Here is a 57,671-nt window from a genome sequence, read left to right on the forward strand (position 1 = left end):
ACTTTTCACCTAACGAATACCGAAGAGCTGCGTAACGAAAAGAACCTCAGCTCTGTTAAAACGAGCCGAGGTATCTAACCTAACTATTTTTGTTTTTTACACTGTCCACTTGACAGGGAGCACTTCACAGCACTTAGGCTATTTTATCTTTAAGGAAGGTAAATGCGGTCCTGTTAAATTACGTCCTAACCAACACCGCCACACACTCCACATGTGCCGACTGCCCATTATTGACAAATAGTGATCAGCGCTGCTTGCTTTAGAGTGTCGTTCTCCATCTTAAGTTGCTGAATTTCTTTTCGTAGTGCGATAAGTTCGTTTTCTTCTGGGGATCGATTATCCTTTTCTTTGAAAGAACCTGTAGTTTGCGCTTGTTTAATCCATCTATCTAATGCTGATGACGTAAGCTCATATTCTCTCACAATTGACGCTCTACGCAGAATCGAACTGCGGACTGATCGCTGCCAGCGATATGCGCTACCACGGATGGTCATTTACACACCCATAAAAATTTACAATGTAAGAGCAAGACTTCATTCACTCTCAATATTACATATTTGAAAAAGTAAAATAAGGGCTACTAATTAGATGTGAATAAACACTTTTAATATCCGCCTCTTTATATAGAGTTCTGTTCTGAGTCTCCCAGTTCATAACATTTTTTATTATAGTATTTAAATCATGTGTTTTTCTCGCTTCCCATACCACCTTCGAGTACAACTCAAGCCCAGCTTCACTTCGATACCCCTCAATACTTTGAATCACATTATCTATACTGGCACTGCACATCGGACTATTGTCTTGATTTAAGTAATTTTTAAACTCATCTTCAATAACTCTAATTACGGATGTTTTATTAGGCTGGCTATAGGCTATTAAGTAATGGTTATTCAGTTTGGATAAAACTAGGTTTAGCCCCTCAGAAATTAATCCGTTTGAGTATGGAGTGAAGTTCAAATTTAGTGTGTGACCCGTTGTTTGCAAGATGAATGCTAGATTGTGAATTTCATTTACAGAAATAGTAAATGTTTCTTTTGTATATGCCAATAAAAGACTCAACAAATCCTTTCTACCTTCTGTTAATTTAGGCTTAGTTTCTATAGTAAAAAGGTCAGTATTAGAATACAAATCAACCTTACTTTCAACAATGTTTGAAGGCTCATATACTTTAACTTCAACGTTCTCTAGATAGTTAAGTGAATTCACAATTAAAGGCTTTACATCATTCCAATCTAGACCTCCATTGCCGCACCCTAAAGGCGGTAATGCAATTGATTTGATGTTCATTCTATTAATTTCTTTGACTAATGCATTTAGTCCAAGCTCTATATCCTCAATTTTCGACCGCGCCTTCCAATGTCGTTTGGTCGGAAAGTTAACTACATATTGAATCCCAAGTAAATTCCCCGTGGAAACAGTTTGCATTATCCCTGGCTTTAATTCTTTATTATCGCACATTATTTTATATTCTTTAAATACGTTCGGGTATCTTTTTTTCACATGTAGTGCAATTCCTTTTCCCATCACCCCAACACAATTCACTGTATTAACAATAGCTTCTGCATCAGTATCAAATAAGTTACCTTTCACAAATTTAATCACATCTACACTTCCTATCTTCTAAACGCAATTATAAAAGTTAGTCTCATCGTAACAAACATCTATGAACCATATGCCTACACAAGTTAAAACCATGTTTAGTTATCAGTATACACAATCGTGAAATAGAATGCTAAAGACTTTACTTTTATTTCAAAAAGGTCCATTTACCATTAATATGAACCTTTTTGAAATAAACTAAATGCACCCGTTTTTATGTAAGGGAATTACTTTCACCATTAGCACATTGTTTTTATAATTTGCGCGGTATAATCCATCACTGTCCTTAAAATTCTCAACAGCTTTCCTTACAAAAATTCAATGTTACATCAATCCAAGAACATTTTTGAATTAACATTTATCTTAAAGGGGATTTCTTCGTAATGAGCAAGAGACAATTCTTTTATACGCTCTTCATGCTCTGTACTTTTTACGTAGATGCTGTGAAAATCATCCGAACTAACAGCTAAAGACGAAACACACTCTGCCATACATACATTTTTGCATGTAGCATCACCGTAGTCTCTTTTATCCATTGTAACCCAATCAATCAGTTCAAAACCATCATCATAGGCGTACATTTCAAATTCTTCCATAGAAATTGGATGTTGGGGGATGATTAGGAAATCATTATCTTTTGCATAACTTCTTTTCAAACAGATGTAAATAAACTCATCATCAGGATTATCTATTTGCACCCTACCGTCGAAAGGATTTTTTGAAAAAAAATGGAACGGAACATAGTTTGTAATATCATGCTCTTCTCTAAACTCAATAATTTCTGCATCAGCAATATCCACAAAACCATCTAGTTGATTTCTAGGTAACAATCCATTTTGAAGAATTGATTCGAAATTTTGAATGCTTGTAAGATGATAAATTAGTTTTTGATCTCGAATTCCCATGTTCTAAATCAGCTCCTATTGATAGTAATATATCTGCAATTAAACTTAAAGACCTATTATCATTGTATCTCAAGGACTATAAAATAAATGTCGAATTAGCTCGAAAATAAAAAATGTTCAGTTAAATATGTCGAGGTTCCTGCGAAAAGTAGGAACTTTGTTGTTTTAGTTCTGTATACCTTACTCAAGCACCTTATCCGCATCCACCTGATTCCCAACCTCAACGCCCATCATCCCGATGAACTGGCTAATCCTCAATTTGAAGTGAACCTTGATCTCTCCCCAGAAAACATCGACCCTGCCGATGATCGTGCCGAGCATCATTTTCTTCTGCGGGATGGAAACTTTGTTGAACACCATGCGTTAGCTCGGATTGTGCTGCGGAGATGCCTCTGATCCATTCACTCAATCAGATCGCTCCCCCAAATAATATAAAGTCCGAACAGTGGAATGTTCGGACTTTATCAGGTAAATGCGGCTTCTATTCAATAGTTCTTGTTAACGACGCACAACACTCCACATGTGACGAGTACACAGTGACGAGTCTGTCCGACGGAGTGAAATTTGCGAATATTCATACGAGATCGACTATTTTATACAGGGAAAATGCCGGAATTATTAATCATTATGGATAAATATGCGTTTAAAATGGTTCGTCGGACAGACTCATAGATATTCTGTCCCGGATGTTCCGTAAAACGTTCCCGCGATTCCCGCTGTTCCCCTCTTTTAACGCCTTAGCGGAAAGAGTGTCGCGGTGCTTGCTTCGCAAGAACCGCGACATCGAGGGAAATGGTGGGAATCGACGTGTTATGGGATGATTTCACCAGATATTATGTTTTTATCTATAAGTACTATATCCTTCATCTAGATTAGAAACATAATCACACACTCTATCGTAATTAATTATATTTAAATTCGTTGATTCACTAATTATTCTATTTTTTCGATCTCTATCATTTGTCTCCATTTGATTTCTTCTGCTAATCACTAAACAATAGTGAATCCTTGTAATAGGAACATTTATGCCTTTTTCAGTAAATTTATGCTCATTAAAAAATGTTGTATTATTTGATTCCATCCACTCTTTCCATTGATTAATCTGACCTAAGCCAGAATTAGCCGATGCTGATAATTTATAACCATCAGTTAAAACAAATGTTGACGCCGGTGATTCGAATTCAACAAGGATTAAGCTGTATCCATCAGAGTTTCTACCACATAAAACATAATCTGCTTGCATGCTACTTCCTAACTTCATTTCTGGAAAGAGATAAGTCTCTTTGTGACCAAAATTATACTCTTTAAATATTGAAGCCGGGATAAACCACTTTCTATTTTTCTTAATGTAATCTTGAATATCATGCTCATTTTTCGCAGAATTAATGACCTTCCTTAGTGCATTTACTTCTAAATCTACAGATGTTTTATCTCTATGATAATGCCATACAACATTATTGGGAAATTTAGAATTGAAGTTATAAATAAACTTCCTCATCTCATCATCAAACTTTTCAATTGGATCGGAAGCTTTGGAAAAATCAATTTGTCCCTGACTCCAGAATTCATTATATTCTTTAATAGCTGCTGCGTATTTTCCTGTTGGTTTAGTATAATCAACTTCGTATAAGTTCATATAATTCCTCCATATATTGATTTTATCAATTATATCTTTATTTGCTTTGGTGAACTTGTCCCATAACGTTCTTGTATTCACGACGTCCTACCACCTTAAGCCCAAAGGGCGGCCGCGATGCGGTTAGGTGGTGGGATGTGTCCGGCTGAATCTACTTCTCTGCTACTGAAATGCCTCTTCGAATCCACTTTTAACTTCTGCCGGACCGAGGGCCGAATGGCCCGATGCGTGAATATGGTGTTATAGGATGTCAGCGCCTTCTTCGAATTACTTACATAATTAATCCTTCTTCAAATTTCAACTATGTAGTCCCGTATTACATCCAACATAAAGTCCGCTGATTTGGGAGTATATCCAGGTGATTGACAAAAAACTATATAATCGAATTTTTCTTTAGCTTGGAAGTCTTTCCATGGTGTTAATTTATATGGAATCTCCTTATCTAATTTTGTAGGAAGAATTGTTCCATCAATAATCCTATCGTAGTACATTCCCATTTTTATATCTTGGGGATATGCCTTGAACTGAAACATTTTTTCTTTGTCAGAAAAGTTTTTTAAATGTGCTCTTATAATGTCATTATCCCAAGATTCATGTAGTACAAAATCGATATCATTGATCCATCCGCATGCTAATGCATACGATAAATAATTCCCCATATACACTTTCTTTGTATCAAGATTACTTCTTCTATTATCGATCGGATGATTATTCAATTGTCCCATTATGTAAGTATAGCCACTATCTCCTAAACCAGTATCTGAATGGGCATCTATATGTGTTATTTTAAAAGGAGTTTTCAATGTATTGGAATTAATGAGTTCATCCCAGAAGAAAAATGCCTCGTGATGATTTACTACAACTCTTCCTTGTATTGGTTTCTCTCTACATAATAAGCATCTGTCCTCAAGAAACTTCCTGAATTCCTGTTCACTCCATGGATTGAAATCGTCACTATCTAAACGATCATCTCCATTTATCCAATGAGCAATATGGTCCAAGAAAAAGTCCATATCGATGTCTAAGATATTTTTCACTATATTGTCTCCTTCATTTTTTGGGGTTATGTTTGCGCTGATTTCCTATAACGTCTTATTCACGAACTTCGAAAATGACGATATATGTAGGGAATTCGCGAAACTTTCGAGCTTTCCAGCTTGGTAGTTAGCCTGTCGCTCTTGAACCCCCACTAGAAATTCGTGTACATACAGCGGCGCCATTTTATCGCATTAAACTATTACAATCCTACTAAGAATCATAGCTCAATCCCGTCACAAATTCCAGAAATTATTCCAAATTTCTACATGAAAAAGCCCCCCCCCGCAAGTAACAAGAGTCTCGTTTTTATTAGTCCTTTATGCCTCAAACAATCACCTTATCCGCCTCCAGCTGATTCCAACATCCACGCCCATCGTACCGATGAACAGGCTGACCCGCTGCTTAAAGTGATTCTTGATCCCGTCCTTTCGAACCTATATCCCACCAATAATCGTGCGGATCATCATTTTCTGCTGTTGAATTGAAGCTTGATTAAACACATTGCGCCATATTTCTTACATTCCGCAAATATCCCTAATACGGCTGCGTATCCAATCAATTGTGCTTATCTCTTTAGAAAGCACAGTTGAGTTATACACATTATAATTGAACAAAGCTATAAAGAAGACCATCCCAAGCAAGCTAAACTGATCGTTGAAAATAATCTCGTTCCCCGTTACAAGCCCCTCGTTTATGAGAAGTCCTTTCATAGATACAATAGCAGTCCCTAATCCCGATAGGTACAAAAAAATTAAATTAATCGCTCTGAACCAACTGCTAAAATTAGTATTCTTGAAAAGTTTTTATAAACTAGATGTACTACCGCCGTTATCGCAAACGACAAAAAAGAACCAACTAAACACCCATAAAATAGATTTCTAAAAGGATGCTGCAAACTACCACTAAAAAAGGGCTCTACCACCTTCATTCCTAACCAAAAGCTAAACATATATAACAAGAAAAAAGTAAAGATTAAGTAGAAAAACCTACCAAAAGATTTATAAATCCAATCGAACAATATAGAATCTCCCCTTTTAAGATAGTACGATTCTAAAGCGTGTACTTTTCAAATATCTTCCATTAATCCTGATTCTGAAGAGCAGAATGAAAAGGCTCAAGCATCGTCTGCTTGAGCATCTTGTATCAATAAATAGGTAAATGCGGCTCGAAATACTATTTCCTCACAAGCGACACACAGCACTCCACATGACTCGTCTCTGGTTCTTTTCACACTTTTGAGTTAATACGTTACAACTCTTTTCTTACCATCAATATTACCAACTCCACATGCACCGTATGCGGAAATAAATCCACCGGTTGCACGGTTTGCAGTTCATAGCCAAAAGGTACTAGTTCGGCTACGTCCGTTGCGAATGTGTCGGGATTGCAGGATACGTAGACGATCCGCTTTGGTTTGGAGCGACCGATGCGGCGCATGACTTTTCCGCCGGCTCCGCTGCGAGGTGGGTCAATTAGTAGCATGTCGGCGAATCCGAATTGTTCATGTATTTCATCTAACCCCCTGCGTGCATCACGGGCAAGAAATGTTGTGTTATGGAGGTCATTGTCGATCGCATTTCGTTTGGCTGATGCAATGGATGATTCGACGATTTCGATTCCTGCTAATTCATTCACTTGTGCGGCGAATGGTAAGGAGAACGTACCGACACCACAGAAGAGGTCGATCATTTTCTCGTCTTGCTGGGGTTTCCCCATTTCTAGCGCAAGGTCTACGAGTTTTTGTGCTTGTACAGGGTTAGTTTGGAAAAAGGTATCAAACCACAAACGATAGCCATAGCCTGCCATTTCGTCATAGATGAAATCACGACCAGCTAGTAGATGAGTATCTTCGGATTGTGTCCGGTCTGCCCAGTCTGTGTTGACTAGCCAGAGTAGACTTTTGACGTTAGGAAATTTGTTTGTTATTCGCTCAACTAGGTTTTGAACTGCTGCCGTTAATTCGCCATTCGGCGTTTGGGTAGCAAATAGAGCTAGCATCATCTCACCAGTCGCAAACGATTCCCGTACCATCAAATGACGAAGTAATCCGGCGTGTAAGTCTTTGTCGTATCCTTTAAGACCGAATTCTTTTACCCATGCACCAACTTCCAACATGCCATCGACCATATTTTTTCCAGCAATGAGACAGGTTTCGAGCGGAATGATTTTTCGGAAGTTTCCTTGTTCATGCATGCCAAGATCTCCGTCAGGTGAAAAGGTAAATTCCATTTTGTTACGATAATGCCAAGGCTCGTCCATTCCGATCGTATCTAGTACGAGGTCAGCGTTTAACCCTTCTCGTTTCAAGGCATTTTTCACGTATTCTGTTTTGTATTTTAGTTGACCTTCGTACGTCCAATGTTGCCATACGCAACCTCCACAAAGTTTGAAATGAGGACATGATACTTCCGTCCGTTCGTCGCTCGCCGTCAAAATTTCTTCTGGCATTACTTTTCTTCGTTTCTTAGTTGGGTCGTCGACTATAACTTGTACCGACTCGCCTATGAGCGTCTGTGGTATTGTCAGCGTAAGCTTTTTGGGGTTGAAGCCTTTATCACTTTCACGCCAAACGATAGCTTTTCCGTTTCCTTTTTCATCTAAATGATCAATTTCCACATGAAATGTTTTCTCTTTTATAAGGTTCAAATTATTCAAGTTATTCAAGTAAGAATTCCCCTTTCAACTACTCGTTCATTGACTTAACGATGAATTTAACCGTCAATTCTGACCAGACTATCGAAACTTAACATACCTGCTATTATAACGAATATGAAGCAAATTGAACATGTACTACATATAACTTATCCAACATCTGATGTGATTCCGCTACTACTTAGCTAATTGATTCTATGCATGATGCGAATTTATTGATACTATGTATGATGGGTAAGATAGTTATAGTAACCAGATCATTATGATATGTTGCAAATAAAGGAGAAGTTATGAGTAACGAACAAAACTTTTGGCTGGATTTACCGAAGCCATTTTTTATATTAGCACCGATGGAAGATGTGACGGATGTTGTTTTTCGTCATGTCATTAGTAGAGCTGCGAAGCCGGATGTATTTTTCACTGAATTTACAAGTACAGAGTTGTATTGTCATCCTACCGAAAAAAATAATACACGTGGTCGGTTAACGTTCACAGCAGATGAACAACCGATTGTCGCCCATATTTGGGGAAATAAGCCGGAATTATTTGAACAGATGAGTATAGATATGAAAAAACTAGGGTTTCGCGGTATTGATTTGAATATGGGCTGTCCAGCGCCAAGCGTTTCGTCAGGTGGAAAAGGAGCCGGATTAATTAGGCAGCCTGAACTTGCAGCAGCGATTATTGAAGCAACCAAAGCAGGTGGTTTACCGGTTAGTGTCAAAACTAGGTTAGGTTATAGTAGAGTGGATGAATGGCGGGCTTGGTTAACTCATTTGCTAAAACAAGATATTGCCAATCTCTCGATTCACCTTCGTACCAAAAAAGAGATGAGTAAAGTTGCCGCTCACTGGGAACTGATTCCGGAAATTAAACAATTACGTGATGAGATTGCGCCACATACGTTGTTAACGATTAATGGAGATATTGCTGACCGGACAGCAGGTTTAAAGTTAGCGGATCAATACGGCGTTGATGGCGTGATGATTGGCCGTGGCATCTTCACCAATCCGTTTGCCTTTGAACATGAACCACGTGAACATAGTGCGAAGGAATTCCTTCAGTTACTACTTCTGCAACTTGATCTTCATGATCAATATTCAACAGAAACCGAACTGCGCTTATTCAAACCATTGCTTCGTTTTTTCAAAATCTATACGCAAGGATTTAGCGGTGCAGACGAGCTGAAAAATCAATTAATGCATACAACTACTACTGATGAAGCACGCCGTTTGGTTATTCCTTGGTTAGATAAAGAGTTAGAATGAGTTATAACATGGGCGTCATTAAAAAGGCTTTTCACTAAGTTCCAATCGAACTTGTGAGAAGCCTATATTTCTGTTATATCCTATTTGCACAATCATGAATCAAGATGTGTTAAAAACTATCTTTTGAACTCGCTCCTTCTCTTTCCATTCAACAAACTCCTCCTTCGTAAGTCCGAACAAAATAAAATCCAAATATTGTCCATTAAGTCCCCTTCCCAATCTTCCGTTGAATAGCACGTAATCTAATTTCTTCATCTTGCAATAGTAACCTCTATCATCTATTTTTCTCATTTGCTTGTCTATAACTATAGTTGGAAACTAAGATTGTAGTATAACGATTCTGCTGAGTTGCCAATAGTAACAAACAGACGAACAACATCATACTTTGAGGACAATATAGCTCCTCCTCACAAACTTTTTATAAGTCCATTGTAAATGTTCTCTGCACATAATTCTTTAGCAAAAAGTACGGAAAAGATAGCGAAAAGTGTTTTTTCGGAGTCCTTTTACAACTATGCTATAATTGACTTGTAGCAAGTAATGATAGACACAAGATTGAGTATTATATCCAAAGAAAATGAGTGAACGATGATGAATGCAACTTTAAAATTTGTATCTTGGAATGTTAACGGTCTGAGAGCTTGTGTAAAAAAAGGATTTTTGGACTATTTCCAAACAGTCGATGCCGACTTCTTTTGCCTGCAAGAAACGAAACTGCAAGCCGGACAGATTATGCTAGAATTAGGCGATCAATACGAGCAGTATTGGAATTATGCCGAGAAGAAAGGTTATTCGGGTACTGCTATATTTACGAAGCATAAACCGTTTTCGGTCTGGTACGGGTTAGAGGAAAATACCGAGTCCGAAGGCAGAACGATTACATTGGAATATGACTCATTTTATTTAGTAAATGTATATACGCCTAACGCCCGTCGCGACCTGTCTCGTCTAGATCTACGGTTGCAATGGGAAGAGCGCTTCCTGAACTATTTGACGCAGTTGAACGACAAAAAAACAGTAATTGTATGCGGTGACTTGAACGTAGCTCATCAGGAAATCGATATCAAAAACGCCAAGTCCAATATAGGAAATTCCGGCTTTACGTACGAAGAACGTGCTTGCATGACTCGGCTGCAAAAGAGTGGATTCATCGATACATTCCGGTACCTATATCCTGACAGAATCGATGCTTACACATGGTGGTCTTATATGAACAAAGTGCGGGAACGCAATATCGGCTGGCGCATCGACTATTTCCTTACTTCAACGACGCTCGCGTCCAAGATAGCCGATAGCAGAATCGACACTACTATAATGGGGAGTGATCATTGTCCCATCCTATTAGAAATGAAAGATTTGCTAGCCTAGTAACAAGTTTATACCCATAACTCTAAAGAGATGATCGGTTTTGCTCCATCGTAAAATAGAATCTACGGACACCCTCATTATATAAAAAATGCTACAGGTTACATAATGCTATTTTTTAATAACGTTATGTAACCTAAAGTTTTTTTCAAAGCTATTAATACGAAAAAAACTAACCATTTCCATTCACTCTGTCTGTTTAGCAATTCCATCAATCTCCTCCATACTCAGCTTATCCTCCATATATTCCGCAATCCTTTTCGTAAGCAATTTATTTTCAAACATAGCTTTAGAACATATGCATCAGATTTATCTCCCCATCTTCTTCATACTTTAGAAAGCTATTTATACTATAAGATTGCGCTTTTAATATCAATTCTTGATTTTCAGTTAATACTACCTTGTCACCATCAAAGTATAGAAATGCATCCTCATCTGCTAAATAATTTTTATCGTCCGTAAAAGTTGCTGTAGTGTCACTCGTTGCTCCTATCAAATTCTTTAAGACTAATAGTTTGTCTTCATACATAGATAGTTCTTGTTTTAACAATAATCAACATATTAGTTTATGCGCATTGGTTTAATAATCATCGTATTTATGGAACATTAGGTTATGTAACACCTGCGCAGTATTGTTTTCAAATCCCTAAAAAATTGTTTTAATTTTAGTTTTTAGTATTGCCATACCATTCTGAATCTCTCGAAAGGTATTTTAACCCAACTCAATGTTTTCATATCGAAATTACCCCAAAAAAAGGCGCCAATATCTCGAAACCTCCCTACATTAGGACAGAGTCTTATTAACCTGTGCTGAACGTATCCTTAACGGATGTATCTGTATCGCCGATTAATTATTTTGAAAAAAATCTTTCCAAGGATCGTTTCCACCTATTCTCAAAAGCGCATCTGCCATACTGACGCCGTCGGGATCAACTATATCAAGTTCATCCCATGCGATAGGCATAGACACCTTGGCTCCTTTTCTCGCTCTTATGGAATAGGGAGCGATACTTGTAGCACCTCTGCCGTTTCGAATCCAGTCGATAAATATCTTGTCAGCACGTTTGGCCTTTCTGACATTGCTTGTGTAGCGGTCAGGCCACTTGTGCTCCATCACTTCGGCAACGCGCTTTGCAAAATCATGAAACGTATCCCAGGTCATAGACGGTTTTATTGGAACAACCACATGGTATCCTTTGCCGCCGCTAGTCTTGAGATAGGAGTCCAGCGATAGTTCAGCAAGAATGCTTTTCATATCCCTCGCCCCCTGGCGCACCCTGCTCAGATCCATTCCTTCATCCGGGTCGAGATCAAAAACCATGATATCAGGTTTTTCAAGCTCGTCGACGCGGCTTCCCCAAATATGAAATTCCAGCGTACCCATTTGCGCTTCGGATATAAGCCCGGATAAGTTCTCGATATAGAAGTAATCTTCCGTTTTTCCGCTGCTGGTAGTAATAGGTATCGTGACAACATTACTACTCTCCGGACCCGGATGCTTTTTATAGAAGCAGGTCTGTGATATTCCTCTGGGACAGCGTACAGCAGTGAGGATTCTGCGCCTCACATAGGGCAGCATGTATTCCGAAACCTTTGCATAATACCGGATCACGTCTTCCTTTGTAATTTCAGGTTCGTCAAACAACACCTTGTCCGGGTTTGTAATTTTGATTCCTGCGATTATAATGCTATTTGCATTTGTTATCATTGATCTCTCCACCTCGATAGCGGAGGATTCCGGTTGTAGTTCATCCTCTGCTTTTTCCTTTTTTATCTCCCTGGGATCTTTATCTGTCCTCAAGCCTTTGAAGCTTGCTTGCCTTAATAAATTATCTTTGGTCCATTCGGCAAATTTGATTTCCGCCACCAGTTCAGGTTCAAGCCATGTAAGCTTTTCCTTCGGTCTAAGTCTGGCTTTTGGCGCGACTTTGAAAGGCGGATCCTGTCTCTTTATGTTCTCAAATTTTTCCTCAAGCGTATTCATGTCAGCCTCGCTCATTCCAGTGCCTGCTCTTCCGGCATAGACTAATTCCTCACCTTCGTAGACACCAAGTAGAAGCGAGCTTATCCCGCTCGTTTTTTTATCTGATTGGGAATATCCTCCGATAACGAATTCCTGTCTTTTGTCACATTTCAGCTTGATCCAGTCGCCGCTCCTTGTTCCGCTATAAAAGGAATCGAACTTTTTGCCTATTATCCCTTCCATATCGGCCTCACAGGCGGCAGCAAAACTTTCTTTGCCGTTCCCACTGACATGGCGGCTGTAGTAAAGGTTGCTCGGGGCATTTTCCATCAAAGTCTCCAGCATTTCTTTTCTGTCAATCAGACGACGCCCACGAAAATCCACACCATCCAACGCAAGGAGATCAAAGATGATGTAAGTAAGATTATGGGCTTGTGGATTTTTCAAATAGTTTTGCAGAGCTTGAAAATCCGTCTTTCCTGATTCATCCGTGATTGCCATTTCGCCGTCCAAAACCATTGCCCTTCCAGCAGCAAGGTCAATAAGGGATGAGGCTACGCTATGGAACCTGTTCGCATAGTCATTACCGTTTCTTGTTATTAGCCGGACACTGTTGCCCTCCACAAACGCAACGATTCTATACCCGTCGTATTTCAACTCGTATAACCAATCCGCATCCTTTGGAATCACATTAACTAATTTGGCAAGCTGCACATTGACCCTGCTGAAAGGGTTCCTTATGATTTTTTCCTCTTCTCCCGCTTCAATCTCCGCCATAGTGCGCCCGGTTCTGATACTTGTACTAAATGCTGATATCCCTTCATCTATTTTGACATGCTCATCTTTTTCCTTCAGCAAAAGCCAGTTATCCTGCTTTTCGCCGGCTTTCGCTTTTAACCGGACCAACACCCACTTTCCCTTAAGCCGTCTTCCTCTCAAAATAAACTTCAGCTCGCCTTTACGAAGTCCCTGCTCCACATTTTCATATGGTTCCCAGTAGCCTTCATCCCAAAGCATGACCACTCCGCCACCGTATTCCCCTTTGGGAATCGTCCCTTCGAAGTTCCTGTATTCCAGCGGATGGTCCTCTACCATTATGGCGAGTCTCTTGTCATGAATATTATAGGATGGCCCCTTGGGTACTGCCCAGCTCAAAAGCACTCCCTCCCATTCCAAACGTAAATCGTAGTGTTCTCTTCTGGCCATATGGTGCTGGACGACAAATCTCAGACCTTCATTCGAAGCTTCTGTTCTTCCTTTTGGCTCCAACGTTCTTTCAAAATTCCTTTTTTGGTTGTAATCGCTTAGTTTCCCAGTCATAATATCACGCCGTTTCCTTGTCCTTTTTCGCTTTCTCGACGCTGGCTTTCAGAGCCTCCATGAGGTGAAACCTCAAAGGGTTATTATTTCCAACTAAATGATTCGTATTCGGATACTGGAACGCTATTGTTGAGATCACAAAAAGAAACAGAGCAAAGCGACTATTTCGCCTTACTCTGTTCCAAAAGGGATATTCTTCCTGCTCATTACAATAATCAACAAACTCACCTAGTAGCGTTAGATAATTTCTAATATTCTTCTCTGTAGTATTCTAAAACCGAGGGGTAGGTGGGCAAGTTGTGGGCACATGATACTTGATATCAAAAACCGCATGGCTATTTTTTTGTATCCGTCCATACTTTTCACCTCACCTTTAGTATGGACAACGAAGAATAAGGCTAAAAGCGTATACCAACTAAAGACGGTGGAATTGAACCACGCATTTGAAAATTAAACTTTAATCCCAAATCCTAACCATCTTCCATCTATATCTTCAATTACAAATTCTTTGTTATTGTAATCCGTATTATCTAATGAACGGACTATTTTTACATTAGAGTTAATTAACTCTTCTTGGAGTTCCTCTTGATTTTTTGTTATAAAATAAGCGTCATACCCATATCCATAAAGTTCTCTATTGGGAATTACATTTTGTCCATTAGTCTTTGTTAAGATAATTTCATTCCCATATCTCTTAACAACCAATAGACTCCTCTTTCAGTTCACATTAGAACCGATAAGGAGCCTGTTGTAGTATATTCTATATAGACGATCCAGAGGACTTGTCGAAAGAGACGTTTACTGCTGTACCAGTAACGTTACATATTAGCATACTATGCATTGTATCAATATCGAATCTGATCCCAACGATTCCATTCGCTCCTTTACTATAAGCCATCACTTGCATATCTCTTAATGCTAATGCTCTCGCTCTCGCCAGAAGGTTTTGATACGATTCACTTCTACCACCAACTACATCTCTGACGGAAGCGAGCATATCTCTCACAATATTTGCACCCATAACAGCATCACCATAAACGATACCATAATACTTACTAATCTCTGCTCCTTTAAATTCATCAGTTGAAGTTACAACGATAGTGGACGTAAAATCTTCTTCGTTATCGTCACTTCTAAAATCTCCCTCATTATCAATATCAAAATCACCTTCAAGCTCCTGATATTCCTCCAAGAAAAAAACTTCTCTACCACAATGCTTACAGATCAAACTACTCTTATTAATTTGCTTATGACACCATGGACAATCTACCATTGTGAGCCTCCCAACATCCACATAAATTTAATCTGACATTAGTAGCCTATTCCAATCAGCTTCAATAACGATTCAAGTGTATCTTTACTGTATGAACTATACCTTTTCAATGAGTATACTACACAGTAGGGAAATTGTCTTAATTTTAGTATAAATATACAAAAATCACACTATTATCTGCCTTGAGAACAATGTTTCCGTCGAGTTGGCTGTTATCAATCACAATCAATCTGCATCGACCCATATATGATATTTTTGGCAATGCAGACATTGGAATAAATAGCCCGCTAGCGAACCAGCCTTAACCAAGTATTCTCTTATATCGGCGTACTCGTCACGCTCCTCATATTTTGTGATCACTTCATCCGCGGGCGCCCATCTCTTCCAGTTCCGCTGTCCCCACATCCCCAAGATATGCGCAAAAATCATCGCAACAAGCTAGCCAATACTCGCCTTGCCAGCTTATATATCCAGGAGTCCTTTCGAATAATTCTTTATGCTTCTCTGGATTTGAAACCTTATCTATTTCCGCACCTTGAATAAAATCACCGTCAAGTTTTGCTACTGCTGCCCCGCTGGCAATGCAGGATAGACAAAGACAATTGATATCTTCTTGGCAATACATGGTCGGATAGTATAGGGATACAGTTTTTCCACAACAATCACAAACACTCTCCCCCTCCTCCAATACACCAATTTTCCTTATATTAGGACTATACTTAAAATGGATTTGATCATCGTTCATGGTTTATCCTCCTGCTCTACTGTGTCTTCTATTAGATCAATATTTATGACATCATAACCTACTAAACAATAAAATTGTGCGAATCTCTTAGTATATATATCAAAGTCAGTTTGCGAAGGAAGAGAATATTATACTAGCATCTCAAATAAAAGGAGTTGAAATTCTATGAGTAAAGAAAAAGGACATTGTCGTCCCTCTGATGTTATTGCTGTTGCAGATATTTGCGATCACAAAAGAGTACTGAAAGAAATCAAAGTATGTATTCCAATTGATCAACCTTGTGATGGATCGACACAAACATTGTTTCAATCACTATCTCGACAAAACCCGGATGCCATTGTTGTCGTTAACAATGATTCCGATTGTACGATGACTGTATTTATTGAAGGAGTTCGCGGTGGTCAAGGGGGCAATGCTCCTCTTGCGGCTTCTGTTACAGGATTATCTCAAATCACTGTCTCATGTAGCGGTCCTACTTCCCCTGGAGGTAGATGTTCTGGAACGATTGATCTGGACTTGACTTTTGTAGCTCAACTTTAATAGTGAATAATGAAAGGTTATCAATCTGCTAAAAGTGACTTTCAAAAGGATCAAATGGCACATTCACGTTAAACTATTAACTACAAGCAATAAAATTGTGCGAATCTCTTAGTATATTTATCAAAGTCAGTTTGCGAAGGAAGAGAATATTATACTAGCATCTCAAATAAAAGGAGTCGAAATTCTATGAGTAAAGAAAAAGAACATTGTCGTCCCTCTAATGTTATTGCTGTTGCAGATATTTGCGATCACAAAAAAGTACTAAAAGAAGTAAAAGTATGTATTCCAATTGATCAACCTTGTGATGGAACAACACAAACATTGTTTCAATCACTATCTCGACAAAACCCGGATGCCATTGTTGTCGTTAACAATGATTCCGATTGTACGATGACTGTATTTATTGAAGGAGTTAGCGGTGGACAAGGGGGCAATGCTCCTCTTGCGGCTTCAGTTACAGGATTATCTCAAATCACTGTTACATGTAGCGGTCCTACTTCCCCTGGAGGTAGATGTTCTGGAACGATTGATCTAGACCTGACTTATGTAGCTAAATTTTAATTTTAATTAAGGAAATAATCTGAAGAACTATCCTTTAAGATTCTAAAATGAAAGCGGGGCGGAAAATGGATCATTTTTCGTTCTGCTTTTTTGTATGTAAGCCGACTGTGCAAACCCACTTTCATATTGCCTCGCATACGTTTGAACAAGCTTATCGACTTAAGTTTGATGAAATGGTTGAAAGCCTGATTAGGAGATGTCTGATTATATCGTGCTTTTGTATGCGCGGCATCTACAAAGATAGCTCTACTTTTATATAATATTTTTCTCAATATCAATTTCTACGTGGCGTTTTTTTGTAATTGTAAGATTTTTTCAATGTAAGATACCAATGGCTCTAATGGACTACCAACCATAACATTGGTTTCTTTATAAACATTCCTGACAGCATCAACCATTGATAATTGAGTTACAGAAATGGTTTAAAAAGTAATTTATAGTCACTGGATCAACAACACAAAAAACCACTCCCTAATAAAATTATTAAGAAGTGGTCATTGCTTGATTTATTATTTGTAACTGTGATTGCTTCTTAAATCGAAGTAAAACTAACTTTAATTTAAGGAGCTCAAAGGCTCTGATGCAGCAAAGCTGACAGACTCGAAAGGCTGGTCAGTCCTTACATCATGCCGCCCATTCCACCCATGCCGCCCATATCAGGCATTGCAGGTGCGTTTGGTTCTGGTTTGTCAGCTACAACTGCTTCTGTTGTCAGGAACATAGCTGCAACAGATGCTGCGTTTTGTAGTGCGGAACGAGTAACTTTGGCAGGGTCAACGATACCTGCTTCGATCATGTCAACGAATTTACCAGTAGCAGCGTTAAAGCCGATACCGATTGCTTCTTTTTTCAGGCGATCTACGATAACAGATCCTTCTTCACCAGCGTTAGCAGCAATTGTGCGAACTGGCTCTTCTAGGGAACGTAGTACGATGTTAACGCCTGTTTGCTCGTCGCCTTCTGCTTCTACTGCACTTACAGCAGCAAATACGTTGATTAGAGCAGTACCACCACCGGATACGATACCTTCTTCAACAGCAGCACGAGTGGAGTTCAGAGCATCTTCAATACGAAGTTTACGCTCTTTCAATTCTGTTTCTGTAGCTGCTCCAACTTTAATAACTGCTACACCGCCAGCTAATTTAGCTAGACGCTCTTGTAGTTTTTCACGGTCAAAGTCAGAAGTTGTTTCTTCTAGTTGTGCGCGAATTTGGTTGACACGTGCATTAATGTCATCTTTATTTCCGCTACCATCAACGATGATTGTGTTTTCTTTTGTGATGTGGATTTGACGAGCAGAACCTAGCTGTGTAATATCAGTAGATTTCAAATCTAGTCCTAGTTCTTCTGTAATAACTTGTCCACCTGTTAATGCAGCAATGTCTTGTAGCATCGCTTTGCGACGATCACCAAAACCTGGAGCTTTAACAGCAACACACGTAAATGTTCCACGCAATTTGTTCACAACAAGCGTTGCTTGCGCTTCGCCTTCTACGTCTTCTGCAATAATAAGTAGTTGTTTGCCAGATTGTACAACTTTCTCTAGCACCGGTAAAATTTCTTGTATGTTAGTGATCTTTTTATCAGTGATCAAAATATATGGATTGTCTAGGACAGCTTCCATTTTATCTGTATCAGTAATCATATATGGTGAGATGTAGCCACGGTCGAATTGCATACCTTCTACTACTTCCATTTCTGTTTCAAAGCCTTTTGACTCTTCTACAGTAATAACGCCGTCATTTCCTACTTTTTCCATAGCTTCTGCGATCAAGTTACCAACTTCATCATCACCTGATGAAATAGAAGCAACTTGTGCGATCGATTGACGACCTTCGATTGGTTTAGAGATAATTTTTAGTTCTGCTACTGCAGCACGAACAGCTTTCTCGATACCTTTACGAATAATCATTGGGTTTGCACCAGCAGTTACGTTTTTTAGACCTTCACGGATCATTGCTTGTGCTAGAACTGTTGCTGTCGTAGTACCGTCACCAGCAACGTCGTTCGTTTTTGTAGCAACTTCTTTTACTAGCTGAGCACCCATATTTTCAAATGCATCTTCTAGTTCAATTTCTTTAGCGATAGAAACACCGTCATTAGTAATTAACGGGCTACCAAATTTTTTCTCTAGTACAACGTTACGACCTTTTGGTCCTAGTGTTACTTTTACTGCATTTGTTAGTGTTTCCACTCCACGTAGCATCGCTTGACGAGCATCTTCGCTGAATCTAATATCCTTTGCCATGAATCAAATACCTCCTAATTTTTATTATCTTACTCTAGTATTGTAAAGTCGGTATTATCCGAAAATAGCGTGAATGTCGCTTTCTTTCATAATCAAGTACTCTTTTCCTTCGTACTTGAGTTCAGTGCCCGCATATTTGGAGAATAGAACGCGGTCGCCTTCTTTTACTTCCAATGCAACACGTACACCATCCTTTAGCGTACCGCTGCCTACGGCTACAACTATGCCCTCTTGCGGCTTTTCCTTGGCTGTATCTGGTAATACAATACCGCTAGCCGTCGTCTCCTCTTTTGCAACTGGTTCGATAAGTACGCGTTCACCCAAAGGTTTAATCATTGAAAATAGCCTCCTTTTAATATATAGCTGTTTTTTTTCATTTTATTAGCACTCGTAGTCATCAAGTGCTAACAACCAACTTTATAATACTCATTTTTACGAAAAATTTCAAGTGCTTCTTGCATTTTTTCTATATTTTTTCGCATTTTTTTGTAATTAATTAGAAATATAAGCCTAATCGTATAAATTTTCTTCTTAATTTAACAAAAAAGATTTGATGTCAATGCATCAAATCTTTTTTCCACATAACTATTTTATAATTTATCTTCTGAATAGAACTCATCTTCCCATTGTTGATCAGCCCGCAATTGTTTTCGATAGATCATCGCAGAAAGCCATACACTTATTTCATATAACCCAATTAACGGTAAAGCAACAAGTATATCTGTTATAAAGTCTGGTGGAGTAATAACTACTCCGATAAAAATCATTAAGAAATAAGCAAAACGGCGCATTTTCCGTAGCCGAACAGGATTAACAATTCGAATAGCAGTTAAAAACATAATAATTAACGGTAATTCAAATAATAAGGCAATCGGAAGAATGATGTTAAACATAAATGTGAAAAATTGAGCAATACCAAACGTTTCTTGTAAATGTAATTGTCCTGATATCATGCGTGTAAATTGAAAAGCTAGTGGAAATACAACAAAATAAGAGAATGCTAACCCTATAAGAAACATAATTAAAGCAAGTGGTATATACTTTAAGGTTGACCGTTGTTCATGCTTTTTCAGTGCTGGTTTTACAAACGCCCACAACTGATACAATGTAAATGGCAATGCAATAATGGCTGCAATAATAATCGCAAACTTCATATATATTCCAATACCATCCCAAAGAGAAAAGGTATGCAAGGAAATAAGATTCGCTGGATGCTGCGTAATGATAAAGTCATACAATGGTTTAGCAAAGATAAAACCGATCACGATACCAATTACTACTATAATTAATATGTAAAAAATCCGACGTCTAAGTTCATCTAAGTGGTCAAGCAAAGCCAAAAAATTACCTTCTAGGAGATGATCGTCTTGTTCTTCCTCGTCATGATCGTCGAAGTTATCATTCAAAGGTTGTTTATTGGTTGCACGTTCGCCAGTTTTAAACTGCTCTTTGTTGTTCGAATTCTTCATGTATGACTACCCACCTCTTTATTCCAAATATCCGTATACTCAAGAAAAAAGCGGCCCCTTATTCCGGCAACCGCTTGCTACTATTATCGCTATATTCAACTGGCTGAGATTCCTTACGTTTTTGCTGATCTTCTTCGTTCATCATTTCTCTAGCGCCAGACTTAAACTCACGTAAAGTTCGACCTACAGCACGACCTAGTTCAGGTAATCTCTTCGGTCCAAACAGCAGGAGAGCAACTATAACAAGCAAAATTATGCCCGTTGGTCCAATATTCATTGTACTTCCTCCTAAATCATTATTCACTTCATTACTTATTAACCCACTTTTTATCATACTGCATTTAATTATTGCAAAGCAAGTATTACTACACAATTATAACACAATTACGACAATTATCCGACTAGATACAAACGCTTCCACCCGGCTCCTTCTATATTAACATAACCACAACTGCCTAAATATAGTTACTTTGTGACAAATGTTTGTCTTTGCTACGATATAATTAGACAACTGGCTTGCTTAGTCATTAAATTCAGAAACGTTATTATATTTACCAGATATGATAGCTAGTGCATGAGGTAGTTGATCTAATATGGCTATTAAACTTTCGTGAACCCCTTTTGGGCTCCCCGGCAAATTAACGATCAATGAGTTTCCTCTAATCCCACATACTCCTCTAGTCAGCATCGCCCGTCTTGTTCGTTGTAATGCCCCAATACGCATCGCTTCCGCCAACCCGGGTACTTCTCGATCTATTACCTTAAGCGTAGCATCTGGCGTAATGTCTCGTGGTGCAAGTCCCGTTCCACCTGTCGTTAATACAAGGTCCGCTTGATAATATTCTGTCATTTCAATTAGTGCAGCCATTATTTCATCTTGCTCATCGGGCACAATGCGATAGTCTACAATTTCACCGCCCAATTCTTCTTCCACCAGCTCGCGTATTACTTGTGCACTCGTATCTTCCCGTTCTCCTCGTGCTCCTTTGTCACTGGCTGTCAGCAAAGCAACTTTCCATTGCATACAATCGTCCTCCTATCTCCGCCCAAATTAACTCTCTACATTACAAATCATTTTATTAACTATATAAATAATTCTTGCTATAAAATAAAACTCCTGTTTGTCTGTAAAATTATTTTTAATAAATCTATTTAATATACCTTTTCAGATTGCAAATGATATAATTTATACTCTGTTACAAGCATGTCCATTGGAAAGTCATGTTCTTCCATAGGAATATGCGATACGAGTTGTTGTTCAAAAGCAGCTCCTATTATTACAGGCTTATGCTTCTGCCCATTTGCTGCTATCCATCGATCATAATATCCCGCACCATAACCAAGCCTACCGCCTTGTCTATCAAAAGCAACACCGGGTACAATGATAACATCTGGTATTACGTTGTTTGCTAATCGTTGCTGAAGATACGGCTCCTGAATGCCCATCGCTCCAGATTGCAGTTCATCTAACGAACCAACTTCATATATAGTAAATGTATGCTCAGATGGATTAGTTTTTGGCATATAGACGTTAATAGCATTACGCCAGCACCATGTAATAGTGCCCGTCAAATTTAGCTCTAGTGGTAAAGCGCTATAAACTAGAATAGAAGTGTACGTTTGCTCACGCAACCAATCTATTATATGGATATTGGCGGCATTGCTCCAGCTAAGGCGATTTGCAACCGTTACTCGTTTGCGCGCTTGTTTCACCTGCTCACGAATCGTTTGCTTTTGCTCCTGAACGGTCAGTTTGTCCATAAATAGTCATCCATTCTGAATCATACTGTTTTTTTATCTATATGTAGTGTACCATTGAAAGAAGAGATTAGCCAATAATTGAAAGTGAATTAATGGGGGATTAACCATGCTATTGCAAGTTTCAAACATAAGTAAAAGTTTTGGTGTGAATCAAATTTTAAATAACATTTCTTTTCAAATTCAAACGCGTGATCGAATAGGTTTAGTAGGTATAAATGGTGCAGGAAAATCTACACTAATGAAAATAATCGCTGGAGAAATGAATGCAGATAGCGGCGATATTCATAAAGCAAAAGATACCGTACTTGGTTATTTAGCACAAAACAGCGGATTATCTTCCGAACGAACGATGAAGGATGAACTACGTTCCGTTTTTCAATCGCTATTAGATGTAGAAGTAGAGCTGCGCGAGTTGGAAGTACAAATTGCTGATCCACAGTTACATGCGGACGAAAAAAAATATGAAGATGTATTAGATCGCTATGCTCGCCGCTCAGATTGGTTTCGTGAACAAGGTGGATTCGAAATTAACACCAAAATTCATAGCGTCCTACACGGGATGGGATTCGCCGAAATAGCTGATCATACCATTATCTCCACTTTGAGTGGAGGGCAAAAAACAAGATTGGCGTTAGCCAAACTTTTATTGCAGCAACCCGATCTATTAATGTTAGATGAGCCTACCAACTACTTAGATATCGAAACGTTAACATGGCTAGAAAATTACTTACGTTCTTATCCTGGGGCAATTTTGATTGTCTCTCACGACCGCTATTTTTTAGATACATTAACACAAACTATTATTGAAATAGAACGACATATCGCCAAACGATATGCTGGAAATTATAGTCGTTATAGAGAACTTAAAGCAGCTGAGTATGCATCGGATATGAAACGGTTTGATAAGCAACAAACGGAGATCGCTCGCATGGAGCAATTTGTGCAGCGTAATTTAGTGAGGGCAACGACAACAAAACGAGCGCAAAGTAGAAGAAAAGCATTAGACAAGATGGAGAAGTTGGACCGACCACAAGGAGAGTTGAAAAAGGCACATTTCACTTTTGAGATGGAACGATTTTCCGGTAAGGATGTACTATTTGTTGATAGCTTATCCTTTACATATCCCGATCAACCTACACCTGTTTTTGAAAAAGTATCTTTTGATTTGAAACGGGGAGAAACCGTAGCTCTCATTGGTCCTAATGGAACAGGAAAATCTACTTTGCTCAAAACCATCACTGGCAGTTTGCAAGCACAATCTGGTCAAGTCCGATTCGGAAGCAATGTAAAGGTCGGTTATTATGATCAAGAGCAACACCAATTGAATCCGCAAAACACTGTTTTAGAAGAGCTATGGAATGAATACCCCCATGTCGAAGAAGCAAGAATTAGAACAATACTCGGTAATTTTCTATTCAGCGGTGAAGATGTGCTCAAACATATTTCTACATTAAGCGGCGGCGAACGTGCCCGTGTCGCTTTGGCAAAATTAATGCTAGTCCAAGCTAATTTACTTATATTAGATGAGCCTACAAACCATTTAGACTTGTTTAGTAAGGAAGTATTGGAAGCTGCTTTACTTGATTATGAAGGTACGTTACTTTTTATTTCGCATGACCGTTACTTTCTTAACAAAATGGCGGAGCGAATTGTCGAATTGCACGCACATGGTGTAGATCATTTCCTGGGCAATTATGACGAAATGTTAGAGAAGAAGCGTGAATTAGAAGAAATTGAAATGGAGCTTGCTTTACAGACAGATAAGTCCGCTAAAAAACAAGCTACGAACTCTAATCCAAGTACAACAGCTCAATCAGCTAATAAGTCATTGAATCAATTCGAAGCAGACAAGCAGTTAAAAAGAGAACAGCGTAATCGTCAACGAAAATTAGAACAAGCTGAAGCTGCTATTGCAGAACTAGAACAAACGATAGCAGAGCTTGAGCTTGAGCTGACCAATCCAGATATATTTCAAGACTATGTAAAAATTCAACAACTACAGCAACAAATAGATGATAACCAGCTCCAATTAACAACAGTTATGGAGGAGTGGGAGCAGTTGTTAGAAGAAGAGTAGCTAGTTTTAGCAAGCTAGCTCCCTTCCTTCCTTTCTTTTCATTTCTACTAATGCTGTTTTTCATACAATTATTGCCTCAAAACTGTTCCATCGAAATGAGCCCTAACCGTTTCGCTTCACCTATTGCTTCCGCACGGGAACGGACGTTTAATTTTTCAAAAATTTTAGTTAATTGATACTCGACAGAGCGCTGACTAATATGGAGCAACAAAGACAGTTCTTTGTTGCTCATTCCCGCTGCTATTTCTTGCAGTATAAGCAATTCTTTTTCATTAATAGACTCTTCTGCTACCCGTAATCCTTTGCGATAAAGCGGCACTTCTTGCCGTCTGAGCTGTCTTAACAAAGAAATGGGAATTATTGCTTCGCCATGAATCGCCGCATAGATCGCTTGCAACATTCGAGCTTGTGTCATTGTCTTCGAAATAAATCCGGACACGCCAGCTTCAATTAATAGATTAAAATGGGAACCGATTTCATAGCCAGAATATATAATAACTTTGTATTTTGGGTCCAGCTGTAACAATCGTTTCGTCAATTCGAGCCCGCTAATCCCAGGCATATTCAAATCACATAATACGACATCGAAATGCTGTTCTTGCACAATATCGAGTGCCTCCAGCGCAGACAAGACGACTTTAACTTCGATTAGTTTATCTTGTTCGATCATCGTTTTTGTTCCTTCCCCTACAGAAGGATGATCATCTACTAATAAAATCCGGATCACGTATCTTATCCCCCTTTGTTTAGTTTTCCATCATGATAGCCGGAATAACGATAGCGATCTGTAATCCAGCATTAATTTGAGAGGTCATCGTTATTGTCCCTTCCAAACTAGCTACTCTTTCTTTCATACTAGACAATCCCATATGCTGAAAACTTTCTTGAACATCGTCTATGTTAAATCCTATTCCATCATCGTTATAGTTAAAATAAATAAATCCATCCTGCACAGATAACTGTAGCTCAACAGTAGCTGCCTGCGCATGTTTAGCTGCATTATGAAGTAGTTCTTGAACAATCCGATAAAGGGCTGTTTTTTCCTCTTCATGCAGTTGACCTTCGATGGAACCAATAATATAACTAATTTCAAAATCGACATATTGCTGTTGATGCGCAACTAGTGCTCGAATAGCTGCTTCTATTCCTGTTTCCTTGAGCAGTGGTGGACGCAATTGGTTACATGTTTCCCGGATAAGCTCGGTAATATAAAGGGTAGCTTGTTTCATCTCCACCAGTTGCTGCATTAACGCCGATGGTAATCTAGCCGTCAACGTTAACGATTCTATTTTGCGAAACAACAACACTTGCTCTTGTAACACTGTATCATGCAGATCAGCAGCTAACTTGCGTCTTTCCTTTTCGGAGAGCGCAAATAACAATCGAGAAACCCATGTGGAGGAAATATGTTGCTTATTAATTTCAGCTTCCATCTCGGCTTGCAAACCTTGTACTAAATATAAATTTTCCAGCACAATTGTAGTGTAGTTCGCGATCATTTTTAACCAGCCTAGCTCTTCACTATAAAATCGAGCTTTGTTTTGTTTATGACTAATTAATAATAAGTAGCGATCCGTTTGTCGTTTTTCGAGAACGATACCTAGACCAAATGGTAATTCTATTACTTCTCCTTGCTCAAACTTTCCAATCGTATGTAATAAAAATGATTCGTCTAGTAATGGATTCGTTTGACCACCAATTATTGTAATTTTCTGTTGCTGATGAATACACAAAAGTTGGACTTGAGTTACTCGTAATACCGATGTAATTTCTAACTGCAACATGTCAGCCAATTGTTCCATATTCATAATTTGAGCAGATTGATTAGAAATTCGATCCAAACTTTGTTGGTAACGATACATATCTTTAAAAAATTTGGGTCGATAATGTTGATCCACTTCTTCTTTTATATAAAGCAGTAGCGTTAATGCCAAGTTAATAAATATAAAGCTTAAAAACCAAATGTGCCACAGCGGTCTGTTCGTTTGCCAAAAAACAACAGTAATAAACGTTGCGAGCAACAATGCCGGTCCAATCGTTAAAGCAGTAAAGTATTTCATACGTGCTAACATATAGCGATGATCCACTTTTGTATCAATGAAATAATAATAAATAAGTGGTAGCAAAAAAACGAGCAGTAGCGAGTATGAAGGTGCTAACCAATATGTACTCTTTAGTAAGAGTGGTAATATGGCGATTATGATTACGGGAAAAAAAGCAATAAAATGTGTGCTTATTATTATTATATAAGATGATCGCTGTTCCGTTTTCCGGTAGCGCCAGTTATTCACAATGGGGATAACTAGACAACTGACATAAATACATAATGTTAGACCGTAATAGATCTGCTTCGTTAATGGCAATTGCTCCACAGTTAGTTTCGGTATTCCTAAATAAACAAAACTACTTATAACAACTATTCCAGCAATACCCCAACAAATGTACAAGATATTTTTCCTTATAAACGGTAATTTTTGCTGTGCAAAATAACGATTTATAAGCGTCAAAGAAAAGATTGGGATAGTGGGAAATAATATCATTAGAAAATACACCGCCCATTTATTTTGCATGGTTGCGGCATTTGCTGCCAAATAAATAGCTCCTAATAGGAGCAAAAAATAAATAAGGTGCAAGGCGTTTTTATGTTTTTTTTGTTTCCATAGTAATAATACGAGTAAACTACATAAAAAAATAAAAGCTAGCATTGGCAAATATAGCTGCATAAATAATACGTTCATCGGTTGCTGTTCAGCCCAAGAAGTTGCAAAGTTGTACGTTGTAAACTGATATGTTTCCGGATTATATGAATTAGCAATATTAATATTCTCCAATTCAAATAATTTTCTAGATAGTAAATCATGACTCAAATATAAATGCGCTTGTTCGTCGTTAATTCGAATAACGATATCTCCTACACGCATTCCTTTATTACTAGCTTGCCCATAAGGATCAAGTGCAGCAACGACCAAATCTCCTCGATCATTTAACGCTAAACTAATTCCAATTGACGGTGACTGCAATACATATGATCCCCAATAGAAGTAACAAAACACAAAAAAAACAATGCCAAGAGTCGTTAACATTCGTTTCAGATCATGTTGCTTCATTAACTCCTCTTCCCCTTTTACTAGCAGCTCGTCCTATGTATATTATACTATTTTTTACCGATAAAACTACTAATTCCAACAATTTTAGTATACTTTATAATCAACTTTCTCCATTCATACACATATACACAACCTTATCCACAGCATCTGTATAATTTTTAGTCAATTCTGTCTATTATCGTATGAGATAAACCGTCGATAATCGTCACTTTTTTAGATCATTGTCGATTAACAAATCATTATGTTAGCAACTATCCACTTTATCCACAATATCCACATCCCATCTGTGAAAAAATTATCCACTGTTACAAAATTACCGTATACATTAAAAACCGTTGATTTTACAGGGTTTTCACAAAGTTATGCACATTCTGTGGATGATTGTGCATAACTTTGTGCACAACACAACTAATTATTCTTTTTCATTATATTTGATTACTTATTTTCTTTCATAATCGCTACTTTTCTCGCCTTTCGCCCATAAAAAAAATGCTTATCTTCTCCTATGCAAGAGATGACAAGCATTTAGCCGCGCGGTACCACCTTGGTTGATCTACCTCAAAATCAGTACTTGACGTATAAAGGTGTAGATAGTCCCTCACAGCTCTAATATTTACATGAAGTAGGAAGCAATTTATACGATATTTCACACAAGTTGCCTCTAAATGGATTGCAAACGATGCCTATTGTACGAAAATTCATACAAAAAACAAGGTGCGGCATTCAAAAAGCCAAATTTTGTACGATTTATCATATAAATCAGTCATCACTGCCTGGAATAGACCATTCTCTGTATGAAAAATCGTACAAAACGGTTTTCCATGACGCGCTACCCAATCAACATCATCACACGTCAAGCACTGATTTTGGTTTTGAGCCATTTTTATAGTAACATACCGTTCATAAAGATACTATGGGTAACTTTAATACACTTCTCGGCTACCATTCTTCTAACGAAAAACCTGCTTCTGCTTGTATTTCCAATGATGAAAACTGCTTTCGTTCTAATTTTAATTGCGCAGCAGCACCGATCATTGCTGCATTGTCTGTGCATAAGGATAACGGTGGAACGAGTAATTCCACTCCTATTTGGGCACAGCTTATCGCCAATTGCTGTCGTAACCCTTGATTAGCGGCTACCCCGCCAGATAGCAATAATTGTTTCACACCATACTGCTGTACAGCCCGTGCCGCTTTGGTCGTTAACACTTCAATGACAGATTCCTGAAAGCCACGAGCTATAGCGGAAGTATCTAACGGTTGTTGCTTCATATTAGCAATATTAATTGCCGATAATACTGCTGATTTCAAACCACTAAAACTAAAGTCGTAGCTGCCTTCTTCCAGCCAAGCTCGTGGCAATGTAATAGCTAACGAAGCTTCTTGTGCCAGCTTATCAATATGCGGACCGCCAGGGTATGGCAACTTCAGCGCTCGAGCTACTTTGTCATACGCTTCACCAACGGCATCATCACGAGTCTTGCCAATAATTTCGAATGAACCTCTTTCTCGCATATAAACAAGTTCCGTATGCCCACCGGACACGACTAGCGCCATACTTGGGTACACAATAGTACTAACTAGCTCGTTAGCATAAATATGACCAGCTATATGGTGCGTGCCAATTAACGGTATTTGCAATGCAAGTGCTAAGCTTTTTGCTGCTATAATCCCTACAAGTAATGCTCCCACTAAACCGGGACCTTGTGTTACGGCAATTGCTGTCATATCGGATAATTGGTAGCCAGACTTCGCCACCGCTTCTTCAATAATGATCGTCATTGTCTCCACATGCTTCCGTGAAGCAATTTCTGGAACTACACCACCATACTGTGCATGAACGTCTATTTGACTGCTCACCACGTTCGACAGAATGTGTTTGCCATCCGCTATAACAGCTACCGCTGTTTCATCGCAACTCGTTTCAATAGCCAAAATAATATGTTGATAGTGATTGCTTCGTACAGCTTGCGAAACTTCATCTTTAATAGTCAAACTAACTCACTCTTTTCCCGCAAAATTATGGTTGCAATTCCGCCCACATAATTAACGCATCTTCGTTATTGTCCGTATAGTAGCCTGGTCTTACGCCAGCGGCTATAAAACCATGCTGCTCATATAAATGTTGCGCTACTTCATTTGAGACACGTACTTCTAAAGTCATCTGCTTCGCTCCGAAATACATCGCAGTATGTTGTAATTTCCGCAATAATAATGTACCGAGTCCTTGTTTTCGATAATCGTGATGAATAGCTATATTCGTAACGTGTGCTTCATCGACAATTAACCATAACCCACCATACCCGATAACTTGTTGTTCAAACTCTACCACAATATATTTGGCAAGCATATTTTCTGTTAATTCCTGTACAAAAGATTGCGCACTCCATGGTTCTCCAAAAGAATCTTGTTCAATAGCAATTACTGTTGGAATGTCGGTAACTATCATGGGGCGAAATACTATATCGTCTGCTAATTGATAAGCACGTTCATGATGATCTTTGTTATCTGGTGATACCATACTGTCACTGCCTTTCTTAGCTGCCTACAATTTCTTCTGCAAGTTAACTTCTGCTTCGGTCAATTGCGCATAGTTGGGAGCAACAGTATGAATAGCCATTCCTTCATGAACAGCTTCTCCTTGCTGCATGTGCCAATGACCAAGCTCAGCCAAATAGCGTCCGTCTAGTAAAAAAGATTGTATATGTACTACAATTCCTTTTCGTTGCAGCAGCTCCTGCACTTGCTCTAACGAAGCCAGATGCACATCTAATTCCCCTACAAACCATAGATGTAGCTCTACTTCATCTTCCCCTATAACCTGCTCTGCTCTCTCAGTAAGTACTTCGATCCACTGCTCCATTAACAAGACAGCATCCGGCTGCCAAGCATGCCAAGCGCTTTGCTCTAGCCTCGTTATATAAGAACCTGACTCTGCACGATCTAGCGCTATTCTCGCCGTCCCTTTCGCTTCGTACGCAGCTGTATAGACTTGTCCACGACGTGCATCCATCAACGGAATAACCCAATGTAAACTTTGCTTCGTACTTGAACTATTGTCATCCAAACTATTTTGTTGTCCAACCGACCAACCGCCCCAAGCGAGTGCTGCAAGCGTCGATACAGTTACTAATGGTTTTTTCCAAGCATAGGCAAGTGTTTTTCCAGCAGAAACCGCTACTCGCACACCAGTATACGATCCTGGTCCAATGCCAATCACAATTGCTGCCAAATCAGTTCCTTGCAAGGAACTAGTCTCCAGCAATTGTTGAACGTGAGATACCGCATATACAGAGTGGCTACGATGTGCAATCGTTTGTTGTTCCGCTAATGTCGTATTATCATCCACGATAGCGCAAGCAATGACAGAAGTCGCCGTGTCTAATGCCAATATCGCTCCTATCGCATATTGTTCTTTCGATTGATTCATAAGCTGTCTCCTATATGTGCAAGGTGCTGCAACGTGTTCACCATCTGTGAATACGGCGCTCCCCATCCCGTAATATGAAAAGTTCTACTTGTTACTGCATGTGCTGTATCCTCTATAGGGTAGGCAATATAAATCGCAAGTTTAGCCGGTGGTAACAAGGGCTCGATAATGCTTGCCCATTCAATTAAAGTTATACCATCCCCATAAATGTATTCATCTAATCCCAGCTCATCTGCTTCCTGGATCGACAAACGGTATACATCCATATGATATATAGGCAATTGATCACCATTGTACTCTTTAATAATAGTGAATGTCGGGCTGCTTACTTGCTCCGTAACACCAAGTGCTCGAGCAAACGCTTGGCTAAACGTCGTTTTTCCTGCTCCTAAATCTCCATCCAGAGTAATAACAGTCCCCTGCTCAACGAGAGAGGCAATCCACCCTGCCAATCGCTCGGTATCTTCAACACTCTCGGACAACCACTGCCACTTTATTTCGTCTATCATCTTTATCACCCGTTTCTTTCTATACTCATTTTACACAACAAACCTTCCTGTTTCCAGCATGTTACACTGTCTACGAGGAAGGCACGTTTCGTTTTCTATCTAGTCAATATACAAAATGTATATGATATGCTCACTGGTCAGAATTTGCTATAATTCTTTTGTTATCGTTACATCTCTTCGATCCTTTAATTCAATTTCATATGGCGTAGCAGGCGCATTGCCATCGGCTTCTTTTAGGACACGTACTTTCGGTCGATGCAACGCCAATGTATTATTTTCACTAACAACTACCATTTGACCCGTATTTAACATCAAAGTTGTCGCTACCGGATAAATCGAAATATGACTGCAAAATAACTTAATCAATTCATGGTCAAAATAAGTGCCTCCAGCTGCAAATAAATATTCAATCGCCTCGCTTACCGTATACCGTTTGCGATAGGGACGATTGGAAGTTAATGCATCGAATGTATCAGCTAAACCTACAATTTGAGCATACAGATGTATTTCATCTTTTTCTAATTGTCGTGGATAACCACTCCCATTAAAACGCTCATGATGCTGCAAAGCACAATGCGCCGACATTAACGATATGTCGCCATGCTTGCGCAATATGTTAAAACCTTCCTTGGGATGCGCTTGCACTATTTCCATTTCATCTTTCGTCAAAGGGCCTTTTTTATTTATAATAGCAGCAGGAACTTTACTCATTCCAATATCGAACAATAAAGCTCCTACCCCTAATTCCTCAAGCTGATTACGATTGAATCCTTTGGCTAAACCTACAATGCTAGACAAAACCGCAACATTAAAAGAATGTTGAAATAAATAAGCGTCGGTGGAATGTATAGTTTCTAAATTAATTAGCATCGTAGAACGATTCGATAAATCTGTCATAATACTGCTAAACGTATGGCGGAACTTTCGCCCCATATCTGGTTCGATTACTCTACCTTTTACATCTTGTGCATCTTTAAAGGAATGCATAACATTGTGTATTTCGCGGACAGCTTGACGACGCGTTTCTTCACTTATTATCTCTTCTGGATGAATATCATCTGTTTTTCCATCTTCCACAAACAAATAATCAATGCCAAGATGGCGTAAACGTTGAATATAACGATCATTCAGTTCTACACCTTCTCCTAACAAAACATTACCATTTTCTTGAAAGATCGTTCTGGCTACCAGCTGACCAGACTCTACCCGATCAATGTGCATTCTTCTCAAAGATTTTCCCGCCTTTAAAACCGACTGCTTACTATTCGTCCTCACATTGTAACATTTGTTGAGAATGATGACTACGTTTCTACTATGCTGTTCATCTTAAAATATGCGACTCACTACTTTATTGCGACCATGTGCTTTTGCTTCATATAAAGCGTCATCTGCAACATGAATAATATCACGCAGTATTAGTTTCACATCTTTTTCTTTCCACAAATGTACATTTTCTATCATAGTAATGCCGATACTTACCGTCACCGCTAACGATTCTGTAATTTTTTCTACATATATTTCATGCAAAGCAACCTTCATCCGGATGTTTTCTGCAATGTGAATAGCTTGCTCCATATTTGTCTCTGGCAAATATACAATAAATTCTTCCCCACCGTACCTAGCAAATAAATGATGCGAAGATAGCTCTTTACGAATTACCGCTACTGTCTTTTGCAGTATATAATCTCCTACGAGATGACTATACTTATCGTTTATTGTTTTGAAAAAATCCAGATCAATAATAAATATAGAAAAAGGCGCGTGACCATCCGTAAATTGTCTCAAACGATCCTCTAACTGCTCCATAATATATCGTCGATTATATATGCCTGTCAAACTATCCGTTATCGCCATATGCTCCAACTTTTTGTTTGCTTCAAACAGTTCTTTTTGCATCAATAACAGCTGTTTGTTGCGTTCTTCTAACAACGTGTTTTTTCGATTTGCTTCTTCTACGAGATGCCTCATCTCCGTCACGTCCTGCAACGTAATGACACGACCTAACAATTTGTTACGCTTATCAACGATGGGTGCAGATTGAATAATCAAATGCTTCTGTGGATGTGCCCCAAAAGCAATGGCATGCTCGATTCGCTCATATGATTTGGCACGCTGCATAGAAAAAAAATATTTCAACTGATGAAACGTCGGATCGCTCACTTGTTTTTCCAGTAATTTTTCATCAAATATTTCACCTACGCGTAATCGTAAATAAGGATAAACCCCTTTATTCATATCGACTACCATCTGGTGCTCATCAAGTACGATTACTCCCATTCCCATCGTATTAATAGCATCACGCTGCACAATGTGAATCATATCAAATACTTTGTTACGAGTAATGGCATATACAAAATAACAAGCAGCAACGACAAAACCAATAGAGGTTAGTGGAATAAAGCCATCGATTACCGATTTAAATATAACATTAATTATTAAATCCGATAAAGCAAACATGACGAACATATTTAATCCGATCAATGCCGTTCTAACTATCATCTTTTGTCGCGCAGAATTAGTATCCCGCATAGATGTAAACATTAAATAATAATTGCACCCCATATAAAATAGCAGTTGTCCAATCATTACCCAGTATAGAATGCCTGCTTGCTGAATTTTTCCAAACTGAACGCCATACTCAAAAGTAATAAATTGATTAGCTGGATTCATAATAACTAACACAACCGATAGTAAAGCCGGAATTAAAAACAACCGATTCCTTTTGCTATGAAACAAATGAAATCTTCCGGTAAGATGGATAATGAAAATAAGCCAAGCTAATCCAAGCAAAGATAAACTAATATAGGAACCTTGTAAGTAAAAATGTTTGTAACGAACATCCGTTGTCGTGAATGAAGCAAATTGAGTAATAGGCCAAACCATAAATAGTAAATGTAATAACAAATAAGATCTGTGCAATGCTGTAATGGAGCTGGATGCAAAAATATATAAATACAAAGCTAATAATATTAAAAACATACCTAATTCAACCCATATAATCCCATCCACACAACTCACCTACTATTTATCGATTCATTAACGTTTATAAATTAAATATTTAACATTTGCTCAAGCGCAGGTTCAATATGCAACGTTTCCTTATAGCATAAATATTCTTCCCACTTTTGCTTTGATATGCCACTATTTTCTACTTTGGTCGCACGAATCATTATATTTTTAGGAGTATGTTCCAAATCTATAAATTCTAACATCTGCACTTTATAGCCTACCGTTTGCAACAAATGAGAACGAGCCGCATCAGTCACGAGCGCAGTAAATCTTTCTTTCAGTAAACCATGCGATAACAACGGCGTTAAATTAGCGTTTTCCAGCTGTTTAAACAACTGATGTTGACAGCATGGGACAGACATAATAACCGAAGCACCCCACTGGACAGCCTTAGCAAGCGCAGCATCTGTCGCCGTATCGCAAGCGTGCAGCGTAACTACCATATCCACTTGCTCTAGATCGTTATATTGCGCAATATCTCCTACCAAAAACCGTAATCCCTCATAATTAAGCTGTCTTGCTAATTGTTCACAATGTTCAATAACGTCAACTTTTAAATCAAGCCCAACCATCGTTACTTGACGACCATGTACTTCTGTTAACATATAGTACAATGCAAATGTCAAATAAGATTTGCCACAGCCAAAATCTACAATCGTTAACGGTTTATTTGGTGGCAAAGCGGGTAAAGTGTCGGCTACCATTTCTAAAAATCGATTAATTTGCCGATACTTATCTTGTTTTTTGGCAAAAATCTTGCCTTCTTTAGACATAATCCCTAGCTCTACCAAAAAAGAAATTGGTTCTCCTTCGGGAAAAATTCGTTTTTTCGTGCGGTTGTGCTCAAGTGAGGAAGTCGGTTTTTTGGTCTGTTCAAGTACACGCATAAGCGGCTTCCCTTTTTTACTTAAAAACAACTGCACCTTTTGTTCTGTCGTTTGAAATAACACTTGTCGATAATGTTCTTCGATCATCGTAACTAACTTTTCCTCGGCTTGCTCTGCTACTATGTTATCGTGAAAAACTTGATTATTTTTGTATGTAATAAATTGAAAATGGAGCTGCTGTCGTAACATTATCGCCTTTACTTCCACTTTGGCTGCAACGCTTCCATCTTTACGACGCGGCTGACTAAGTACAGCTTGTAACAATTTTCCCTGTTTCATCCAGTCTAATAGTTGTAGTGACCAGTCTTCATTCATCATACACCCCTCATTTCCTTACAATATGCGATAGTATCTAGCTGTTTCTATGAATTAAAACAATTTTATCATATTCAACCAAAGTAAGTACATCAAACTATTACTACATGTTACAATAATACTAAATATATATAAGAGCTAGCATATAGCTCAGGAGGTTATTATGATAAATCTAGAGCAACACTCAGAAGAAAATGTAGCTTATATGATTGAAACAATCAAAACTAAATTACGAATGGCATCGGGTGCTGCAATGCAGCCTACCAATTTTGATCAAGATAAATACGAAGATCTTAAAGATATTTATGATATTATCGCATCCAAAGATAAGTTCAGTATTAGCGAAGTAGAAGCACTCGTATCTGAACTTGGCAGACTGCGTAAAAAAGCAGAATAAATGTGAAAAACCTTCCTTACAGCTGGAGTAACTATTGTATGCATCACAAGCGACGCCATGACAATAATTACTAGTCATCCAGCAGTGTTAGGAAGGTTTTTTTATGCGGTATTATTTAATGACCATACCAAGCTGTTGCAAAAATGTTGCAAATGCTTGCTGTCCTTGCTCCGTACGTTTGAATACTCCTGCATCTTCTAATACTTGCAAAAACTTATTACCTGTTTCGGCAAACAACAATTGAGTAGCTTGCTCTCTCGTATGATCCGTTCCATACTGTTGCTGTAACGTTGTTATCCATGCAGCATGTTGGGCAAGTGGACTATCTTCTGGAATGGAAATGGTCGCTGCTTCATTCGTCAAATAAGCTGCCAGATCATCCAGCTCTTGTTTGAGTCGTCCCGGTAAAACCGCAAGCCCCATCACTTCAATTAGTCCAATATTTTCTTTTTTAATATGATGGCGTTCTTGATGTGGATGGAATATTCCATCCGGATGCTGCTCACTCGTTCGGTTGTTACGCAGTACTAAATCGAGTTCATAATGATATGCCGCTTCCGCTCCTGCATTCGCTCCATCATTCGGTACTAATCTAGCGATTGGCGTAATCGTATTATGCGGTATTTTTTGCTGTCCATCTTCTGTAAAGGCAGCAATTTCAACCGAAGCATCACTGTATAATCGCCACTCATCTAGTATATAACAAGCAGCAGCGTGAACCGCTTGCTTACTTGCTCCGTTCAGTCGGACAACCGACATCGGCCATTTTACAATCGAAATATCTACTGAAGCAAAGTCAGGATGACGATAGACTGCTTCTACTGGTGCTTTTTCCATGGGAAACGAATGATGACCAGCTTGGAAATGATCATGGCTTAGTATGGAACCACCAACGATTGGCAGATCCGCATTCGAACCGATAAAGTAATGGGGATATAGATCTACAAAATCAAGTAAGCGGGCAAAGGAACTATGACCAATAACCATTGGCTCATGTTCTCCTTTGAACACAATACTGTGTTCATTGTAATATACGTAAGGAGAATATTGGAAATACCATGGCTCATCTTGCAATGCTAACGGTATAATTCGCAAATTTTGCCTTGCAGGATGATTTAGCCGTCCAGCATACCCAACATTGTCCGCACATAGTGGACATTTCGGGTAATGGGCTTGTGGCATCGTACGTAACAAAGCAATTTCTTTTGGATCTTTTTCTGGTTTAGATAAATTAATCGTTATTTCTAATGCACCATAATCCGTATCATGCATCCAAACGACGTTATTAGCGATCCGATCCATTCGAATGTAATTACTGGCAATGTTAAATTGATAAAACTTATCTGTAGCCGACGATATACCATGCTGCTCTACTTCCTGCTGGAAAGAAGCAACCACCTGTGATGGCTTCGGCAATAGTAGCCCCATTATTTTCGCATCAAGCAAATCTCGATAATTGATCGTATTTTCCGCAATCAGACCGATAGAATAACCGTAATCGATCAACTGTTCTAGCAGTGGCAAAATATCGTCTGGAAATTGCGAGAGCGGCCACTCCCCTGTCGTCAGGTGAATTTGCTCCATAGCAGGCTCGCTGAATTGAAATAAAGCAAGTAGTTGGTTGCGTGTATCGCTTATATCGAGCGGATCTAGCATTAGCTTTGCTCCTGCATAGTGCAACAACTGTTCAATGGCAAGTTGCGCTTGCTGTTTCGCTTCATTCGATGGTTCTTGATGATTCATCTGCAGTAGCTCCTTTCTTGTTGAAAACGTCCATTAGTATATAGATGATCGTATATTTAATAGTTATAGTTAGTTATCGTATCCGTTTGGACGAGATTGATGCCACTGCCAAGCACTAGCAATAATATCTTCCATTTTGTTACGACTTGGATTCCAGCCTAGCTCCTGACGTGCTCTTGCTGAAGATGCTACAAGTACAGCTGGGTCACCAGCACGACGTTCTTCGTATACGACAGGTATTTCTTTACCTGTTACTCGTCTTGCCGTCTCAATCACTTCTTTAACTGAAAAGCCTTGCCCATTCCCCAAATTATATACGGCGCTTGCCGCTCCACCTAGCAATGCATCAACCGCAAGTATATGCGCATCTGCCAAGTCGCTTACATGAATATAGTCTCGGATACAAGTACCATCTTCTGTTGGGTAATCCGTACCAAATACAGAAACATGTGGACGTTTACCTAGTGCTGCCTCTAGTACAATCGGCACGAGATGCGTTTCTGGACGGTGATCTTCACCGATTTTACCGCTAGCGTGAGCGCCAGCTGCATTAAAGTAACGTAATGAGATCGATTTAATATCATGCGCAGTATCGAACCAACCTATCATTTTTTCCATTGCTAGCTTCGTATCGCCATAAGCATTCGTTGGAAGTGTACGATCATACTCATCGATAGGTACATTTTCCGGTTCACCGTACGTTGCTGCTGTTGATGAAAAGACAATTTTTTTCACGCCATACTCGTTCATCTTCTCCAACAAGCATAACGTGCCATAGACGTTATTATGATAATATTTTCCAGGAATTTTCATACTTTCTCCAACCAATGAGTTAGCTGCAAAGTGAATAATAGCATCGATTTTATTTTCGCTAAACACTCGATCTAGTACAGCTGCATCTCGCAAATCTCCTTCATACAGCTTGCCTGCTACAACCGCTTGTTTGTGCCCTTGTTGTAAATTGTCCAATACAACAATTTCTTCTCCACGTTCTTGTAGCGCCATCACCGTATGTGAACCAATATATCCCGCTCCACCTGTAACTAAAATAGCCATTTATATAACTCCCTTTCTCGTTATGCTGATTTGTAATCATCTATACTTCTGTAAACTATTGCAATTGCTCCACACCGTTACCAATATCACAAATATAGAAATCTGCTTCTAATCCTGTTGCTGCTTTATATTGTTCGCCAACTTGTTGCTGGAACTGCTCTACGCTAGTTTCAGCGACAAGCGATACAGTACAGCCACCAAAACCTGCTCCCGTCATTCGTGATCCAAGTACGCCAGGTACTTGACGAGCTGCTGTAACAAGTGCATCTAGCTCAGCTCCCGTTACTTCATACAAATCTCGTAAAGAATCATGTGAAGCATTCATTAACTGTCCAAATTGCATTAATTCATTTGCTCTAAGAGCGGCATTAGATTGCAATACACGTTCGTTTTCTTCAATAACATGCTGCGCACGATTACGAACTATATCATCTTTAATCAAATGTTTCGCTGCATTAAATTGCTCCGTATTCAGTTGACCTAGCAATGTCAATGCTGGAAACTGCTCTTGCAAAGCAACAACAGCTTGCTCACACTGACTACGACGCTCATTATAAGCAGAATCTACTAGTCCGCGACGTTTATTCGTATTACTAATAATCAATTTGTAACCAGCTGCTTGAAAAGGTACTAATTCATATTCTAACGTGTCGCACATCAACAAGATCGCATGATCTTTTTTCCCATTAGCAACTGCAAATTGATCCATAATACCGCACTGTACACCGTTAAATTGATTTTCTGATTTTTGCGCTAATAACGCTATTTTTACTGTATCGATAGGCTCATTCGCTAACGTTAGCAAAGCATATGCTGTCACTACTTCTATCGAAGCAGAGGATGATAATCCAGCACCGTTAGGGATTTCGCCGTGATATAAGACATCATAGCCGCTCTGGAACGTTACACCTTCTTGCTGCAAATGATAGACGATTCCTTTTGGATAATTTGTCCAGTCATCCGCTTCGTCATAAACAATTTGGTCATATGCAAACGTTTTGACGAGTGGAAAATTCGTTGAAGCAAAACTAATTTGTTGATCATCACGCTCACGAATAAGCATAGAAGTTCCGAAAGTTAGTGCTGCTGGAAATACATATCCGCCATTGTAATCTGTATGCTCGCCAATTAAGTTTACTCGTCCAGGTGCATGAAACACATGAATTTTGCGATCATTTTTACTATATGTTTCTTCAAATTGTGAAATCAATTGTTCCATGTTGGTCATTGCTATCACATTCCTTCTCTTATATGTTATTTAAACTTTATCTACATTCATTATACTGTACAGGTCGCTTTTGATTAATGGCGACAAATGCTATTTATATGGATTTATGTGACTTTCTTAATTAGTTACTATTATGTTAAGATGGAGTAAATTATTGATCCCATCGGAAAAACACAATATTATCATCTGAGGTGATGTTAGATGAATTATAGTTATAAAGTAGCATCTGCCACCAATGTCAGTTTACATACGGACAGTGATTTACACATCTTATTTGCTGGCGAAAGCCAAACGAAACCAGATCATCTACTCGGACCAAAAGTATATGATTTTTATTTGATGCATATTGTTTTAGCCGGCAAAGGTACGTTTACGATAAATAGGCAGCAGTATTCACTGCAAGCTGGCGATGCCTTTTTAATTTCTCCCGAACAACTGATTAAATACCAAGCTGATCATCATGACCCTTGGCGTTATCGTTGGGTCGCTTTTCAAGGAAGCAAAGCAAAGCAATTAGTGCAGTCGGCAGGATTTTCCGAACAGACAGCTGTACAGCATATAGCTGCTCACAAAGAAGCTGCTTTACTATTTCGATACATTTATCGTAGTTTACAACGAGATCGAGCGGTTGCCCAGCTTCGTTCTACTAGTTATTTGCAGTTATTTTTAAGTTTATATATGGAACAATTTACGGTTGAACAAAGCTTATTAGACGATACGACCGTTTCTGATGAACAACGTTTGCAGCAACAAATCGTTCACTACTTATCATCGCAATATACGGAACCTGTGTCTATCGAGCAGATGGCGGTGTCACTCGGGTATAATCGTGCTTATTTATCGCGTATTTTCAAAAAACAAACAGGGATTACCCCAATATCTTTTTTACTACGCTTAAGATTAGATCGAGCGAAATTACTGTTACGAGAACGCCACGACCTCACTGTTGAACAAGTGGCAGCTTCCGTCGGTTTACAAGACGCCTTATATTTTTCCAAGCAATTTCGTAAAACATTCCAGCAATCCCCTAGTGAATACCGGAAAACAATGTTAGAAAAAGAGTCTGAGGATGAATCGTAACGCCACGTATCGAATAGGAGACAAACCGGGCATACTGAGCATATATATTTCGTTTGATCACTATTGGCTTGGAGGATGCGACGTGAAAACACTGCATACAGGACACTTATATTGGAAAGAAGCATACAACAACAAACTAGCTGCTACGTTTCCCCCACTTGATCGGGATGAGCAAACGGAAGTGGCTATTATTGGTGGAGGAATGTCTGGACTAATTTGCGCAGCAATTTTAGCAGAAAGCGGATTTCAACCTATACTTATCGAGCAACAAGAAGTCGCCAGTGGCAGTTCACTCGCTAATACTGGTCTATTGCAGTTTTGTAATGATATGATGCTCAGCGATATGCAGCAACAAATCGGAGTGAAGCAAGCGAATTTATTTTATACACATTGTTTAACAGCATTAGATCAACTACAGCAATTAGCGATGAAACTACCGGAGCAAGGTGGCTTGATACGTAGAAACAGTCTCTACTTCGCTTCATCTGAGCAAGATGTTCCCAAATTAAAACAAGAGTTTCAAGCGCTTCAAACTGCTGGTTTACCTGTCGCCTACTGGGAGCAGCAAACGGTACAGCAAAGTTTCCCATTCCATAAAGCTGGTGCTATCGTCACCTATGGCGATGCAGAACTCCAACCTTATCACTTCCTATCTGAATTAGTTACATATTGTACTTCACTCGGCGTAAAATGTTATGAACATACAAGTATGCAGCAAGTAACAGAAACAGTAGATGGAAAGCTGCTTATTCAAACCGATACCGGTCACTCTATTACAGCAACACACGTCGTCTATGCGGTCGGCTATGAACCAGAACAATTGCGTCAACATTTGCAAAAAGCAACGATTCACCGCACCTATGTGATCGTTACAGAGCCACTTCCAGAAGTTCAGCTTAGCGAGTGGTATCAACGAATGCTATTATGGGAAACGGCAAGACCTTATTATTATTTGCGGACAACGACAGATAATAGAATTGTCGTTGGAGGGCTTGATGAAGACAAGCAACAAATATCGCAGCATAAACAATGGCAACAGCAGCAAAGCGAACAATTATTGCACTATGCCCAATCATTATTTCCACATCTTTCTGTTGAGGTAGCTTACCATTGGAATGCCTTATTCGGAGAATCACAAGATGGGCTACCTTTTATAGGTAGAGATCCCGATCATCCAAACGTCTATTACAACTTAGGATATGGTGGCAACGGCACTGTCTACAGTATGCTAGCGGCACATATCATCCGTGATTTTTTACGAGGAGAAACTCATCCACTTGCTGAAATTGTCGCTTTGGATCGATAATCAACAATTGTTGTCAGATGCTGCAATATCTCATCTTTTTTTCAAAAAAATAGAGGAGCGAGTACCCTTTTACGGTTGTACAGCTGATTTGTTCCATGTATGATGGAAGAGATAGATATGGAATTAAACGGACAAGCAGGAGGAATACGCATGATCCATCGGATGTTTCAATATCCAGCGGACTGGACATGGCAGTTGCTTCAGCAACCACAGTCATCTGAAACTGCTGACGCTCCGACATTTGATATACGACAACAGTTACCGGAATGCATGGATTGGCTGAAGCAAAGTCAAACGAGCAAATTTAGCTACTTTCGAACACAAGAACAGCATAGGCGACAACTTGATACGATTAGCGGATCACTCTTTGTATTGCTATCCGAAGATCCAACTGATTGTAGCCCCTTTCATTATTACCTGTCTGAACAAGAGTTAATTACTTATCATGAAGAACTACGTCTACCTATCAAACTCCAATCATGGACGATGACCGAACAATATAAGCAATGTTCATCGGCAGCCGAAGCTTTTATTTATATGTTATCTACTCTTAGTGAACCCATTCAGCAGGGATTAGAACAATTCGCAAAACAACTTGCCGAGCTAGAACTTGCCATCCACGCAAGAAGATCGACGTTTTATGTAGATCAAATTATGGCATATCGTTCTAAACTTGTACAGTGGGAACAAATATTTTTACCAGCACAACAATTATTGCTTACTGTTCATCAATTATTTGAGAAACAGCTACAAACATCAAAAATTATAGATCACACTTTACAGAAATGGAAGCGACTCGATGAAGTATTGCAGCGCTACAAACTTACGATTGACAGTTTAATAGCGGTAGGCGAATCGTTAGTAAAGCGACAGCGACCACTACCGTGGCAACCATTGCAACATGTCCTTATTTTGTTATTACCAGCAGCAACTGCTGCCGTTGTTTCGCTATTTCTTATCAACTACTTCGAACCAAATGAAAAGCAATTAATTGGGCTCGTAGTCTTGATGAGTGTTATCGTTATCTTGGTTACAACTCTGTTATACAAACGACTGCAACGACAGCGAACCGATATCATTCGAAAACGATCACGCAAACCGGTCACTACACGCGCAAAAAAAGCGCAGGTAAGTACATCTGATACAAAACCGTCAGATACTCCCTTGCGCCGTTCGCAACGTAAATAGAAACTACCTAGTTCGCTATACTAATCGTACAGGTTGACCACTGGCTGCCGATTGATTGGCAGCCATCGTCACGCGATGTGTTTGAAAAGCATCTTCGTAATTTGATAATATACGGGATGTGTCCCCAGTGCGTAGCGCATGAATGAATGCTGCCGATTGCAAATCGTAAGGATCATTACGCTTTTGATATGTAGTAGATTTTTCTGCATCGATAACGATAAGTGTACTACCATCTATCTCTAATCTTCCTTTGTCTGTGTATAGATGTAACCCCGTCCGTCCACCTGCTGGCAATATACATGTATTGCTGATCGTCGCTACTGCTCCACTTGCCAGTTTTAACGTCATCGTTCCAACATCTGGCACCGTCGCATCAGCATACTGCTGTTCAACGACGTGCGTTCCATATGCCGCATAAACTTCTACTACTTCTCCTGCTGTATAACGTAACAAATCAACAATATGCGTTGTCTGTTCTACCATCTGTCCACCGGATAGCTCCATATTTCTCCACCAGTAAACGCCAGGTAACCCACCCATCCAATAGCCTGCTGCAAGACCAATCGTTTGTTGCTCCAACAACTGTTTAGCTTTTGCAGTCGTATCCTTATAACGCCAGTGATAACCGACTGAAGTAATCAGTTGTTTTTCTTTTATTTGCTGTACCAGTTGAGCTGGCTGTTGTTCCGTTGTATCTATCGGCTTTTCTACAAAAAAAGGAATGCCTCTTTCTACTAACAAATGCTCATACGCTCCGTGAGCAAAGGGTGGAACACATATGTATACCGCATCTACTTTGCTATCATCTAACATCTGCTGCAAGCTTTCATACCCTTTAGCTTGTCCGAACTTATTCGCTGCCGTCTCTGCTTTCTCAATCGTACTAGCGACAAATCCGATCACTTCCACATTAGCAAGTGCAGCTAACTTTTGAGCGTGCATCATAGCGAACCCGCCTGTACCGATAATTCCAATACGTAATGTCAATATATTCACTCCTTCATTTATTCTGCAAAGGTATTTGTGCTACTCATCTTTACCCTTCTCTCCCATTATATAAGAATCTGCTGAACGAATGGTACCGTTTTTACAATCAGGTCATATGATATAGTTACAAAGCCTATTTTATTAAGCGGAGGAATGAAGATGAAACCAGTAATTTTCCCTGAACAGCTAGCTTTAACTGCTACGCCCGATTTGCAAACAGCTATCTTTCTAGCCGCTGTATGCGGGCAAACTTATTTACAATATACGAATAAAAGCGATGGTTTATTTCTTGTTCCCAAAACGTATGAACTCATTGGTACATTAAAAGCACGTGCATTAGATCATAAACTGGAGCCTTTCGGCTTTATTATGAGTTCTCCCCAAGCAACTATCGTCGCCTTTCGTGGAACAAGCTCTGCTGTTGACTGGATTTCTGACTTTATCGCCCAGCAAACTACCTTTTCTCCCGTAAAGCAAGCTGGTCAAACGCACAAAGGCTTTACTGACATCTATCTGTCCATGCGCGAGCAGCTACTAGATATACTACTCCAAACACCATTGGATCGACCATTGTTCATTACAGGTCACAGTCTCGGCGGTGCATTAGCAACGCTAGCAGCACTCGATCTTTCCCATAACAGTCAATATCAACAACCAATCGTCTACACATTCGGTGCGCCAAGAGTCGGTGATCCTACTTTTGCTCGCTATTATAATAAATATATTGCTACGCACTGGCGTTATCAAAATGAATTCGATATCGTCCCTCACCTTCCACCACTCGTATATCAATCACCCAATACAAAAAAAACATACTTATACATCCATGTAAAAGAAGAAGTCGCTCGTTCCTTTCGCTATGGAACCGTGTCAGGCAATCATATTTTGGAGAGCTACTTTAACGATTTGGCAAAAGAAAATCCGGACGATGCGCGCTCTATTTGCTCGCAACCGCCCGGATGGTGTCCCGTTTTTACTGAAGATGACGATAGTTCATTTTAATTCGGTAATATATAAAACAAGATAGCGAAGAAATGAACGATAGAACCAGCCAGTACGAACAAGTGCCATACTGCATGATGATATCGAAAACTACGCCACATATAGAATATCGTACCTACTGTATACAAAATTCCTCCAGCTACAAGTAAAGCTAGCCCGCCTGGTGCCAAATGATTCGTCAATGGTTTCCAGGCAATTACGATCGCCCAACCCATCGCAATATACAGTATAGTGGAAGTAAACAAGTACTTAGATGGAAAAAACGATTTGAACACAACGCCAAATATGGCTACTCCCCATACAATACCGAATAACGTCCAGCCTAATGCTCCTTGTACGATATGAAACAAGATAGGCGTATACGTTCCTGCGATAAATATATATATAAAAGAATGATCGAGTGACTCAAAAACTCGCTTCGCTTTTCCTTCCGGAAAGCTATGAACTAGTGTGGATGCAGTATACAATAACAACATCGATGTGCCATAAATCGTAAAACTTACGACATGAAATGCTGTCCCTTTGAGTGCTGCAAAAACAATTAATATGACTAACGCTGCAATACTTAACAGCGCACCAATACCGTGAGTAATGGCATTAGCAATTTCTTCTCTTACTGAAAAACGATGTGTGTCGGCCATATTCATTTCCCCTTTGCCGATAAAATTTCATATATAGGTATAATTATAGTCTACTTCTTTACAACCACCCTTTCAACCATTCCTGTACTCTGTTCATCATTTTTTCCAAATTACACTGTTTATTGTCATCTACGTAAGGATGTTCGTGCCTAAAGTAGTCTTTATGTCCACCGACTGTCACAATTCCTTCGATATGACCAGGGGAATATTTATTAGACTTCCAGTGTGGAGTGTAATACCGAGAACGACACCAGCCACCCCAGCTACCAAGCCGACAAATCGGATCTATCGATTGACCGTTGTTATCGATCGCATGAAAATAACTTACTTTATTTTGCATCTCTGGTACAATCGGAATACGGGGAGAACCAATCATCACTACACGATAATCCAAAACTCGCTCATCAGTCTCCAATAATTTTGCCGCTTGATATGCTGCTGCGCCACCACCGCTATGCCCGATAAGCAGCATTTTTGCACCATCGGTTGGCAAGCTATCATTGATATGCTGAAAAGCACTTTTGCCGCCAACTTTGCGTAGCATATATTTGCGATTAGACAAGTCACTACTTACTTCAAATAATTGCGATACTAAACTTCGTTCCATTTCTCCATAAGGCATCACCACATCTATTTGCGAATCCAGCTGTTGTTCATTCATTTGCTGCTCTAGCCGTTTAATACATTCCGTAAATAAAGTCGCTGACGATTTCACACCCGCTAATAAATAGATATGAAGCCGATTAGCTGTATTTGCGGTCATCATGACTCCCCCATCATCTATTGGTTATCGTAATCTCTAGACGTATATCCTCACAGACTGTTCGTCGTGAAAATACGTTACCATATTCATTATGCGAAAATAAGCGATAAATCATTCTTATTTTTTGTTGTCATTATTAGCCATTACGTCGTTACATCTATTTAAAAAAACGCCTACTGCATTAGCAGCTGGCGTCGTTTGTTTTTATTAAACTCCCATTTTTTTACGTTGGTTGTTTACTTTTTTCGTATTTTGACTTCTAAGTTCTTTTGTTTCTGTGGACAAGTTCTTTTGCCCTTTCGCATTACCAGATTTCGCTTGTTTCTTCTGTGCTAACAACTGTTTTGCACGCTCCGCCTGAGATAATACTTTTGTTTGTTCAACATTTGTTCCCTCTGCTTGCTCAGACATGAAATCACCTCACTTCAACTTTCACTTCGTATTTATTTTACTATATATTAGTTTTCACAGCTAATCTAGTCTTTTTCTTGTGTTCGTTCTGAATTATTTGTTGTAAGTCCCGCGTCTGCCCTACTATCTTCATCTGTTTGCTCCAGCATATCCACATTATTTAGAGCTTCTGATTCATTCTCTAATAAAGGGTGCTGCGATTGTTCCTCTACGCCATTGCCATCTGGTTGCCAAACTCCTGCTTGCATATCTGCTACTTGTTGTTCCAATTGCTTCAATTGCTTTTGCAATCGATATTGGCGCACTAGCCCAAACGCCCCTACTGTCAGCCCACCTAAAAAAGTGGAAGCAAGAATAACAAGTATAAGCGGAGTTGAAGTTTTTGCAAACAAAAAGTTTACCTGTACAGGCTCCACATTAATAACTGCAAAAATGGCAATAATTAATGCAAATGCAAATGCTGCAATTAATATACTTTGTCCTTTCATCGATAACCCCTCCAGCTTTAGATTCTCACAATTGACACAAATAGTCTAGTGAAAATTGAGAAAGTGCGCCTATTTTCCAAATTGCAATTGTAAACTGAATCGTTGTATTATACCAGTTTCTCACTTATGCCCAACCTTTATGCCAGCCTGTTAGCTTATTCGAAAATAAATTTGACACTGCTTTAGGAGCTAGTGGAGCTAGTCATAATTGCCTCTCTGAACTAAAAACTACCACCTTGCACATTTTGGCAAGTGGTAGTTTCGATTCAACGATTGCTATTCCGTTCTATTATTTTATCTCAACAATAGCATATAACTGTTCATCATGCGGTTTGAAACGGTGACGGTATCTTTTTATATTCGCAATATGGCATGTAAGATTGTAGCTTCCCTTGATATACTAATTCTAGTTGTGTTGTATGTTGCAAATCACCTGGTTTAACCAACAACGGAGATTTATCAACTAAGCTAACGCCACTTCTTTCAAATACAGTAGCTACAAATTGGGAACAGAAAAAAGCATGATCTCGTTGCCATTCTATATTGAATAGCACACCAAAAATCCCTAATAAATTGTAGCGATAGCGATTTTGATTTTGCTCAAACAAAAATATTTCATTCCGAATACTATTATACTTTTCTGTAGATAAACTACAACGATAAATAGCACAATTAGTATTTTGAAAAAAATGATCTCGCAAATTTTCTTTAACAAACCCTGCCAAAAAAGGGTTGCTCGGATTTTTTCTACCAAAACTATATACTTCTGTTAAATGAATATCAAATGATAAAGATGCATGATTTAAAGGATCACGCGTAAAAGTTCGAATCATTTTAGTAAACATTGTACCAGTATCAGTTAGCAATACATAAATATCCGTGCTCATAATAGCGACCTCCACGTTATAGAACGAACTTATAACCGTATACCTTAACTTTAATGCAGCTTACAGAAAATCTACACCTGCTAAGGTAGTAACTGCTATCAGACTTTAGTCTGGTTAGATCCATACATTTAGTGGTATGAGAGCATGATGAACAAATGCAGTACTTGTCTTATTCTAAAGTATTTATCACTTTTACTCAATAGTTATTCCTCTCTATCCACTTTTTAATTATATGGATAACTACCCTATTTCTTCTACTTACTATTCTATTTTATGATCCCTACTTATATGTCAGCTGTCCGAAATATATTGATATGCAATGCTACTTCAGTGCCGTTCCTTGTTTAGCAAGTGGAAGTTCTACCTTAACTGTCGTCCCTACACCTAGTTTACTGGTGTAATAAATCAATCCACCCATAGCTTCTATAATATTATATGTTATCGTAATACCTAAACCAGTACCTTTACTTTTTTGCGAATAAAACGGTTCTCCCAAATTTTTCAAATCCGTTTCACTCATTCCTTCTCCATTATCTTCAATCGTTACTACTACTTTATTTTTTTCGGTGACCTGATAAGCATGGATAGAAATTTGCCCTTCTTTTTCCGTAGCTTCAATGGCGTTTTTAATTAAATTAATAATGGCTTGTTTAAAAGCAGACGAATTACCCATCACAAATAGATTAGGCTCCAACCGTATCCTTAATTGATTTCCATGAATAACAACAAGTGGGTGGATAATGGCTCGTATCTGTTCTAATTCCTCATCGACTATTAACATTGATTGTCCTTCTACTTGCGGCTTAGCAAATCCTAAAAAGTCACTTATAATGCCGTTTGCACGATCTAGTTCACTAATGGCAAGCTCCATATAGCTAACCTTTTTCTCTGTAGAAGGGCTATGCATTAGCAATTGCAAAAATCCTCGCGTAATCTGCAATGGATTTCGAACTTCATGAGCAACAGATGCAGCTAACTGGCTAATGATCTCCATTTTTTCTGCACGTTGTAAATCTGTATTCAATCGTTCTAATTTTTGCGAATAACGTAACACTTGCTCATAATTCGCTAATGCTTGCTTTACCAAAACAATAATTAACGTCAACATAAAAAAGATACTCGACCATTGCCAATAATTAAAACTATAATTCCGATCTATTAATGTGTAGATACTTACTTCCACAATTCCAGTTAACGTAAATACTGTCACGCCGCTAATTAATATCCAGCCTACTTTTTTCTTCATCCGAAGTAAATAAATAGAAAAACTGAAGAAGAACACACTAGCAAACACCAATTGTAATGTAATAATAAATCGACTGTATTCGTTATAGATCTCCATAGCATTAGGAAATACAAACGCTAACAATAACCAAGCAAAATGGAATATCGTTATGAACATTTGTATTTTCTTCACTCTATCAATCATTCGACCAGGGCCTTCTCCCCATAACGTCTGAATGAAATAAATAAGAGTGAGCACACCTATAGAAGCGGCTATTTTACTAATATAGTTAATGACATATCCTATGTCATTCCATATGGTGTACATATAAGCTGATTCCGCAACAAACATTACACTAAGCGAAATAATTAAAACGCTCAGTGCATACCAACTACTCCGAATATTTTTATGAATAAATAGCGCGCACATAAAAACAACCACACCAATAAACAACAATGCAAATCCGATAATAATATTTATACTACCTTGTTTCAAATACATAAGCTGTAAATCGCTTAATTCACCTACAACAACATCCGTTAATTCCCATAAATGTTCTCCACTGTTATTCACAACAATGTACAACATTTGTCCCATATCTACTTCATCCAACGCTAATAAAAACGATCGTTCTATTTGTGGATAATTATACATCTTTAACTCTCTTAATTGACCATCTACAATAATTGCAATATGAGCACTATGAATTTCTTTGAAAAGTATAGCCGGTTGCAAATACTGATCACTAGGAAGCTGTAATCTTAAAACGGTATAATGATCATCTATATTCGTTGGCAATGTTTTATTTGTATTTGTTGGAATATCATCCCAGTCATTGCCCCGTCGAACCGCTTGCTCGTATAGTTTCATTACAAATTCACTATCAAACTTGCTCGATTGCTCTGCCAGCTGACTCACTTGCCATTCCTTCATTTCGATCTGATGCCACGAAGTGGCTGGCAATGCGAATGCTGCTGCTTCTACTATGGATTGAACAAAAAACATAAACAATACGATAATGGCAATTTTTTTGCCAACCGCCCAGATACTTCTCATGGAGGTCCACCCCAGTTTGTACTGCCTCTATATTTGTAATTCAAACAATATGTATAATTATTCTCTATTATGTAATCAAAAAAGCAATAAAAGCAACCTCTATTTTCCAACTACAATAATAAATCATGTAAAATACAAAAAAAATCTTAGTTAGCCAATATAAGCTAACTAAGATTTTCGTTTTTTCTAGTCTATTCGACATTTTGACTGTTGCATTGCTTCCTTATTCTACAATGACAGTACCTTCCGAAGCTCCACCGCCATATGTTTGTTCATACATTTTTTGTAATTCTTCATCCGTCATAGATTCCTGCAGGAGCAATTCTTCACCTTTTGTCTGCAAATACTCCAATGCAGCATCTATGGTCGATTCATCTTTTTCAATTTCTGCTAGCTTCTTTTGCATCTCTTGATCATATAAGAAATAGAACTGCTTTGGTAAGTCATCAGAACCCATCATCATATTCATTTCATCATGATTAACAACCGGCTTCAACTTATAAAATGCAGCATAGTTACGCCCTTCATCATCTTTAATATATTTTGTATGAATTGGGAATTCGCCATACAATCCACCTTTTGATTTCACACGAGAAAATTCTTCACCCGTTACATAAGATACAAATTTCCAAGCTAAATCTTTATTCGTAGATTCTGCTGTAATAGAAAATACATTGTTAAAATACATACTACTAGATTCGTCTGGTGCTTGCGGGCTTACTGGAACGGTTACCATATCCCAATCGGATATTATTTTACTTTGATCTTGTACACTGTCGCGTGCACGCTTAATTTCATCAATCGTATACGTTTCCCCAATCGTCATAGCTACTCGATTAGCAAGAAACGGCTCACGTTGCATTAGATGATCTTCATAGGATGTATAGGAGTAACTACCGTTCATTTGCTCTTCATCGATCACGTATAGTGAATTAGACTTAACAAAAGCTAGCGCAGTTTCAATCAATGATTTCCAAGCTGGCGTATTAATGGTCATCGTTTTTGCTTCTGCATCATAAAACTTCAATTGCTCTGCCATCATCAAATTGTTAAGTACCGAGCGAAAATCTGAGCTCCAACCTAACGATAAGCCATAAATTCGTTCACTCGCATCCCCATCCGTTGGGAATCGTTGCGCTAGCTGGAACACTTCTTGCCATGTCATTTGATCTGTTGGATGTTCAATATTAAACTGATCAAACAATGCTTTGTTGTATAGTAATACTGAACTTCTGAATGATGTCGGCAAACCGTATAGGACACCTTCACCTAGTTCTTTCATGTAATCCAGTACACCGGGTACTAGTTCTTCAGTATTAACTTTGCTTTTTGTTAACATAGATTCAAGATCAAGTAGTAATCCTTTGTCTATTAATTGCTTCATTTCTGATGAATGAGTAATAATGACGTCAGGTTTTTCCGTTTTAATAAACTCTTCATACGCTTTCTCATAGTCAAAATTTTCATCCTGTTGATTATTAAACAATTTATTAGTGCTTACAATTTCAAATTCAACATCTGGATGTAACACACTAAATAGAGAACCATACTGTTGATGGAAACTATTCTCGTCATAATAAACAACTTTTAACGTACCACTTTCCTTACTTGGCTTCGTATCTCCGCCACCTAAACTACAACCTGCCAACAAGGACGCTACAAGAACGATAGCGATCCAACTTTTTAACCATCCCTTTTTAACCAAACTAATTCCTCCCATTCTTTCCTTATACTTATGTATCTTTGTATTATACGAACCCACTGCAAAAAAGGTTGCGAATAATGACAGAACAACCCAAATTATACCTCAAAAATATATTTTTACCATTAAAACTTTTGTGTTAACTACTCTGATTTACTTAAACCAGCCTTTTTCTTTAAATCTTGTAATAGCTTCAATCCGATTACTGACACCCAATTTTTCTAAAATAACCGAAATATAATTACGAACTGTTCCTGTCGTCAAAAACAATTGACTGGCAATTTCTTTTGTATTTTTTCCATCAGCGACTAGTTCGAGCACTTCTTTTTCTCGTTCCGTTAATGGGTTAGCATTATTGATTTGATAAGATTCATCCATTAACTCCGGAGCATAAATACGAGCTCCTTGCATGACACTACGTATCGAATTAGCTAATTCTTCACTGGGACTATCTTTTAATAAATAGCCACTTACTCCAGCTTTTAACGCCCGCTCAAAATAACCTGGACGAGCAAACGTAGTAAGAATTATAACTTTACAGCCACTGTGTTGCAATTGCTCTGCTGCTTCCAGCCCACTCTTCAATGGCATCTCAATATCCATAATACAAACGTCTGGTTTATGCAGCTCTACTAACTGTAACGCTTCTTCGCCATTACTAGCACGTCCAATTACCGTCAAATCTTCTTCAAGATCTAGTAAAGAAGCTAGTGCACCTAATAACAAACGTTGATCTTCCGCAATAACGATCGTAATCATGGTTAACCTTCACTCCTTTGCACAGCATCGGTCTGTTTTGTATCAGATAATGAACTATCTGTAAATGAAATATGATGAGATTGGATAGTATGCGGAACCGCAATACGCAAACAGGTGCCATCTGATACTCGCACATCCAAACTACCATTTACAAATTCTAATCGCTCTCTCATTCCACGCAAACCATTGCCTAGTTTTATGGCAGAAGCTTCTTTAATGCCAGCTCCATTATCACTGATTTTCAACGTAAACTCGGCTGGTGACATCGCAAATTCGATCAAACAATGCGTTGCTCCACTATGTTTGACTACATTAGTTACCGCTTCTTTCAAACACATACTTAATGTGTTTTCCGTTAATAGCGACAATGAAAACTGTTCTGGATGACCGATTAGTTCCCATTCAATATTTGCAGCTCGTAAAATCTGCTCGACCCGCTCCAGCTCTTCTGCTAATTTAACACCACGCATTTGTGTAACCAGCTCACGTACTTCCTTCAAAGCAGTTCGCGCCGTTTGCTGTACATCCAATATTTCTGATTTGGCTCTCGCTGGTTCCTTACTAATCAGTTTAGCAGCCAAATCACTTTTCAACCCAATTAACGACAATTTTTGTCCTAACGTATCATGCAAATCACGTGCAATTCGTTGCCGTTCATCGATTTTCACCAATTCAGCAATCTGTTTTTGCGCATCCTCCAGCCGATCTTCAAGTTCCCCTTGTTTCTTTTGATTGTACATACTAATAGGAAGTAAAATAACAACAATTAAACTGACTAATACAAACGGAAATTGTTTAAAAAATGGTTGTGTCATCGTAACTAAACCGTAGTTTACAGATATAAAAGTAGTCACTAAATGGATCACATATAGCGTAATGAAACCAGCTTTATTTTGCAAATTACCGATAAAAAAGGCTAAAAATATGGAAAAATATACATATCCAAACAAAATTGTCATTCCAACAGACAATAGAATTTGAATGCTAGTCCAAAAATAGACCAGCCATCCTTTGGACACAAAAGATAGCCGGTAACAAACAAAAAACATTATACTCATCACAACGCCTGATATAATGACACCAGTAGAAGACGATTGAAAAATAAAATAGAACGGTAAAATACAAAAGACAAGCCACACGTAAGGACTAAGTACAGCAGTCTTATTAAATATTTGGTACCATTTGTTCACAATAATCGCCTCACTTTTACTTGCATTAAATTACCCATTCTCCTTGGCGGAAAATAGCTACTGTCGTACCATCTGACAATATACCATCAATATCCATATCTGCCGATCCAATCATAAAATCGTTATGGGTAATACTTTCGTTCACTCCATGTATCGCAAGTTCCTCTGGCGTCATTTGTTTTCCACCTTCAATATTGAAGGCATAACCACTACCTAACGCCAAATGATGTGAAGCATTTTCATCAAATAACGTATTATAGAACAATATATTCGATTGAGAAATCGGAGAACTATGCGGTACAAGCGCTACTTCCCCCAAATACGACGAACCGTTATCTGTTTCCAATAGTTTTTTCAAAAATGCTTCCCCTTGCTCTGCAACATAATCAACTACTTTTCCTTGCTCAAATGTTAATTTGAACTTATCAATTATATTGCCACCGTAACTAAGCGGCTTTTTGCTTGATACGTACCCATTAATCCCTTCTTTAAGCGGCACTGTAAATACTTCTTCCGTCGGCATGTTCGCCATAAATACCGTTTGTTGCTCATTCGTGCTACCCGCTGCCACCCAAGTATGCTTCGGATGCAGTTCTATCGTTAAATCCGTACCTTCAGCTTTGTAATGTAATTTGTGCAGACGTAATTCATTCAGTTTAGTTGCTTTATCATGCAGTTCATCATGATGTGCTATCCACGCTGCTACCGGATCAGCTTCGTTCAGTCTGACTGCAGTAAAGATTGCTTCCCACAACTTATCAACTGCCTCGCTCGCTGCTTCTGGAAACACTTTTTGCGCCCAAGCTTCACCAGCCGCCGCTACTACCGTCCAACTCACCTTGTCAGATTGAATCGCACGGCGAAACTCTTTCAACCCTGTGCCAGATGCTTTTTGGAAACTACTAATTTTTTGAGGATCAATTCCTTGTAACAAATCAGGACTTGAGGAAACTACTGATATAAAAGCAGCACCTTTTTCTACGAATTCATTCCTTTTCGCTGTTTCCCAAGATGGAAATTGAGCAAACACTTCCTCACTAGCTTGTTCATATTTCAAACGCGATAACTTTTCATCACTCCAATCGACATGAACGTTTGCCGCACCTGCCTCATAAGCTTCACTAGCAATTAAACGAACAAGTGGCGCTATTTCTACCGTTCCAGAAACAAACACATGCTGCCCAGGCTGCACATTAACACCTGTTTTTACGATTAAATGAGCATAACGCTCTAATTGTTGGTTCAATGAAACTGTCATTACAATCCACTCCTTTTTCCCACTATTTTATGATGACTTACCTATACAACTTCTTTTCTTAACTGCAATTACTATTACAAATCAAACCAATCAATTCATTTATAATTAAATTAAATCAGTAAACTTAACCAATCTTCCTTGGACAAAGCACCGAAGTAGTATGCCAAATCCAATTGATCTGCATGCTCCCGTAGCGCCTGCAAGTCGTATTTCACACCAACTAGAGAAGCAGAAACTTCACCACTATCCCCTCGTCCAAAGAAATCGCCAAACACAACTGCTTCTTTAATGACTCCATCTTCTACCTGCAAACGAACGTCGAACGTACCCACACCTTCTATCCGCTTTGTCTGACGCATGTTAAACAAAGGAGAACGACCATAATTCCAATCCCAATTGCGATAACGCTCCTCCGCTAATTTATGTACGTTCGCCCAATCTAATTCTGTTAGTTTAAATTGCTGTACTCCGCCTTCCTCCTGAAACAACGATTGCAATAAAGCTTCTCTAAATTGTTCAATCGTCATTGGCGTTTCTAAAAACTCGGAAATATTGGCAACACGGCTTCGAATTGACTTCGTTGCTTTCGATACATACTTCTCAGCATTTACTTTCAAAGCGGAAACGACATTTTCGATTTCTGAATGGAATAATAGCGTCCCATGACTAAACATTTTCCCTTTAGTATGAAATTGTGCATTACCCGAAATTTTCCGTTCTCCCACCTGCAAATCATTACGACCAGACAGTTCTGCTTGTACACCCAGTTTACGCAAAGCCGCTACGACTGGATCAGTAAATTTTTTGAAATTGTGAAACGACTGACCGTCATCACGCATAATAAAGCTAAAATTCAAATTACCAAGATCATGATATACTGCCCCTCCACCGGACAACCGGCGAACGACATGCAAATTGTTTTCCTTCACATACTCTGCATTAATTTCTTCCGCTGTATTTTGATTTTTACCAATAATAATGGATGGTTCGTTAATGTAAAATAACAAATAATCATCATTATCTGGCAAAGATCGTAAAATATATTCTTCCAATGCCAAATTAATGGTTGGGTCAGTAATTCCTTCGTTGCTAATAAAACGCATCATATCTGCCTCCCTATCCTCTGCATTACATTGCACTTTCATTTCATGCAATATGCAATTAGTATCTCTCCAACTATTATACCTATGCTTGTCCTAATGCCGCAACGATGCTAAGCTAAATTTATGATCAAATGGAGGAGGCAATACAATGGAATACCGTAAACTTGGTGATAGCGGGCTATTCGTTTCCCAGTTAGGCCTCGGTACAAATGCCTTTGGCAAACGAGCAGATGAACAGACATCCATCCGCGTCATTAATGCTGCACTTGATAAAGGCATCAACTTTTTGGATACAGCAAACATTTACGCTGATTCAGCTTCCGAAACAATTATCGGAAAAGCACTACAAGGCAAACGACAACAAATCGTTCTCGCAACAAAAGCTGGTTTGCCAAAAAAACTAACTAACGATGTAATAAGCAAAGGCAGTAGTTATCAAGGCTCTTCTCGCCGACATCTTATGCAAGAACTAGATGAAAGCTTGCAACGACTACAAACCGATTACATTGATCTATATCAAATTC

55 protein-coding genes and 1 pseudogene (1 of these 56 running past the window's edge) are annotated in these 57,671 nt (G+C 38.8%); 12 read left to right on the forward strand and 44 right to left on the reverse strand.

The window, feature by feature from the left end:
- Positions 1-242: 242 nt before the first annotated feature.
- From ACFSTH_RS15725 to rlmD, 8 genes and pseudogenes are all read right to left on the reverse strand, one after another.
- Positions 243-431: pseudogene (locus ACFSTH_RS15725) on the reverse strand (transposase); the annotation flags it as partial.
- A 118-nt stretch (positions 432-549) separates the two neighbouring features.
- A complete protein-coding gene (darG, locus tag ACFSTH_RS15730; protein ID WP_377769837.1) occupies positions 550-1,602 on the reverse strand; it encodes a type II toxin-antitoxin system antitoxin DNA ADP-ribosyl glycohydrolase DarG in 1,053 nt (350 codons plus the stop codon).
- Positions 1,603-1,928: 326 nt separating this feature from the next.
- Positions 1,929-2,504: a DarT ssDNA thymidine ADP-ribosyltransferase family protein gene (locus ACFSTH_RS15735; protein ID WP_377769838.1), complete on the reverse strand. Its 576-nt coding sequence runs from the start codon at positions 2,502-2,504 to the stop codon at positions 1,929-1,931.
- 180 nt (positions 2,505-2,684) lie between these two features.
- Positions 2,685-2,864 (reverse strand): hypothetical protein, encoded by a 180-nt coding sequence (locus ACFSTH_RS15740; RefSeq protein WP_377769839.1) that lies wholly within the window; start codon positions 2,862-2,864, stop codon positions 2,685-2,687.
- A gap of 481 nt (positions 2,865-3,345) precedes the next feature.
- Positions 3,346-4,221 carry a Shedu anti-phage system protein SduA domain-containing protein gene (locus ACFSTH_RS15745; RefSeq protein ID WP_377769840.1) on the reverse strand — a complete coding sequence of 292 codons (876 nt, stop codon included), beginning with the start codon at positions 4,219-4,221 and terminating at the stop codon, positions 3,346-3,348.
- Between the two features lie 209 nt (positions 4,222-4,430).
- The gene (locus ACFSTH_RS15750; protein WP_377769841.1) at positions 4,431-5,177 is read right to left on the reverse strand and encodes a peptide arginase family protein; all 747 of its coding nucleotides are present in this window, start codon (positions 5,175-5,177) and stop codon (positions 4,431-4,433) included.
- A gap of 752 nt (positions 5,178-5,929) precedes the next feature.
- The gene (locus ACFSTH_RS15755) at positions 5,930-6,196 is read right to left on the reverse strand and encodes a hypothetical protein (protein WP_377769842.1); all 267 of its coding nucleotides are present in this window, start codon (positions 6,194-6,196) and stop codon (positions 5,930-5,932) included.
- Positions 6,197-6,426: 230 nt separating this feature from the next.
- Positions 6,427-7,824: a 23S rRNA (uracil(1939)-C(5))-methyltransferase RlmD gene (rlmD, locus tag ACFSTH_RS15760; RefSeq protein WP_377769937.1), complete on the reverse strand. Its 1,398-nt coding sequence runs from the start codon at positions 7,822-7,824 to the stop codon at positions 6,427-6,429.
- 296 nt (positions 7,825-8,120) lie between these two features.
- Here rlmD and ACFSTH_RS15765 point away from each other — a divergent pair, with 296 nt between their 5' ends.
- On the forward strand, positions 8,121-9,098 hold the full coding sequence (locus tag ACFSTH_RS15765) for a tRNA dihydrouridine synthase (RefSeq protein WP_377769843.1): 978 nt from the start codon (positions 8,121-8,123) through the stop codon (positions 9,096-9,098).
- 588 nt (positions 9,099-9,686) lie between these two features.
- Entirely contained in the window at positions 9,687-10,466 is a 780-nt protein-coding gene (locus ACFSTH_RS15770; protein ID WP_377769845.1) for an exodeoxyribonuclease III, read from the forward strand.
- A gap of 286 nt (positions 10,467-10,752) precedes the next feature.
- Here the strand turns inward: ACFSTH_RS15770 and ACFSTH_RS15775 are convergent, their stop codons facing one another.
- Entirely contained in the window at positions 10,753-10,992 is a 240-nt protein-coding gene (locus ACFSTH_RS15775) for a hypothetical protein (protein ID WP_377769846.1), read from the reverse strand.
- Between the two features lie 29 nt (positions 10,993-11,021).
- On the opposite strand from ACFSTH_RS15775, the gene ACFSTH_RS15780 reads away from it, so the two are divergent.
- On the forward strand, positions 11,022-11,126 hold the full coding sequence (locus tag ACFSTH_RS15780; protein WP_377769938.1) for an IS3 family transposase: 105 nt from the start codon (positions 11,022-11,024) through the stop codon (positions 11,124-11,126).
- A gap of 184 nt (positions 11,127-11,310) precedes the next feature.
- Here the strand turns inward: ACFSTH_RS15780 and ligD are convergent, their stop codons facing one another.
- The 5 genes from ligD to ACFSTH_RS15805 form a co-directional block, all read right to left on the reverse strand.
- Complete coding sequence (gene ligD, locus ACFSTH_RS15785) at positions 11,311-13,746, reverse strand: DNA ligase D (protein ID WP_377769847.1); 2,436 nt, start codon at positions 13,744-13,746, stop codon at positions 11,311-11,313.
- A gap of 450 nt (positions 13,747-14,196) precedes the next feature.
- Positions 14,197-14,451 carry a hypothetical protein gene (locus ACFSTH_RS15790; protein WP_377769848.1) on the reverse strand — a complete coding sequence of 85 codons (255 nt, stop codon included), beginning with the start codon at positions 14,449-14,451 and terminating at the stop codon, positions 14,197-14,199.
- Between the two features lie 55 nt (positions 14,452-14,506).
- Positions 14,507-14,845, reverse strand: coding sequence for a heavy metal-binding domain-containing protein (locus tag ACFSTH_RS15795; RefSeq protein ID WP_377769939.1), 339 nt, complete (start codon positions 14,843-14,845; stop codon positions 14,507-14,509).
- Between the two features lie 399 nt (positions 14,846-15,244).
- On the reverse strand, positions 15,245-15,448 hold the full coding sequence (locus tag ACFSTH_RS15800; RefSeq protein WP_377769849.1) for a CbrC family protein: 204 nt from the start codon (positions 15,446-15,448) through the stop codon (positions 15,245-15,247).
- Complete coding sequence (locus ACFSTH_RS15805) at positions 15,381-15,764, reverse strand: CbrC family protein (protein ID WP_377769850.1); 384 nt, start codon at positions 15,762-15,764, stop codon at positions 15,381-15,383. The genes ACFSTH_RS15800 and ACFSTH_RS15805 overlap by 68 nt, the downstream gene beginning before the upstream one ends.
- Before the next feature lie 165 nt (positions 15,765-15,929).
- Here ACFSTH_RS15805 and ACFSTH_RS15810 point away from each other — a divergent pair, with 165 nt between their 5' ends.
- Both ACFSTH_RS15810 and ACFSTH_RS15815 read left to right on the forward strand, forming a co-directional pair.
- Positions 15,930-16,304, forward strand: coding sequence for an S-Ena type endospore appendage (locus ACFSTH_RS15810; protein ID WP_377769851.1), 375 nt, complete (start codon positions 15,930-15,932; stop codon positions 16,302-16,304).
- 186 nt (positions 16,305-16,490) lie between these two features.
- The gene (locus tag ACFSTH_RS15815) at positions 16,491-16,865 is read left to right on the forward strand and encodes an S-Ena type endospore appendage (protein ID WP_377769852.1); all 375 of its coding nucleotides are present in this window, start codon (positions 16,491-16,493) and stop codon (positions 16,863-16,865) included.
- Between the two features lie 619 nt (positions 16,866-17,484).
- Here ACFSTH_RS15815 and groL read toward each other — a convergent pair.
- From groL to ACFSTH_RS15845, 6 genes are all read right to left on the reverse strand, one after another.
- A complete protein-coding gene (gene groL / locus ACFSTH_RS15820) occupies positions 17,485-19,113 on the reverse strand; it encodes a chaperonin GroEL (RefSeq protein ID WP_377769853.1) in 1,629 nt (542 codons plus the stop codon).
- Positions 19,114-19,167: 54 nt separating this feature from the next.
- On the reverse strand, positions 19,168-19,449 hold the full coding sequence (gene groES, locus ACFSTH_RS15825) for a co-chaperone GroES (RefSeq protein ID WP_377769854.1): 282 nt from the start codon (positions 19,447-19,449) through the stop codon (positions 19,168-19,170).
- A 254-nt stretch (positions 19,450-19,703) separates the two neighbouring features.
- A complete protein-coding gene (gene tatC, locus ACFSTH_RS15830; RefSeq protein ID WP_377769855.1) occupies positions 19,704-20,582 on the reverse strand; it encodes a twin-arginine translocase subunit TatC in 879 nt (292 codons plus the stop codon).
- A 58-nt stretch (positions 20,583-20,640) separates the two neighbouring features.
- Entirely contained in the window at positions 20,641-20,859 is a 219-nt protein-coding gene (locus ACFSTH_RS15835) for a twin-arginine translocase TatA/TatE family subunit (RefSeq protein ID WP_377769856.1), read from the reverse strand.
- A 243-nt stretch (positions 20,860-21,102) separates the two neighbouring features.
- Complete coding sequence (locus tag ACFSTH_RS15840; RefSeq protein WP_377769857.1) at positions 21,103-21,606, reverse strand: MogA/MoaB family molybdenum cofactor biosynthesis protein; 504 nt, start codon at positions 21,604-21,606, stop codon at positions 21,103-21,105.
- 128 nt (positions 21,607-21,734) lie between these two features.
- The gene (locus ACFSTH_RS15845; protein WP_377769858.1) at positions 21,735-22,343 is read right to left on the reverse strand and encodes a 5-formyltetrahydrofolate cyclo-ligase; all 609 of its coding nucleotides are present in this window, start codon (positions 22,341-22,343) and stop codon (positions 21,735-21,737) included.
- A 106-nt stretch (positions 22,344-22,449) separates the two neighbouring features.
- Between ACFSTH_RS15845 and ACFSTH_RS15850 the strand changes: the two genes are divergently transcribed.
- Positions 22,450-24,420 (forward strand): ABC-F family ATP-binding cassette domain-containing protein, encoded by a 1,971-nt coding sequence (locus tag ACFSTH_RS15850; RefSeq protein WP_377769859.1) that lies wholly within the window; start codon positions 22,450-22,452, stop codon positions 24,418-24,420.
- Positions 24,421-24,496: 76 nt separating this feature from the next.
- On the opposite strand, the gene ACFSTH_RS15855 is transcribed toward ACFSTH_RS15850, so the two are convergent.
- From ACFSTH_RS15855 to ACFSTH_RS15895, 9 genes are all read right to left on the reverse strand, one after another.
- On the reverse strand, positions 24,497-25,147 hold the full coding sequence (locus ACFSTH_RS15855; protein WP_377769860.1) for a response regulator transcription factor: 651 nt from the start codon (positions 25,145-25,147) through the stop codon (positions 24,497-24,499).
- Positions 25,148-25,166: 19 nt separating this feature from the next.
- The gene (locus ACFSTH_RS15860; protein ID WP_377769861.1) at positions 25,167-27,527 is read right to left on the reverse strand and encodes an ATP-binding protein; all 2,361 of its coding nucleotides are present in this window, start codon (positions 27,525-27,527) and stop codon (positions 25,167-25,169) included.
- Between the two features lie 939 nt (positions 27,528-28,466).
- Positions 28,467-29,516 (reverse strand): tRNA (adenosine(37)-N6)-threonylcarbamoyltransferase complex transferase subunit TsaD, encoded by a 1,050-nt coding sequence (tsaD, locus tag ACFSTH_RS15865; protein WP_377769940.1) that lies wholly within the window; start codon positions 29,514-29,516, stop codon positions 28,467-28,469.
- Positions 29,517-29,547: 31 nt separating this feature from the next.
- Complete coding sequence (rimI, locus tag ACFSTH_RS15870) at positions 29,548-30,048, reverse strand: ribosomal protein S18-alanine N-acetyltransferase (RefSeq protein WP_377769862.1); 501 nt, start codon at positions 30,046-30,048, stop codon at positions 29,548-29,550.
- 24 nt (positions 30,049-30,072) lie between these two features.
- A complete protein-coding gene (tsaB, locus tag ACFSTH_RS15875) occupies positions 30,073-30,957 on the reverse strand; it encodes a tRNA (adenosine(37)-N6)-threonylcarbamoyltransferase complex dimerization subunit type 1 TsaB (protein WP_377769864.1) in 885 nt (294 codons plus the stop codon).
- Positions 30,954-31,466: a tRNA (adenosine(37)-N6)-threonylcarbamoyltransferase complex ATPase subunit type 1 TsaE gene (tsaE, locus tag ACFSTH_RS15880; RefSeq protein ID WP_377769865.1), complete on the reverse strand. Its 513-nt coding sequence runs from the start codon at positions 31,464-31,466 to the stop codon at positions 30,954-30,956. The genes tsaB and tsaE overlap by 4 nt, the downstream gene beginning before the upstream one ends.
- A 147-nt stretch (positions 31,467-31,613) precedes the next feature.
- Positions 31,614-32,687: an HD-GYP domain-containing protein gene (locus ACFSTH_RS15885; protein ID WP_377769942.1), complete on the reverse strand. Its 1,074-nt coding sequence runs from the start codon at positions 32,685-32,687 to the stop codon at positions 31,614-31,616.
- 105 nt (positions 32,688-32,792) lie between these two features.
- Entirely contained in the window at positions 32,793-34,475 is a 1,683-nt protein-coding gene (locus ACFSTH_RS15890; RefSeq protein ID WP_377769866.1) for a histidine kinase N-terminal 7TM domain-containing diguanylate cyclase, read from the reverse strand.
- A gap of 41 nt (positions 34,476-34,516) precedes the next feature.
- Positions 34,517-35,680 carry a class I SAM-dependent methyltransferase gene (locus ACFSTH_RS15895; protein ID WP_377769867.1) on the reverse strand — a complete coding sequence of 388 codons (1,164 nt, stop codon included), beginning with the start codon at positions 35,678-35,680 and terminating at the stop codon, positions 34,517-34,519.
- 160 nt (positions 35,681-35,840) lie between these two features.
- Here ACFSTH_RS15895 and ACFSTH_RS15900 point away from each other — a divergent pair, with 160 nt between their 5' ends.
- Positions 35,841-36,074, forward strand: a complete 234-nt coding sequence (locus ACFSTH_RS15900) for a DUF1128 domain-containing protein (protein WP_377769868.1) — start codon at positions 35,841-35,843, stop codon at positions 36,072-36,074.
- A gap of 111 nt (positions 36,075-36,185) precedes the next feature.
- Here ACFSTH_RS15900 and ACFSTH_RS15905 read toward each other — a convergent pair whose 3' ends face one another.
- The 3 genes from ACFSTH_RS15905 to ACFSTH_RS15915 form a co-directional block, all read right to left on the reverse strand.
- The gene (locus tag ACFSTH_RS15905; RefSeq protein WP_377769869.1) at positions 36,186-37,817 is read right to left on the reverse strand and encodes a UDP-glucose--hexose-1-phosphate uridylyltransferase; all 1,632 of its coding nucleotides are present in this window, start codon (positions 37,815-37,817) and stop codon (positions 36,186-36,188) included.
- A 69-nt stretch (positions 37,818-37,886) separates the two neighbouring features.
- Positions 37,887-38,873 carry a UDP-glucose 4-epimerase GalE gene (gene galE, locus ACFSTH_RS15910; protein ID WP_377769870.1) on the reverse strand — a complete coding sequence of 329 codons (987 nt, stop codon included), beginning with the start codon at positions 38,871-38,873 and terminating at the stop codon, positions 37,887-37,889.
- Between the two features lie 55 nt (positions 38,874-38,928).
- Positions 38,929-40,101 (reverse strand): galactokinase, encoded by a 1,173-nt coding sequence (locus ACFSTH_RS15915; RefSeq protein ID WP_377769871.1) that lies wholly within the window; start codon positions 40,099-40,101, stop codon positions 38,929-38,931.
- Positions 40,102-40,302: 201 nt separating this feature from the next.
- On the opposite strand from ACFSTH_RS15915, the gene ACFSTH_RS15920 reads away from it, so the two are divergent.
- The 3 genes from ACFSTH_RS15920 (at position 40,303) to ACFSTH_RS15930 (ending at position 43,675) form a co-directional block, all read left to right on the forward strand.
- Positions 40,303-41,181, forward strand: coding sequence for an AraC family transcriptional regulator (locus ACFSTH_RS15920; RefSeq protein ID WP_377769872.1), 879 nt, complete (start codon positions 40,303-40,305; stop codon positions 41,179-41,181).
- A gap of 82 nt (positions 41,182-41,263) precedes the next feature.
- Positions 41,264-42,487 (forward strand): NAD(P)/FAD-dependent oxidoreductase, encoded by a 1,224-nt coding sequence (locus ACFSTH_RS15925; RefSeq protein ID WP_377769873.1) that lies wholly within the window; start codon positions 41,264-41,266, stop codon positions 42,485-42,487.
- A gap of 150 nt (positions 42,488-42,637) precedes the next feature.
- The gene (locus ACFSTH_RS15930) at positions 42,638-43,675 is read left to right on the forward strand and encodes a CorA family divalent cation transporter (protein ID WP_377769874.1); all 1,038 of its coding nucleotides are present in this window, start codon (positions 42,638-42,640) and stop codon (positions 43,673-43,675) included.
- Between the two features lie 15 nt (positions 43,676-43,690).
- Here ACFSTH_RS15930 and ACFSTH_RS15935 read toward each other — a convergent pair whose 3' ends face one another.
- Positions 43,691-44,671 (reverse strand): Gfo/Idh/MocA family protein, encoded by a 981-nt coding sequence (locus tag ACFSTH_RS15935; protein WP_377769875.1) that lies wholly within the window; start codon positions 44,669-44,671, stop codon positions 43,691-43,693.
- A gap of 150 nt (positions 44,672-44,821) precedes the next feature.
- Here ACFSTH_RS15935 and ACFSTH_RS15940 point away from each other — a divergent pair, with 150 nt between their 5' ends.
- Complete coding sequence (locus tag ACFSTH_RS15940; RefSeq protein ID WP_377769876.1) at positions 44,822-45,664, forward strand: lipase family protein; 843 nt, start codon at positions 44,822-44,824, stop codon at positions 45,662-45,664.
- Here the strand turns inward: ACFSTH_RS15940 and trhA are convergent.
- The 11 genes from trhA to ACFSTH_RS15995 all read right to left on the reverse strand — a co-directional run bounded on the left by trhA (position 45,661) and on the right by ACFSTH_RS15995 (position 57,147).
- Positions 45,661-46,305, reverse strand: a complete 645-nt coding sequence (gene trhA, locus ACFSTH_RS15945) for a PAQR family membrane homeostasis protein TrhA (protein ID WP_377769877.1) — start codon at positions 46,303-46,305, stop codon at positions 45,661-45,663. The genes ACFSTH_RS15940 and trhA overlap by 4 nt on opposite strands.
- Before the next feature lie 58 nt (positions 46,306-46,363).
- On the reverse strand, positions 46,364-47,071 hold the full coding sequence (locus ACFSTH_RS15950; protein WP_377769878.1) for a hypothetical protein: 708 nt from the start codon (positions 47,069-47,071) through the stop codon (positions 46,364-46,366).
- Between the two features lie 204 nt (positions 47,072-47,275).
- Complete coding sequence (locus tag ACFSTH_RS15955) at positions 47,276-47,479, reverse strand: hypothetical protein (protein ID WP_377769879.1); 204 nt, start codon at positions 47,477-47,479, stop codon at positions 47,276-47,278.
- A 65-nt stretch (positions 47,480-47,544) separates the two neighbouring features.
- Positions 47,545-47,967: a LapA family protein gene (locus tag ACFSTH_RS15960; RefSeq protein ID WP_377769880.1), complete on the reverse strand. Its 423-nt coding sequence runs from the start codon at positions 47,965-47,967 to the stop codon at positions 47,545-47,547.
- Positions 47,968-48,290: 323 nt separating this feature from the next.
- A complete protein-coding gene (locus tag ACFSTH_RS15965; protein WP_377769881.1) occupies positions 48,291-48,854 on the reverse strand; it encodes a hypothetical protein in 564 nt (187 codons plus the stop codon).
- A gap of 322 nt (positions 48,855-49,176) precedes the next feature.
- Complete coding sequence (locus ACFSTH_RS15970; RefSeq protein WP_377769882.1) at positions 49,177-51,135, reverse strand: ATP-binding protein; 1,959 nt, start codon at positions 51,133-51,135, stop codon at positions 49,177-49,179.
- Between the two features lie 223 nt (positions 51,136-51,358).
- Entirely contained in the window at positions 51,359-52,840 is a 1,482-nt protein-coding gene (locus ACFSTH_RS15975) for an ABC transporter substrate-binding protein (RefSeq protein ID WP_377769883.1), read from the reverse strand.
- A gap of 150 nt (positions 52,841-52,990) precedes the next feature.
- Entirely contained in the window at positions 52,991-53,596 is a 606-nt protein-coding gene (locus tag ACFSTH_RS15980) for a response regulator (protein WP_377769884.1), read from the reverse strand.
- A 2-nt stretch (positions 53,597-53,598) separates the two neighbouring features.
- A complete protein-coding gene (locus ACFSTH_RS15985) occupies positions 53,599-54,786 on the reverse strand; it encodes a sensor histidine kinase (protein WP_377769885.1) in 1,188 nt (395 codons plus the stop codon).
- Positions 54,787-54,811: 25 nt separating this feature from the next.
- A complete protein-coding gene (locus ACFSTH_RS15990; RefSeq protein WP_377769886.1) occupies positions 54,812-56,044 on the reverse strand; it encodes an aminopeptidase in 1,233 nt (410 codons plus the stop codon).
- A gap of 110 nt (positions 56,045-56,154) precedes the next feature.
- Positions 56,155-57,147 (reverse strand): lipoate--protein ligase, encoded by a 993-nt coding sequence (locus ACFSTH_RS15995; RefSeq protein ID WP_377769944.1) that lies wholly within the window; start codon positions 57,145-57,147, stop codon positions 56,155-56,157.
- Positions 57,148-57,295: 148 nt separating this feature from the next.
- Here ACFSTH_RS15995 and ACFSTH_RS16000 point away from each other — a divergent pair, with 148 nt between their 5' ends.
- Positions 57,296-57,671: the start of an aldo/keto reductase gene (locus tag ACFSTH_RS16000; RefSeq protein ID WP_377769887.1), read on the forward strand. 635 nt of this gene lie beyond the right edge of the window; only the first 376 of its 1,011 coding nucleotides appear in the window; it begins with the start codon at positions 57,296-57,298; its stop codon lies off the right edge, out of view.

The organism is Paenibacillus yanchengensis (assembly GCF_042684845.1).
Lineage (GTDB): Bacteria > Bacillota > Bacilli > Paenibacillales > Paenibacillaceae > Pristimantibacillus > Pristimantibacillus yanchengensis.

Excerpts from the sequence above, each read along its gene's own strand:
- tsaE (WP_377769865.1), bottom strand. The coding sequence starts at position 31,466 with ATGATAGACGAAATAAAGTGGCAGTGGTTGTCCGAGAGTGTTGAAGAT.
- ACFSTH_RS15970 (WP_377769882.1), bottom strand. The coding sequence starts at position 51,135 with ATGAGAAGTATCTGGGCGGTTGGCAAAAAAATTGCCATTATCGTATTG.
- ACFSTH_RS15915 (WP_377769871.1), bottom strand. The coding sequence starts at position 40,101 with ATGACCAACATGGAACAATTGATTTCACAATTTGAAGAAACATATAGT.
- ACFSTH_RS15960 (WP_377769880.1), bottom strand. The coding sequence starts at position 47,967 with ATGAAAGGACAAAGTATATTAATTGCAGCATTTGCATTTGCATTAATT.
- galE (WP_377769870.1), bottom strand. The coding sequence starts at position 38,873 with ATGGCTATTTTAGTTACAGGTGGAGCGGGATATATTGGTTCACATACG.
- ACFSTH_RS15930 (WP_377769874.1), top strand. The coding sequence starts at position 42,638 with ATGATCCATCGGATGTTTCAATATCCAGCGGACTGGACATGGCAGTTG.
- ACFSTH_RS15775 (WP_377769846.1), bottom strand. The coding sequence starts at position 10,992 with ATGTATGAAGACAAACTATTAGTCTTAAAGAATTTGATAGGAGCAACG.
- ACFSTH_RS15950 (WP_377769878.1), bottom strand. The coding sequence starts at position 47,071 with ATGATGACCGCAAATACAGCTAATCGGCTTCATATCTATTTATTAGCG.
- groES (WP_377769854.1), bottom strand. The coding sequence starts at position 19,449 with ATGATTAAACCTTTGGGTGAACGCGTACTTATCGAACCAGTTGCAAAA.
- ACFSTH_RS15900 (WP_377769868.1), top strand. The coding sequence starts at position 35,841 with ATGATAAATCTAGAGCAACACTCAGAAGAAAATGTAGCTTATATGATT.
- ACFSTH_RS15850 (WP_377769859.1), top strand. The coding sequence starts at position 22,450 with ATGCTATTGCAAGTTTCAAACATAAGTAAAAGTTTTGGTGTGAATCAA.
- ACFSTH_RS15815 (WP_377769852.1), top strand. The coding sequence starts at position 16,491 with ATGAGTAAAGAAAAAGAACATTGTCGTCCCTCTAATGTTATTGCTGTT.
- ACFSTH_RS15920 (WP_377769872.1), top strand. The coding sequence starts at position 40,303 with ATGAATTATAGTTATAAAGTAGCATCTGCCACCAATGTCAGTTTACAT.
- trhA (WP_377769877.1), bottom strand. The coding sequence starts at position 46,305 with ATGGCCGACACACATCGTTTTTCAGTAAGAGAAGAAATTGCTAATGCC.
- ACFSTH_RS15805 (WP_377769850.1), bottom strand. The coding sequence starts at position 15,764 with ATGAACGATGATCAAATCCATTTTAAGTATAGTCCTAATATAAGGAAA.
- ACFSTH_RS15995 (WP_377769944.1), bottom strand. The coding sequence starts at position 57,147 with ATGCGTTTTATTAGCAACGAAGGAATTACTGACCCAACCATTAATTTG.
- tatC (WP_377769855.1), bottom strand. The coding sequence starts at position 20,582 with ATGAAGAATTCGAACAACAAAGAGCAGTTTAAAACTGGCGAACGTGCA.
- ACFSTH_RS15905 (WP_377769869.1), bottom strand. The coding sequence starts at position 37,817 with ATGAATCATCAAGAACCATCGAATGAAGCGAAACAGCAAGCGCAACTT.
- ACFSTH_RS15765 (WP_377769843.1), top strand. The coding sequence starts at position 8,121 with ATGAGTAACGAACAAAACTTTTGGCTGGATTTACCGAAGCCATTTTTT.
- ACFSTH_RS15955 (WP_377769879.1), bottom strand. The coding sequence starts at position 47,479 with ATGTCTGAGCAAGCAGAGGGAACAAATGTTGAACAAACAAAAGTATTA.
- groL (WP_377769853.1), bottom strand. The coding sequence starts at position 19,113 with ATGGCAAAGGATATTAGATTCAGCGAAGATGCTCGTCAAGCGATGCTA.
- ACFSTH_RS15990 (WP_377769886.1), bottom strand. The coding sequence starts at position 56,044 with ATGACAGTTTCATTGAACCAACAATTAGAGCGTTATGCTCATTTAATC.
- ACFSTH_RS15840 (WP_377769857.1), bottom strand. The coding sequence starts at position 21,606 with ATGCAATGGAAAGTTGCTTTGCTGACAGCCAGTGACAAAGGAGCACGA.
- rimI (WP_377769862.1), bottom strand. The coding sequence starts at position 30,048 with ATGGTATCACCAGATAACAAAGATCATCATGAACGTGCTTATCAATTA.
- ACFSTH_RS15965 (WP_377769881.1), bottom strand. The coding sequence starts at position 48,854 with ATGAGCACGGATATTTATGTATTGCTAACTGATACTGGTACAATGTTT.
- ACFSTH_RS15810 (WP_377769851.1), top strand. The coding sequence starts at position 15,930 with ATGAGTAAAGAAAAAGGACATTGTCGTCCCTCTGATGTTATTGCTGTT.
- tsaB (WP_377769864.1), bottom strand. The coding sequence starts at position 30,957 with ATGAATCAATCGAAAGAACAATATGCGATAGGAGCGATATTGGCATTA.
- ACFSTH_RS15770 (WP_377769845.1), top strand. The coding sequence starts at position 9,687 with ATGATGAATGCAACTTTAAAATTTGTATCTTGGAATGTTAACGGTCTG.
- ACFSTH_RS15740 (WP_377769839.1), bottom strand. The coding sequence starts at position 2,864 with ATGGTGTTCAACAAAGTTTCCATCCCGCAGAAGAAAATGATGCTCGGC.
- ACFSTH_RS15940 (WP_377769876.1), top strand. The coding sequence starts at position 44,822 with ATGAAACCAGTAATTTTCCCTGAACAGCTAGCTTTAACTGCTACGCCC.
- ACFSTH_RS15800 (WP_377769849.1), bottom strand. The coding sequence starts at position 15,448 with ATGATTTTTGCGCATATCTTGGGGATGTGGGGACAGCGGAACTGGAAG.
- ACFSTH_RS15845 (WP_377769858.1), bottom strand. The coding sequence starts at position 22,343 with ATGGACAAACTGACCGTTCAGGAGCAAAAGCAAACGATTCGTGAGCAG.
- ACFSTH_RS15895 (WP_377769867.1), bottom strand. The coding sequence starts at position 35,680 with ATGATGAATGAAGACTGGTCACTACAACTATTAGACTGGATGAAACAG.
- ACFSTH_RS15735 (WP_377769838.1), bottom strand. The coding sequence starts at position 2,504 with ATGGGAATTCGAGATCAAAAACTAATTTATCATCTTACAAGCATTCAA.
- ACFSTH_RS15885 (WP_377769942.1), bottom strand. The coding sequence starts at position 32,687 with ATGCACATTGATCGGGTAGAGTCTGGTCAGCTGGTAGCCAGAACGATC.
- ACFSTH_RS15980 (WP_377769884.1), bottom strand. The coding sequence starts at position 53,596 with ATGATTACGATCGTTATTGCGGAAGATCAACGTTTGTTATTAGGTGCA.
- ligD (WP_377769847.1), bottom strand. The coding sequence starts at position 13,746 with ATGACTGGGAAACTAAGCGATTACAACCAAAAAAGGAATTTTGAAAGA.
- ACFSTH_RS15860 (WP_377769861.1), bottom strand. The coding sequence starts at position 27,527 with ATGAAGCAACATGATCTGAAACGAATGTTAACGACTCTTGGCATTGTT.
- ACFSTH_RS15835 (WP_377769856.1), bottom strand. The coding sequence starts at position 20,859 with ATGAATATTGGACCAACGGGCATAATTTTGCTTGTTATAGTTGCTCTC.